This window comes from Pseudooceanicola aestuariicola, assembly GCF_045763785.1.
Classification (GTDB): Bacteria; Pseudomonadota; Alphaproteobacteria; order Rhodobacterales; family Rhodobacteraceae; genus Pseudooceanicola.
In genome coordinates, this window is sequence record NZ_JBJGSF010000004.1 from 114040 (window position 1) to 170905 (window position 56866).

Annotated in this window: 56 protein-coding genes and 1 pseudogene (2 of these 57 running past the window's edge); 10 read left to right on the forward strand and 47 right to left on the reverse strand. The window is 59.5% G+C overall.

What is annotated here, in order from left to right; translation table 11 throughout:
• The 12 genes from ACI3GR_RS15435 to ACI3GR_RS15490 form a co-directional block, all read right to left on the reverse strand.
• Positions 1–1374, reverse strand: the 5' portion of a protein-coding gene (locus tag ACI3GR_RS15435) for a hydantoinase/oxoprolinase family protein (RefSeq protein ID WP_407495770.1). It extends 705 nt beyond the left edge of the window; only the first 1374 of its 2079 coding nucleotides appear in the window; its start codon is at positions 1372–1374; the stop codon falls past the left edge of the window.
• A complete protein-coding gene (locus tag ACI3GR_RS15440; protein ID WP_407495772.1) occupies positions 1374–2207 on the reverse strand; it encodes an IclR family transcriptional regulator in 834 nt (277 codons plus the stop codon). The genes ACI3GR_RS15435 and ACI3GR_RS15440 overlap by 1 nt, the downstream gene beginning before the upstream one ends.
• Before the next feature lie 378 nt (positions 2208–2585).
• Entirely contained in the window at positions 2586–3362 is a 777-nt protein-coding gene (locus ACI3GR_RS15445) for a GntR family transcriptional regulator (protein WP_407495773.1), read from the reverse strand.
• An 82-nt stretch (positions 3363–3444) separates the two neighbouring features.
• Positions 3445–3762 carry a 2Fe-2S iron-sulfur cluster-binding protein gene (locus ACI3GR_RS15450; RefSeq protein ID WP_407495774.1) on the reverse strand — a complete coding sequence of 106 codons (318 nt, stop codon included), beginning with the start codon at positions 3760–3762 and terminating at the stop codon, positions 3445–3447.
• A 133-nt stretch (positions 3763–3895) separates the two neighbouring features.
• On the reverse strand, positions 3896–4960 hold the full coding sequence (locus tag ACI3GR_RS15455) for a Rieske 2Fe-2S domain-containing protein (protein WP_407495776.1): 1065 nt from the start codon (positions 4958–4960) through the stop codon (positions 3896–3898).
• A 148-nt stretch (positions 4961–5108) separates the two neighbouring features.
• Positions 5109–6134: a TRAP transporter substrate-binding protein gene (locus tag ACI3GR_RS15460; protein WP_407495778.1), complete on the reverse strand. Its 1026-nt coding sequence runs from the start codon at positions 6132–6134 to the stop codon at positions 5109–5111.
• A gap of 114 nt (positions 6135–6248) precedes the next feature.
• Positions 6249–8048: an FAD-dependent monooxygenase gene (locus tag ACI3GR_RS15465; RefSeq protein WP_407495780.1), complete on the reverse strand. Its 1800-nt coding sequence runs from the start codon at positions 8046–8048 to the stop codon at positions 6249–6251.
• 745 nt (positions 8049–8793) lie between these two features.
• Positions 8794–10677 carry an alkyl/aryl-sulfatase gene (locus ACI3GR_RS15470; protein ID WP_407495781.1) on the reverse strand — a complete coding sequence of 628 codons (1884 nt, stop codon included), beginning with the start codon at positions 10675–10677 and terminating at the stop codon, positions 8794–8796.
• A gap of 19 nt (positions 10678–10696) precedes the next feature.
• On the reverse strand, positions 10697–12202 hold the full coding sequence (locus tag ACI3GR_RS15475) for a tripartite tricarboxylate transporter permease (protein WP_407495782.1): 1506 nt from the start codon (positions 12200–12202) through the stop codon (positions 10697–10699).
• A 26-nt stretch (positions 12203–12228) separates the two neighbouring features.
• On the reverse strand, positions 12229–12678 hold the full coding sequence (locus ACI3GR_RS15480; RefSeq protein ID WP_407495783.1) for a tripartite tricarboxylate transporter TctB family protein: 450 nt from the start codon (positions 12676–12678) through the stop codon (positions 12229–12231).
• An 8-nt stretch (positions 12679–12686) separates the two neighbouring features.
• Complete coding sequence (locus tag ACI3GR_RS15485; RefSeq protein ID WP_407495785.1) at positions 12687–13640, reverse strand: Bug family tripartite tricarboxylate transporter substrate binding protein; 954 nt, start codon at positions 13638–13640, stop codon at positions 12687–12689.
• Positions 13641–13732: 92 nt separating this feature from the next.
• A complete protein-coding gene (locus ACI3GR_RS15490) occupies positions 13733–14680 on the reverse strand; it encodes a LysR family transcriptional regulator (protein WP_407495788.1) in 948 nt (315 codons plus the stop codon).
• 114 nt (positions 14681–14794) lie between these two features.
• Here ACI3GR_RS15490 and ACI3GR_RS15495 point away from each other — a divergent pair, with 114 nt between their 5' ends.
• Genes ACI3GR_RS15495 through ACI3GR_RS15505 form a run of 3 tightly spaced genes read left to right on the forward strand, consistent with a single transcriptional unit; the run spans position 14795 to position 18647 of the window.
• Positions 14795–16345 carry an AMP-binding protein gene (locus ACI3GR_RS15495; protein WP_407495791.1) on the forward strand — a complete coding sequence of 517 codons (1551 nt, stop codon included), beginning with the start codon at positions 14795–14797 and terminating at the stop codon, positions 16343–16345.
• On the forward strand, positions 16345–17565 hold the full coding sequence (locus ACI3GR_RS15500; protein ID WP_407495794.1) for an acyl-CoA dehydrogenase family protein: 1221 nt from the start codon (positions 16345–16347) through the stop codon (positions 17563–17565). Before ACI3GR_RS15495 ends, ACI3GR_RS15500 begins: the two co-directional genes overlap by 1 nt.
• The gene (locus ACI3GR_RS15505) at positions 17565–18647 is read left to right on the forward strand and encodes a CaiB/BaiF CoA transferase family protein (RefSeq protein ID WP_407495797.1); all 1083 of its coding nucleotides are present in this window, start codon (positions 17565–17567) and stop codon (positions 18645–18647) included. The genes ACI3GR_RS15500 and ACI3GR_RS15505 overlap by 1 nt, the downstream gene beginning before the upstream one ends.
• A gap of 30 nt (positions 18648–18677) precedes the next feature.
• On the opposite strand, the gene ACI3GR_RS15510 is transcribed toward ACI3GR_RS15505, so the two are convergent.
• The 5 genes from ACI3GR_RS15510 to dctP form a co-directional block, all read right to left on the reverse strand.
• Positions 18678–19010, reverse strand: a complete 333-nt coding sequence (locus ACI3GR_RS15510) for a TRAP transporter large permease subunit (RefSeq protein WP_407495800.1) — start codon at positions 19008–19010, stop codon at positions 18678–18680.
• Entirely contained in the window at positions 18970–19431 is a 462-nt protein-coding gene (locus ACI3GR_RS15515) for a TRAP transporter large permease subunit (RefSeq protein WP_407495802.1), read from the reverse strand. The genes ACI3GR_RS15510 and ACI3GR_RS15515 overlap by 41 nt, the downstream gene beginning before the upstream one ends.
• A gap of 412 nt (positions 19432–19843) precedes the next feature.
• The gene (locus ACI3GR_RS15520; protein ID WP_407495804.1) at positions 19844–21229 is read right to left on the reverse strand and encodes a TRAP transporter large permease; all 1386 of its coding nucleotides are present in this window, start codon (positions 21227–21229) and stop codon (positions 19844–19846) included.
• Positions 21219–22022 carry a TRAP transporter small permease gene (locus ACI3GR_RS15525; RefSeq protein ID WP_407495807.1) on the reverse strand — a complete coding sequence of 268 codons (804 nt, stop codon included), beginning with the start codon at positions 22020–22022 and terminating at the stop codon, positions 21219–21221. The genes ACI3GR_RS15520 and ACI3GR_RS15525 overlap by 11 nt, the downstream gene beginning before the upstream one ends.
• Before the next feature lie 119 nt (positions 22023–22141).
• On the reverse strand, positions 22142–23194 hold the full coding sequence (gene dctP, locus ACI3GR_RS15530) for a TRAP transporter substrate-binding protein DctP (RefSeq protein WP_407495808.1): 1053 nt from the start codon (positions 23192–23194) through the stop codon (positions 22142–22144).
• Between the two features lie 175 nt (positions 23195–23369).
• On the opposite strand from dctP, the gene ACI3GR_RS15535 reads away from it, so the two are divergent.
• Positions 23370–24146: an IclR family transcriptional regulator gene (locus ACI3GR_RS15535; RefSeq protein WP_407495810.1), complete on the forward strand. Its 777-nt coding sequence runs from the start codon at positions 23370–23372 to the stop codon at positions 24144–24146.
• Between the two features lie 8 nt (positions 24147–24154).
• Here ACI3GR_RS15535 and ACI3GR_RS15540 read toward each other — a convergent pair whose 3' ends face one another.
• From ACI3GR_RS15540 to ACI3GR_RS15625, 18 genes are all read right to left on the reverse strand, one after another.
• Positions 24155–24961 (reverse strand): SDR family NAD(P)-dependent oxidoreductase, encoded by an 807-nt coding sequence (locus ACI3GR_RS15540; protein ID WP_407495812.1) that lies wholly within the window; start codon positions 24959–24961, stop codon positions 24155–24157.
• A gap of 27 nt (positions 24962–24988) precedes the next feature.
• Positions 24989–25900 (reverse strand): HpcH/HpaI aldolase/citrate lyase family protein, encoded by a 912-nt coding sequence (locus ACI3GR_RS15545; RefSeq protein ID WP_407495814.1) that lies wholly within the window; start codon positions 25898–25900, stop codon positions 24989–24991.
• Positions 25897–27198 carry a CaiB/BaiF CoA transferase family protein gene (locus ACI3GR_RS15550; protein WP_407495817.1) on the reverse strand — a complete coding sequence of 434 codons (1302 nt, stop codon included), beginning with the start codon at positions 27196–27198 and terminating at the stop codon, positions 25897–25899. The genes ACI3GR_RS15545 and ACI3GR_RS15550 overlap by 4 nt, the downstream gene beginning before the upstream one ends.
• Before the next feature lie 2 nt (positions 27199–27200).
• Positions 27201–27707, reverse strand: a complete 507-nt coding sequence (locus ACI3GR_RS15555) for a MaoC family dehydratase (RefSeq protein WP_407495819.1) — start codon at positions 27705–27707, stop codon at positions 27201–27203.
• Positions 27704–28972, reverse strand: a complete 1269-nt coding sequence (locus tag ACI3GR_RS15560) for an acyl-CoA dehydrogenase family protein (RefSeq protein ID WP_407495821.1) — start codon at positions 28970–28972, stop codon at positions 27704–27706. The genes ACI3GR_RS15555 and ACI3GR_RS15560 overlap by 4 nt, the downstream gene beginning before the upstream one ends.
• Positions 28972–29484, reverse strand: coding sequence for a MaoC family dehydratase (locus ACI3GR_RS15565; RefSeq protein ID WP_407495824.1), 513 nt, complete (start codon positions 29482–29484; stop codon positions 28972–28974). Before ACI3GR_RS15565 ends, ACI3GR_RS15560 begins: the two co-directional genes overlap by 1 nt.
• Positions 29485–29508: 24 nt before the next feature.
• Positions 29509–30891, reverse strand: a complete 1383-nt coding sequence (locus ACI3GR_RS15570) for an MmgE/PrpD family protein (protein WP_407495827.1) — start codon at positions 30889–30891, stop codon at positions 29509–29511.
• An 817-nt stretch (positions 30892–31708) separates the two neighbouring features.
• The gene (kce, locus tag ACI3GR_RS15575; protein WP_407495829.1) at positions 31709–32641 is read right to left on the reverse strand and encodes a 3,5-dioxohexanoate:acetyl-CoA acetone transferase; all 933 of its coding nucleotides are present in this window, start codon (positions 32639–32641) and stop codon (positions 31709–31711) included.
• Between the two features lie 2 nt (positions 32642–32643).
• Positions 32644–33660, reverse strand: coding sequence for a branched-chain amino acid ABC transporter permease (locus ACI3GR_RS15580; RefSeq protein WP_407495830.1), 1017 nt, complete (start codon positions 33658–33660; stop codon positions 32644–32646).
• Positions 33657–34520: a branched-chain amino acid ABC transporter permease gene (locus tag ACI3GR_RS15585; protein ID WP_407495833.1), complete on the reverse strand. Its 864-nt coding sequence runs from the start codon at positions 34518–34520 to the stop codon at positions 33657–33659. The genes ACI3GR_RS15580 and ACI3GR_RS15585 overlap by 4 nt, the downstream gene beginning before the upstream one ends.
• Before the next feature lie 3 nt (positions 34521–34523).
• Positions 34524–35228 (reverse strand): ABC transporter ATP-binding protein, encoded by a 705-nt coding sequence (locus ACI3GR_RS15590; protein ID WP_407495835.1) that lies wholly within the window; start codon positions 35226–35228, stop codon positions 34524–34526.
• Positions 35221–35949 carry an ABC transporter ATP-binding protein gene (locus tag ACI3GR_RS15595; protein ID WP_407495837.1) on the reverse strand — a complete coding sequence of 243 codons (729 nt, stop codon included), beginning with the start codon at positions 35947–35949 and terminating at the stop codon, positions 35221–35223. Before ACI3GR_RS15595 ends, ACI3GR_RS15590 begins: the two co-directional genes overlap by 8 nt.
• A 51-nt stretch (positions 35950–36000) precedes the next feature.
• Positions 36001–37275 carry an ABC transporter substrate-binding protein gene (locus ACI3GR_RS15600; RefSeq protein WP_407495840.1) on the reverse strand — a complete coding sequence of 425 codons (1275 nt, stop codon included), beginning with the start codon at positions 37273–37275 and terminating at the stop codon, positions 36001–36003.
• Between the two features lie 24 nt (positions 37276–37299).
• Positions 37300–38229: a 3-hydroxyacyl-CoA dehydrogenase family protein gene (locus ACI3GR_RS15605; RefSeq protein ID WP_407495842.1), complete on the reverse strand. Its 930-nt coding sequence runs from the start codon at positions 38227–38229 to the stop codon at positions 37300–37302.
• 4 nt (positions 38230–38233) lie between these two features.
• Positions 38234–39031 (reverse strand): SDR family NAD(P)-dependent oxidoreductase, encoded by a 798-nt coding sequence (locus ACI3GR_RS15610; protein ID WP_407495845.1) that lies wholly within the window; start codon positions 39029–39031, stop codon positions 38234–38236.
• Positions 39031–39378: a cupin domain-containing protein gene (locus ACI3GR_RS15615; protein ID WP_407495847.1), complete on the reverse strand. Its 348-nt coding sequence runs from the start codon at positions 39376–39378 to the stop codon at positions 39031–39033. Before ACI3GR_RS15615 ends, ACI3GR_RS15610 begins: the two co-directional genes overlap by 1 nt.
• Positions 39379–39388: 10 nt before the next feature.
• Positions 39389–40330 carry an alpha/beta hydrolase gene (locus ACI3GR_RS15620; RefSeq protein ID WP_407495849.1) on the reverse strand — a complete coding sequence of 314 codons (942 nt, stop codon included), beginning with the start codon at positions 40328–40330 and terminating at the stop codon, positions 39389–39391.
• Positions 40331–40438: 108 nt separating this feature from the next.
• Complete coding sequence (locus ACI3GR_RS15625) at positions 40439–41275, reverse strand: cyclase family protein (RefSeq protein ID WP_407495852.1); 837 nt, start codon at positions 41273–41275, stop codon at positions 40439–40441.
• A 230-nt stretch (positions 41276–41505) separates the two neighbouring features.
• Here ACI3GR_RS15625 and ACI3GR_RS15630 point away from each other — a divergent pair, with 230 nt between their 5' ends.
• Positions 41506–42279 carry an IclR family transcriptional regulator gene (locus ACI3GR_RS15630; protein ID WP_407495854.1) on the forward strand — a complete coding sequence of 258 codons (774 nt, stop codon included), beginning with the start codon at positions 41506–41508 and terminating at the stop codon, positions 42277–42279.
• Positions 42280–42329: 50 nt separating this feature from the next.
• On the opposite strand, the gene ACI3GR_RS15635 is transcribed toward ACI3GR_RS15630, so the two are convergent.
• The 12 genes and pseudogenes from ACI3GR_RS15635 to ACI3GR_RS15685 form a co-directional block, all read right to left on the reverse strand.
• Positions 42330–43295: an amidohydrolase family protein gene (locus ACI3GR_RS15635; protein WP_407495856.1), complete on the reverse strand. Its 966-nt coding sequence runs from the start codon at positions 43293–43295 to the stop codon at positions 42330–42332.
• Positions 43296–43304: 9 nt separating this feature from the next.
• Entirely contained in the window at positions 43305–44462 is a 1158-nt protein-coding gene (locus tag ACI3GR_RS15640) for a M24 family metallopeptidase (RefSeq protein ID WP_407495859.1), read from the reverse strand.
• Entirely contained in the window at positions 44459–45382 is a 924-nt protein-coding gene (locus ACI3GR_RS15645; RefSeq protein ID WP_407495862.1) for a D-2-hydroxyacid dehydrogenase, read from the reverse strand. The genes ACI3GR_RS15640 and ACI3GR_RS15645 overlap by 4 nt, the downstream gene beginning before the upstream one ends.
• Positions 45382–46680 (reverse strand): TRAP transporter large permease, encoded by a 1299-nt coding sequence (locus ACI3GR_RS15650; protein ID WP_407495865.1) that lies wholly within the window; start codon positions 46678–46680, stop codon positions 45382–45384. Before ACI3GR_RS15650 ends, ACI3GR_RS15645 begins: the two co-directional genes overlap by 1 nt.
• Entirely contained in the window at positions 46677–47186 is a 510-nt protein-coding gene (locus ACI3GR_RS15655) for a TRAP transporter small permease (protein WP_407495867.1), read from the reverse strand. The genes ACI3GR_RS15650 and ACI3GR_RS15655 overlap by 4 nt, the downstream gene beginning before the upstream one ends.
• Positions 47187–47238: 52 nt before the next feature.
• Entirely contained in the window at positions 47239–48225 is a 987-nt protein-coding gene (locus tag ACI3GR_RS15660) for a TRAP transporter substrate-binding protein (protein ID WP_407495869.1), read from the reverse strand.
• 551 nt (positions 48226–48776) lie between these two features.
• Positions 48777–48878: pseudogene (locus ACI3GR_RS20150) on the reverse strand (IS6 family transposase); the annotation flags it as partial.
• A 119-nt stretch (positions 48879–48997) separates the two neighbouring features.
• Positions 48998–50005, reverse strand: coding sequence for a branched-chain amino acid ABC transporter permease (locus ACI3GR_RS15665; RefSeq protein ID WP_407495871.1), 1008 nt, complete (start codon positions 50003–50005; stop codon positions 48998–49000).
• A gap of 1 nt (position 50006) precedes the next feature.
• Positions 50007–50852, reverse strand: a complete 846-nt coding sequence (locus tag ACI3GR_RS15670) for a branched-chain amino acid ABC transporter permease (protein WP_407495872.1) — start codon at positions 50850–50852, stop codon at positions 50007–50009.
• Between the two features lie 20 nt (positions 50853–50872).
• Positions 50873–51583, reverse strand: a complete 711-nt coding sequence (locus tag ACI3GR_RS15675; protein WP_407495875.1) for an ABC transporter ATP-binding protein — start codon at positions 51581–51583, stop codon at positions 50873–50875.
• Positions 51570–52301: an ABC transporter ATP-binding protein gene (locus ACI3GR_RS15680; RefSeq protein ID WP_407495877.1), complete on the reverse strand. Its 732-nt coding sequence runs from the start codon at positions 52299–52301 to the stop codon at positions 51570–51572. Before ACI3GR_RS15680 ends, ACI3GR_RS15675 begins: the two co-directional genes overlap by 14 nt.
• A 56-nt stretch (positions 52302–52357) precedes the next feature.
• On the reverse strand, positions 52358–53623 hold the full coding sequence (locus ACI3GR_RS15685; RefSeq protein ID WP_407495879.1) for an ABC transporter substrate-binding protein: 1266 nt from the start codon (positions 53621–53623) through the stop codon (positions 52358–52360).
• A gap of 283 nt (positions 53624–53906) precedes the next feature.
• On the opposite strand from ACI3GR_RS15685, the gene ACI3GR_RS15690 reads away from it, so the two are divergent.
• From ACI3GR_RS15690 to ACI3GR_RS15710, 5 genes are all read left to right on the forward strand, one after another.
• On the forward strand, positions 53907–54698 hold the full coding sequence (locus tag ACI3GR_RS15690) for an IclR family transcriptional regulator (RefSeq protein ID WP_407495881.1): 792 nt from the start codon (positions 53907–53909) through the stop codon (positions 54696–54698).
• Between the two features lie 152 nt (positions 54699–54850).
• Positions 54851–55303: a hypothetical protein gene (locus tag ACI3GR_RS15695; protein ID WP_407495883.1), complete on the forward strand. Its 453-nt coding sequence runs from the start codon at positions 54851–54853 to the stop codon at positions 55301–55303.
• Positions 55304–55305: 2 nt separating this feature from the next.
• Positions 55306–56088 (forward strand): fumarylacetoacetate hydrolase family protein, encoded by a 783-nt coding sequence (locus ACI3GR_RS15700; protein WP_407495885.1) that lies wholly within the window; start codon positions 55306–55308, stop codon positions 56086–56088.
• A 38-nt stretch (positions 56089–56126) separates the two neighbouring features.
• Positions 56127–56324, forward strand: a complete 198-nt coding sequence (locus ACI3GR_RS15705; protein ID WP_407495887.1) for a hypothetical protein — start codon at positions 56127–56129, stop codon at positions 56322–56324.
• A gap of 100 nt (positions 56325–56424) precedes the next feature.
• A protein-coding gene (locus ACI3GR_RS15710) for an HpcH/HpaI aldolase family protein (RefSeq protein ID WP_407495889.1) crosses the window boundary here: on the forward strand, positions 56425–56866 show its 5' portion. The gene runs 311 nt beyond the window's last position; 442 of the gene's 753 nt are visible here — the first part of the coding sequence; the start codon lies at positions 56425–56427; its stop codon lies beyond the right edge, outside the window.

Here is a 56866-nt window from a genome sequence, read left to right on the forward strand (position 1 = left end):
CAACGGACCGCTGCCGCCGTAGACGAAAAGCGAGAAATCGCGCGGATCAAGCCCGCGTTCCACGGTGACCTGCTTGATCACGCTGGTCATTTCCGCGACCGCGAAGCCGATGATCCCCTTGGCCGCGTCCGTGACGGCATTCGCCCCGGCAAAGCCGAGCGGGTCGGAGATGTCGTTCACGATGGCCCGGCGCGCGGCCTCTTTATCAAGCTGCAGCTTGCCGTTGAGGAAAGTGTCGTGGCCGACCCGGCCCAGAACGAGGTTCGCATCTAGCACGGTCGGCTTGGTCCCGCCCTTGCCAAAGGCGGCGGGTCCGGGGGTGGATCCCGCACTCAGCGGGCCGACCTTGAGCCGGTTTTGCGGGTCGAGCCAAGCGATGGAGCCACCACCGGCACCGACCTCCACAATGTCGATGACGCCGCTGCGGATCGGGAAGCCGTCCTCGTAGCCACCGATGTAGTAGGGAGAGCGAGTTTCCAGTTCTCCCTTCTCGATCACGGCGGCCTTGGCGGTGGTTCCGCCCATGTCGAAGGCGATCAGGTTCGGGATATCGAGGGCCGAGGCATAGACGCTGGCCCCGATGCAGCCGCCGACCGGTCCGGATTCAACCAGTGTCACTGGTTCGCGCCGCGCCCGGTCCAACGAAAGGACGCCGCCGTTCGATCCCATCAGGTAGAAAGAGCGCTTGAACCCAAGCGCCGCCAGATCGTCACGGCAGCTGCGGACGTACCGTGCCAGTTTGGGTCCGACGAAGGCATTGGCGACCGCGGTTGAGGTGCGTTCGTATTCATACCATTCGCGCGACAGTTCGGCCCCCATGGTGACAAACACCTCGGGCATTCTGGACCGCAGGATCTCGGTCACCTGCGCTTCGTGGTCCGGGTTCAGGTAGGAATTGACCAGCGACACGGCGATCGCATCGACGTCCAGCGTCAGAAGGTGATCTGCCAGCGCCTCGACCTCTGCCGTGTCAATCGGCGCGATTTCCTGACCGCGTCCGTCGATCCGGCCCGAAACCTCGAACCGCAGATGCCGCGGTACAAGCGGTTCGTGACGCCGATAATCGAGCTTGAAGGGCGAGGGCCGGTTGCCGCGCCCGATCTCGATCACATCGCGGAACCCGGTTGAACTGACCGAGGCGATGCGCGCCCCGTCACGCTGCAGCAGCGCGTTGATGACAAGTGTCGTGCCATGCTTGACCAGATCGGTGCGCGAAAAGGGGATTTCTGCGTCTTCGGCGCAATTGATGATGCCTTGGATCAGGTTGTCATAGGTCGTCAGACTTTTCGCATAGACGACGCGGCCCGTGTCCTGATCATGGCCGACCAGATCGGTGAAGGTGCCGCCAGTATCGGCTGCAAGGATGATCGACATTACGACAATCCTCCGACCGGGCGCTGGCCATGAAGATCGGCCTCTCCGTTTGCCATCAGGTATTCGCGCATTGGCCAGGCGTTCGACATTTCGGTCGCGGCGTCATTTAGAAGGGGCATCATTTCAGCGATATATTCCTCGGTCAGACGGAAGTTCGGACCGGCCATGCCAATGGCGCCCACGACCTTTCCTTCCGGATCAGACGGGGCAGAGAACGGAACCGCGCAGGCATTCAGGCCAAGCGAGCTTTCTTCTAGGCTCAGGCCGTATCCGCGCTCCCGGGTGAGCCGGAGTTTTTCGAGGATCTCGGGATAAGTGCTGGCCGTGTTCGGGGTAAAGGTCGCGTCTGGCGTGCCAAAGCCGGTTTTGCCGAGGATGCGGATCGCCTCGTGTTCATCAAGCGAAGCCAACCAAGCCATCCCGGTCGCGGTACCGTGCAGCGGCACGTTGCGACCACGGGCAGGCGTGTATTGAAGACCTTCCTTCTTGCCCTGCGCCCAAGCTGCGAAGACGATCTTTTCACCTGTCACGACCCCAAGCTGCACCAACTCTCCAACCTCGTCGGCATAGCGCTGCAGGATAGGCTGGCAGACATCGACCAGCCCTGTGGACTGAAGATAGCGAAAGCCAAGCGATGGCAGACGCATTGTGATCCGCAGACGCTCGTCGACTGGCGAACGCTCAAGATAGCCTGCTGCGATCATGGTGTTCACTAGCGGATGCACGGACCCTTTCGGCAAGCCAAGTCGCTTGCACAGGATGCCGAAGGGTAGGCCATTCGGTTCGTCAGCCAGGATCTCGATGACCAGAATTGCGCGTTCAAGGACTGCCATATGCCTCTTCCAAAACTTTGTTCGAAATCGAACACTGTTTGAATATTTGTCGAATCGATTTGAGTCAAGAGGGTTGCCGGGATGGGACCCATAGACCCCGCGCCTCGCGAAACGGGGCTGCTCAAAATCGTAAGCATCTGTTTATAAATGGATAAACGAACAGCGACCGGACCCGGTCGCGTTTTCTGAGCAAAATAGGGCGCGGCTGTCCAATAGGCTGCGCCGGGCCAAGCGACGTTCAGAACGCGCGTGTAGGATGACAAATGCTTCCCGCGCAGAGCGCGCCACGCGCGTGGGACAGCGGCGTTCAGAAAGTGAAGCGCCGCCCTTTCGCAAAGGCCACCGCCATCGGGTTGCGCAATCCCAGTGCCCGGACGATCAGGTCTTAGTTCGCGCGATCGGCAATGTGGATCGCGCCCGGTCTCGGGATTGCAAATCGGACTGCAGCACGACCGAGAGGCGTTGCTGTGTTGCGTAAATATGTTCGCGCATCAGTGACTCGGCCCGTGAGGCCTGACCGCGTTTGATCGCATCAAAAATTGGCAAATGTTCCGCATGGGCAAGACGCATACCGAACAAACCGTCTTCTTCGCGTTTGATCGAAAACAGGTAGTTGGTCGGGGACACCAGCGGCATGCGCGACAGGTATGCGGTTACCTTGTTCAGCGCCGGACGCCCGGCTGCATTGACGATGGTGGTGTGGAAGGTCTCATTGGCTGCGGTGAATTTGGGCAGCATGTCCGTCACCGCGACACCGCTGGCAAATGTGTCTTCGCAGGCCGCCAGACAATCCGCGAGAGCCTTGATGGATGTCCGGGAAAACTGCCCTTCTTCGATCGCGACCCGGACCGCATGACTTTCCAGCGCGCCACGCACGTCATAGGCGGACAGCACGTCGTCGATGGTGAACTCGGCAACGGTGAAGCCACGGTTGGGGTGGCCAATCACCAAGCCGTCTGCTTCCAGAATGCTAAGCGCGACCCGGACCGGGGTACGCGACACGTCCAGCGTTTCCGCCAGTTCGCGTTCCCGGATGCGCGAATTGGGTGGCAATTCACCGGTGACGATCATCTCACGTAAATGCTGAGCGACCAGTTCGACATGCGTTGAAGGGGACTGGCCCTTTGCAACCTGTTCTGCGTCGTCAGCGATCATGTGCTTCCCCTTTTTCGACGTGCGGCGGGCCGCGTTTTGGTTGGCCGGGCGGCACGGCAAATTTTCTCGGCCGCCCAAGCGATCAATTTCCCGGTGCTATCTCTACCCGCAATCCATCCAAAGCAGGAGTCACATTAATCTGGCACGACAGGCGGGAATTCGATTTGCGCGAAGATGCGTCGTCCAGAAGCATGTCTTCTTCTTCAGACATCTCACCGACCCGGGACAGATCGCCATCGTCTATAAAGACGTGGCACGTGGCACAGGACATGCCGCCGCCGCACAATGCCAGCACTTCCCCCGGCGCGATGACCTGAATGTTTTCCATCAGTGACTGATCGTCCTTTGCCTCGAAGGTCTGTGATTTTCCGTCACGTGTGGTCAGTCGAATTTGGGTCATGGGTCAGAGTCCGTTCTTTGTCGTGTCGCAAGAATGTTGGTGCCTCGGCAGGCAATGACCGCCGAAGGAAATGAGTATCGGTGTTTGGAGGAGGTGACCGGACGACTGGCCCGGTCACCTGTCTTGTCGCGGGTTATTCCGCTGGCTGCGCCTCGGGTTGGGCGGGCCGCGGTTTCGCCGCCGCCTGCTCTTCCGCGATTTTACGCTCCATCAGGCGACGGCACCGCGTGCCGGCATAGTCGCTGGAGAGATAAAGCGGCTTGAGCGAGAAGAATTCTTGCCCGTCCATGTATTTCTGGCATTCCGCGATCATCGGTTCGTCTTCGTTGACGAAGGCGTGGTTGATGACCTTCCGCGTGAGTTCATTGATCTCAGCGTCGAAGGGTTTCGCCGTCTCACCACGGGTGTGGATCCAGAAGTAATGGGTCGAAGTCTCGTTCTCGGGCGTGATCAGATGCGCGTTCTGGCTGCGGCACCCAAGTGCAGGATCCGTTCCGGTGACAGAGCTCGACACATAATGCCGCAATACGCCGGGGAAAATCCATTGGATGGCCGACCGGAAATCGCCACGCTCGTGTTCGAAGAACAGGCCCTGTCCCTTAGTCGTCAAGCTGTCCGGCATTTCGGCGCTGACCTTGATCCAATCATCACCTTCTTCATTGGTGACCAGACGTTTGGTCTTGGCCGGTGCCAAGGTGCCTGCGTGGATGTATTGCGCGTGGCTAAGGTCCAACAGGTTGTCCAGCACCAGCCTGTAATCGACGCCCATCTGGATGTGGCCGTGCACCGCCTCGAAATCGTCATAGTAGAACAGCTCAAGATCAGGGATCAGGCTGGGATCCGCCTTCTCGGGGTCGCCAGGCCAGAGCCAGATCACGCGATCGCGTTCTTCTGTCGGATAGACCTTCACCCGCGCCGCGCCGGGGATCCGGCCGTCGCCATGCGGGTTATGTGAACAGATGCCGTCCTTGATGCCGAATTTCAGCCCGTGATAGGGGCAAACCACTGCATCTTCTTCACGATCGCCCTGATGCAGCGGGGCGAACCGGTGCGGGCACCGGTCATTTATTGCACGCACACTTCCCGAGGAATCGCGGGTCATCAGAACGCGTTCGCCGACGATCTGACGACCTAGGAAGGCTTCGGTAATTTCATCGGCATGGGCGGCGACATACCAGGCGTTCATTGCAAAGGGCATTTGAGTTCTCCTTTAAGTTCGGACAGCCACAGCCAGACCAGTGTGGCAAAGTCGGCGATCGTGGTTTGAATGTCAGGCGTGTCGCGCGCAGCGCGCCACGATCACACGGAAAGATGCATTCGGCGCCGGGCGCCGAATACTTCAGGCATTACTTCTGAGCGTCTGCCAGTGCGGCGAGATAGGCGTCATAAATCGCCTGCCCGTTGGGTGTCTCGGCAATCCAGTTGTCGATAACCGGCTGCAGAGCCGCATCCCATTTCGCCTGTTCTTCGGCAGAGGGCTTTGTGAAGGTCCGGTTGGTGTCCTCTTTGGCCTTGCTCAGGAAGATGTCGATGTACTTGTCGAACTCGTCACCCCATAGCTTCGAGAACGCCGCGCCGGAATTGTCGTCGATCGCTTTCTTCAATTCGGGAGACAGGCCTTCATAGGCAGACTTATTCATGATCACCATCAGCGGAGACGTCCCCATGTTGACGTCCAGATGATAAGTCGTCGACTTGGACACGCCGAAGATGGTCGCGGCGACCCATTCGTTGACGGTACCGTCGACCAGGCCACGGGACAGCGATTCCGCCAGATTGGTGACGGTAATCCCGCCGATGGGCGTACCACCGATGGCGTCGATCGATGACAGAAGGGCAGGGCCAGCGCCCCGCAGCTTGAGACCTTTGACGTCGTCGAGCGTTTCGACTTTCTTATCGGTCGTGTGCAGCCAGGTCGGGGCACCCGTGAAGAAGCCAAGAATTTTGACGTTGTCGGCCGTATTGGCTCCGATCAGCCCATCCTCGACCAACTTCGCTCCGGCCAGCCCACCGGCCGTTGCACTGGGGACAAGACCCGGCAGTTCAACAACGGTTGCGGCCGGGAACGTACCCGGCGTGTAGCCCGGAACGATATAGCCGATTTGGGCGACGCCATCGCGTACCATGTCATAATGCGTGGCCGGATCACGGCCCAAGGTGCCCGCTGGGAAAAGCTCGATCTCAAGCTCGCCGCCGGACGATTCTTTGACGCGGTCTGCCCAGACCTGAAGCACGTCCTTATACAGGAACGACGGGGCCGGCAGGCTGGTCGTCATCCGCATCTTGGTTTCTGCCGATGCACCTTGTACGCCTGCGAATAGCGACAGTGCCGTAGCAGCAATCGCAAAACCAGTTTTCAACTTAAAATTCATGATCATTTTTCCTCCCTGATCAAATCTCGGTTCAAATTCGGCTAAGCGGCACGCGTCCTCCCCGCGGTTGCCGGCTCAGCCCTTACAGCTTCAGGTCTTGTGGCCTAAATGAAGTCAGGCCTCTTTCCTGATCATCTGAATTGCACGCGGCTCGAGGCGCAGGCCGAGAGAACGGCCAAGAGCTTTTTCCAGAATTTCTGTCGGATCATCTGCCCCGTCAGACTGCCGCCAGACGACGTGCCCGTCCGGACGAACAAGAACCGCACCGCGCGGCGTCAGCCCGTACAGCGATAACCAGTCCCCGGTGTCTTGCAGCGCCCCGTCAGGTCCGACCAGATAGGCATCGCCGGGGATACCGTTGGCCGCAGTGATGTCTTGGAACGCCTCGACCCAGGGTCCGCCGTCCGATCCTGCAAGAAGCACGAAGCGGTCATAACGGAATAGATCGACGGAGTTCACGCGATCTGAACCTCGCGCAAACCAGACCGCAGGGGCCCGATGACCGGGGCGCGCGACCGGATCATAATCCATCACGGTGGTCTCGGGGGCAGGGGTGCCATCTGGCGTGATCAGATCTGATGCATAGGCGTAGGCGAATGTCTGGCCGAGATTTTCGAAATGTTCGCGCTGTGACGGGATCGCCGCCGCCATACGCGCCCGAATGTCGGCACCTTCGGGCGTTTCCAACAACTGCGCCGCGGCTTCATCGTTCTTCAACATGCCCGCCAGGCCGTTTTTAGCCATCTTTTCGGCATTGTGCCGGCTTTGTTCGACATTGAAGGTGCAGACCGGCAGGCGTTCTTCTTCGTAGCTATCCAGTATCGATGGATCCGCTTGGCCCTTCAGCACATAGCTTAGTTTCCACGCCAGATTCTGCGCATCGCCGATGCCCGTGTTCATCCCAATCCCGCCGGTCGGCGGCAATGGATGCACGGCGTCACCGGCAAGGAAGATGCGGTCTTTGCGCATCGTTGACGCGACACGCGCCTGCATCCGCCACGGCAGGATACTTTGGATCTCCAGTTCGATGTCGTCGTTTCCGATAGCATCGCGGAGGATTTTCAGGCAGCGCTCCGACGTGAAATCCTCGGGCTTTTCGTTTTCCGAATAGGCAAAATTATAGGTCCATTTGTGACGGCCATCGAGCGCGATGATGACGCCGATTGTCCGGGCATTATAGATCCACCACAGAAGAAATGGTTCGTCTTCAATGTATTCCCAAAGGTCCGCTTTGAAGTAGATGCCGATCTGCCGCCCCATGGACTGACCCGACATGGTGATGCCCAAAGACTCGCGCACTGCACTGCGGCCGCCATCGGCGGCGATCACGTATTCGGCCTTTGTGGCGCCGGTGTTCCCGTCGGAATCCGTCCAGTTCAAAGTAACCTGATCCGCATCCTGCGTGACCTCGGTCACCTCAACGCCAAAGCGGAAATCCACGGAAGGATACTGCCGCGCATGGTCCAGCACGATCGGTTCGATCACATCCTGCGCGCAGGACCGCTTGATCGAGGGGCTGACGGTACGTTCCCATTCATCCCTTGCCGGGTCATAGCCGCGGGTGGCCAGAGTCCCGATCCGTTCCCCGGCGAGGGTGACGCAAAAGCCAACACCGGCATGACGGTTCAGCGGGATCGACGCCTCTTCGATCTTGGACGTGACACCGAACTGACGAAACATCTCCATGGAGCGACCGTTCAGAACTGTGGCTCTTGGATGCGGGTTGGTGGTCGGAGCCCGTTCGAACAAGGTACAGGGGATGCCCTGACTTCCTAGGAATAATGCGGCACTCAACCCCGTTGGTCCGGCGCCGATTATGGCAACCCTAGTCTCAGTCAAATTCAACGTCAGCTCCTCCCCAGGGCACGCGTCGGAAATTACGGAAAGCCTGTTTAAATCTCCAAAGACCGTCAATCATTTTACACATGCCGCATCGCAGCAATCTGATTTTGACTGATGGCGCCTGACTGAATTATTTCGAAGATCAAATATTTTATCTCAAGAAAACAAATATTTAGATCAAATTTTCAACGCGCAACACTGTCGATGAGGCAGAAAACTTTTTCACCTTCCGTGCCGCGAAAGAGCCGGAAAAGCTCATATTTGGAATGCCAAAAACGCCAAAATGGCCCGAATCATCGCGGAAGTTTTGGGGTTGATCGCCATTTGGCATGCTAAACGGCGCAGGTCGGCACAGCTGGACCGATAACGGCAACTCTGGCGGTATGGGCAAGACCAAGGTTTGACGGTCATCTGAACCCAGTCGGTCGGCCTAGATCTGGATGACCCCAAGAGCCTATCCAAGAGACAGCCGGCCCCCGCGCCGCTCATCGCGAATGATGTCTTTTCGAAGCGATGGTTACCCGATTGCGCAGATAGAACGTCCTAAGACGACTTTCCAAAATTGAACTTCCAGTTCAGTTTAGAAATAGGGTGGTGATGACGTCGCAGGCCCGAGCTGTGGAAAAGTTAGATACTGCTGCCGTAATCCCCCCAGGCGAAAATGGGGGAATTACCAGTCGACAGGACCTTACTGCTTGGAACGCCAGTTGGACCGATCGTTCCAGCTCGGAGTATGGGACTCGAGAGCGATCTATTGAAAAAGTTACTTCACCCTTAGGATTCTGTTGCTCCCAAGGCAAAACTGTTTGTTCAGTCGCTATGGCGTTACGATCGCGAACCCCGGGTCGCTCTGGTCGTGCAGGCTAAGCCAATGGCGAAAGGCGGCGGCGTCACCTTTGACCGATACGTCCTCGTCTGAAGCTGCATCCAGATCAAGGTCCCCGCCCAATAGACGGTCAAGCACGGATTGCGTCGCCGTGACTGTCGCAACCGCCGCGTCCGACTGCGCGCCGATCCGCGCGAATTCTGCTTGACGACCCACGAAGACCACGGCTTCGACTGATCCCATCTGGATATTGATGCAAAAGTCCTCTCCCTTGGCGCGTTCCGGATTGAGGCGTGCGGCTATGCTGTCGAACCAGTCTTCAGGTTGCAGCATGGAGCTTAGGTCGGTATTCCGATGTCGCTTCGCCAGGCGAGGATTTACGCCATTTTCCAGCTCATGCGCACCCATAAGATAAACGTTGCGCATGATCCCGCTTTCGCAGCGGTAGCCCTGATGACGATAGACTTCCGCCAGCAACGCCGTTCCCGTGCCATCGTCCTGACCAGAGAAGACCAAGTGGTTCAACAGCGTGGCAGCCCATTGCAGCTTGTCATCAGCGATCGCCTTCTCCGCCAGTGTGCATACGGCTGCGGCCCCACCGAGTGCGTCGGTCATGTTTGCACCCAGTTCTTCCGGCGGCAAAGGATCGAGGTTCACTGGCACGCCGTCGAAAAATCCGAAATACCGCTGATAGACCGCTCGGGCGTTAAAGGTCAGAGTGCCGTAATACCCCCGCGCATGGAACGTGTCCGATAACCAGTCAGGCTCTGAAAGCAGGGCCGCGATTTCGTTCGGGGTATGTCCGAGGTTGGCCAGTCGCAGGGCTTGGTCGTGGGTGTATTTGTAGATGTCTCGCTGTTCGATGAGGTAGCGCGTTAGTTCTACGTTGCCGAAGGTCGGCCAGTTATGGACGTTGATCACGATTTCCGCGTCGTCGGCGAACATCTCGATCGCCTTGTCGATGGTCCGCGCCCAAAGCCTTCCGTCCCGCACCTCGGCGCCTCGAGGGGGCAGAAGGTTGTGGAAAGTGCGGTTACAGACTTCGGCCATACAGAGCACGCGATGATCGGGCAAATAGAAGGCGAACTCGGCCGGGGCTTCTGTTCCGCTTGCCATTAGAAACGTGAAGCGCACACCGTCGATCACACGCGCTTCGCCGGTCTGCGCGATGTGCTGCGTCGGCGTGGCAAAGGTCGCACGACCGCGCGCAAGAGTTTTGCCGATGCCGCCGTCGACCATCCCTTCAGGGCCCAACGGGAGAAGGCCGCCAAATTGGTAGATCGACCGACGCAGCATCGGCACACCCCCGAGGACGCCTTCGGATGCGACGGCCTCCTCGAAACCCTCAGGAACGTAAATCGGCGGCGTGTCAGAGGTGTCGGCGATGACGCCTTGCAGACCGCCGTAATGGTCTGCATGGGAATGCGTGACCAAAATGGCGCTTACGGGACGGTCGCCCAAGTGATCGCACACCAGCTTTAGCGCAGCGGCGGAGGTTTCCGCCACCGACAAAGGGTCGATGACGATCCAGCCCGTGTCACCCCGGATAATTGTCATGTTGGCATAATCGGCGGCCCTGACCTGCCAGACGCCATCAGTCACTTCGAAAAGCCCTGAAATTGCGTTCAGCTGCGCATGGCGCCAAAGGGACGGGTTGACCGTGGTGGGACAGTCCTCTTGCAGGAAGGCCCAGTCGGCGATGTCCCATGACTTGGAGCCTGTCCCGGTCTTGATCCCGCCCTCTGGCAGTGCAGCTATGAAACCGCGGCGGGCCGCTTCGAAATCCGCCTGATCGCCAAGCGGGAGACGCTTTGCAACGCCTGCGTTTTCCTCGCGCGTTTTCTCATGCAGCTTTGTGGTAATCGACTCGGTCATTGTGCTGGTCCTTGGTCCGTCAGGTGTTTTCTGGCTTTCGCGCATAGGCTACGTGGCGCCAGATCGTCCGGGCCAACGTGAAGGCGGCCAGTCCGAAGATGACCAAGGCGATCGGACGATCGATCAGATAGCCGATCTCGCCATCCGCCAAGATGACGGTTTGCCGGAACGCCAGCTCGAAGCTTGGGCCAAGGACGAAGCCGATGATGAAGGTGACGAAGGAGAACTCCAGCGCCCGCATCAGGTAGCCGATTACCGCAAAGCCCACGACCAGCGGCAGGCCAAAGGTGCCCGAGGTCAGGAAGGCGCCGGTCAGGCACACAAGGCCGATAGTGGGAAAGACGACCATGGCGGGGGCGCGGGCGGCAAGGGCAAAGACCCTCAGGCCGAAATAGCCCAAAATCAGGTTCGTGCCGTTGGCAATCACCATGGCGGCGAACATGGCATAGACCAGCCGCCCCTGTTCGGTCATCAGATGCGGCCCCGGCTGGATGCCGTGCACGATGAAGGCGCCGAGGATTAGTGCGGCCGCCACGTTGCCGGGAATGCCAAGCGAGAGCAGCGGGATGAAATTCGCGCCGACGACGGACGAATTGGCGGCCTCGGTCGCGGCGACGCCTTCGATATTGCCCTTGCCGAAGGACTTGGGGTCCTTGGAGGCGCGGATGGCTGCGTTGTAGCCGATGAAGGCCGCTGCGCTGGACCCGATGCCGGGCAAAGCGCCGATCCCGGTGCCGATCGCGGCCGAGCGCAGGATGGTGCGAAGGGTGCCGCGATATTCGGCCCAGCTCAGGCGCTTGTCCTCGGGCCGTTCAGAGCTGAGGGGCAGGTGACTGTCGCCCGCCGCGCCACGCAGCATAACCAGCTGGCGCAGCACCTCGGCCATGGCCAGTACACCAATGCCGACGGCCGAAATGGGCAGGCCATCCATCAGGTCGGGCATGCCGAAGATGAACCGACTGGTGCCACCTTCGGGGTCTAGCCCGACGGTGGCCAGAAGCAGGCCGAGGAAGGCCGCGATCAGGCCCTTGAACATCGACCGGCCCACAAGACTGGCGATGATCGTCAGGGCGAAGACAATGACCGACAGCATTTCGGTCGGGCCCATCTTGATGGCGATCAGGGCCAGCGGCGCAGAGACGGCGAAGAGGACGAAATCTGACAGCGTGTCGCCGGTCACCGATGAAAACAGCGCCATTTTCAGGGCCTTCAGACCCTTGCCCTGTTTGGCCAGCGGGTGGCCGTCAAAGGCGGTCGCGGCTGCTTCGGGCGTGCCGGGGGTGTTCATCAAGATGGCCGAGACCGAGCCGCCGACAGTGCCGCCCTTGTTGATCGACACAAGGAAGGCCAGCGCGCCCACGGGTGTGAAATAATAGGTGAGCGGCACAGCAATGGCGATGGCGGTCAGGGCCGACAATCCGGGGATCGCCCCAAAGAACTGGCCGATGAAAACGCCCGAGACGATCAGAATTAGGGTCTGGGCGGTGAACGCGTCCGAGAAGGCAGTTATGACGATGTCTAGCATGGCTGCACCTGTATTGGCGGGCCCGATCAGGGCAGCGGGATGCCCAGCAGGATTTCGAAAAAGCTCCAGAGAAGGAGCGGCGGGCACACGGCGATGAGTAAGATCGCCCACCACGTCCGTTGCCCCATGAAGATGGTCAGCGCGCCGGTGATGAAGACGCCGCCGACAAGGTAACCGACCGTCAGCATCAGGGTGACCGTGACGGCGAACAGGGCCAGCACGACCACGGTCAGCAAAGTTACCTTGGGGTTGATCGGCGCCGGGCTTGTGCGGTCAGGTTCCAGAAAAAGCCGGTGCAGGCACATCATGGCGCCGAGCGCTCCGATCGCCCCGACCGCGACGCGCGGCATCAGATCAGGCGCAACGGTAACAAAGTCATTGGGTTCGACCCAAGCCGGAATGCCCCAGAGCCAGACCGCAAGGGCCAGCAGCGTTACGCCGGCCCCCACAAGTGCTTCGAAGATGCGCAGGGTCATCTGAGGTCTCAGTTACCAGCTGCGGCGATCAGCTTTTCGTAGTTCGCCGTGGAGTTCGCAACGTTTTCACGCAGTTCTTCCGGGGTCAGAACCGTGGATGGGAAGCCCATCTTGCCTTCGACCATAGAGACAACGTCAGCGTTTTTCGCCCCGCCCGAGAAAGCGTCGTAAAGTTTCTGGAAGACGTCTTCGGGGATGCCTTTGGGTGCGAAGAACAGGAAGTAGGTGTCGTCGCCGATATCGTAACCCGATTCCTTGAAGGTCGGCACGTCAGGCGAGCTGGCCAGACGATCATTGCCAGCCGCGACAAGTACTTTCACATCATCGCCGAACCGCTGGTGGATACCGGCGCTCCAGCCCATGTCAATGTGGCCACCCATCACGTCCTTCATGATTTCCGCGCCGCCTTTGGTCGGAACGATCTTCATCTCGTAGCCGTCCTGCGCGGCGACATAGCCCATCATCAAATTCACCGCAGGAGAAGACGACCCGAACGAGACCTTCTGTCCGCCCTTACCTGCAGCAACCACGTCTTCCCACGTGTTGAAGGGTGAATCCTTGCCCGTCACGACGGCGTTCTGAAGCTTTGCAGCCGAGGTCAGGTAATCGAAGGTGTCTGCATCGTATTTGACACTGTCCGAGGCCAGCGGGGCGTAGGAAAACGTCGACGTCACCGCCATACCGATGGTGTAGCCATCGGGTTCCGCGTTCATCAGCTTGGTTGCCGCGACAACGCCGCCACCGCCGGGCACGTTTTCGATGACAACGGGCTGGCCAAGCGCCGCTTCGGCTTCTTTGCCGATCAGACGGGCCAACGTGTCAGTTCCGCCGCCTGCGCCGAAGCCGACCAGAATGGTCACTGGTTTTTCAGGAAACTCGGCCAAAGCCGGCGTAGCCAGCAGACCAAGGGTCAGCGCGGTTGCGACATGGCGCAATGCGCCTGTGAATTTCGATTGGGTCATTTCTTGCCTCCTCCTTGCAAGTCCGGATCAGGGTAGGGCGGAGTTGCTGCAATACCAAAATACAGCTTCGCAATGCCAGCTATACGATCACGCTATAGCCAGCTATCGTCATGCAGCGCAACGTCGCTGGCGGGCCACCGGCCATCGTTGACCACTTCGCGCAGGACTTCGACCAGAATCTGACGGACGGCACGGACCGCGGTCGTCATAGGGCGGTTACTGGGCCATGTCAGCGATATCGTGCGTTTCGCCTCTGGCTCTACGATCTTCCACGCGGCCAGTGCCTCCATGTTCCAACGACTGCCCAGAAGGGCCCAATTCATGATGGCATAGCCAAGACCGGCCTCTAGCAGCGAATACAGCACGTGCAGGCCGGTGATTTCGAAGCGCGTGTTCAGGCGCACCCCTTGCGATGCGGCGAGTTCCTCGACCGCGCGGCGCAGGACGACGCGTTTGTGGGTCTGGATCAGCGGATAGTCGGGCATTTTGCTGAGAGGCACCTCACCGATGCGGGGCGAGACCCCATCCCATTTCCCGACAAGATAGAGGTTTTCCTGAAATAGCGTGACGGATTCGAGATTTGGCAGATCGGCAGCATTCGGCACGAGGCCAAGATCGCCGCGGCCCGAGGACATGATATCACCACTCTCAAAGCTCAGCCCTTCAACGATTCGCAGGTTCACACGCGGCAATTCGCGCGCAACGCGTTCGTACAGAGGCGCGGACAGAAGATAGGCGGCGGTCAGGGGCAGGGCGACCATGACCTCTCCGCTAGGGGTGTCATCGCCGCCGCTGACATCTGCTGTGGCCGCCTCTAGTTGCCTAAGAATTGACTCGGCATGCTGGCCAAGCCGTATACCAGCCGAGGTGGGCGTGACCCCCTTGTTCGTTCGTTCGAACAGTTTCACGCCCAATTCGGCCTCGAGCGATGCGATATGGCCCGACAGCGCGGGCTGGGCGACGTTCAGTCGCCGGGACGCAGCCGAGAAGCCGCCTTCGCGCAGAACCGCATCGAAATACTGAAGCTGCCTTGAGTTCATGGTGGCTCCTCCCTCTTGCGATATCAAAACCGTATAGAGGCCAGACGCAAACTGTTTTTCAGGAATAGCCAAGTCAAAGGGTAGCTTGTCCCCGAAATACTCGGGAGGAGACCGATGAATCTTGGACGTGTCGTGCAGCGGTCTGCACGTTATTGGCCTAATGCCTTCGCTGCCGTGGATAAGACCCGGCGTTTGACTTTCATGCAGCTTGACGCGGAAACCAGCCAACTGGCCAGCGGGCTGATGGCAGCAGGGTTCCCGCGCGGCACCCATGTGGCGATGCAGGCCCCGAACTGCGTGGAAATCCTCGCGACAGAGATCGCCTGTTACAAAGGGGCGTTCGTGAAGGTGCCGGTGAACGCGCGGTTGTCGCCGGAAGAATCGGTGCATGTCATCAACGACAGCCACGCCGAGGTGGTCATCGCGGGACCGAAACATGCCGCCGATCTGGCCGAGCGCCGCGATCAGATGCCACGCCTGAAGAAGATCGTCGCGATTTCGGGCGATGCGGGGGATATCCTTTATTCCGACCTGATCGAACTGGGAAATTCCGGGTTCGACAGTCTTGAGACGCAGGACAGCGACCTGGCCGTTCTTCACTATACGTCGGGGTCATCCGGCGTTCTGAAGGCAGCCATGCAGAGCTATGGCAACCGGGCGGCGCTACTGCGCAAGCAACTGGTCAAGCCCTCGAAAGACGGCGGCATTGGCGTGTCGATGGGCCACGTGGGCCCGATCACCCATGCCTCGGGCATGTCGATCCTGCCGACGCTCTACATGGGCGGTAGCAACGTTTTGTTTGACCGCTTCGACATTCCAGAGTTTCTGGCCACGATCGAGAAAGAGCGGATCAACCGGGTCTTTCTGGTGCCGACGATGGTGTCGCGGATCCTTGCGTCGGGCGAAGTGCCCAAGCACGATCTGTCCAGCCTGACCGGCGTCGTCTATGGCGCGGCGCCCATGGCGCCTTCGGTCGTCGAAGAGGCGATGGATGCCTTTGGGCCGATCCTGTCGCAGGGCTATGGTGCAGGCGAAACGACGTCGACCATCACCGTGCTGACCGCGCAGGATCACGTAGAGGCGCTGGCCGGGGATCGCAGCCGGTTGGCCAGCTGTGGTCGCAGCTATTTCGACAATGACGTCCGTATTCTGCGCGAAGATGGCACCGAATGCGATCTGGGCGAGGCGGGCGAGATCGTCGTGCGTGGTCCGGACGTGATGCAGGGCTATTGGGGCGCACCGGAATTGTCCGAGGAGGTGTTGATTGACGGCGCCTATCATACCGGCGATGTCGCGACGCAGGATGACGAAGGCTATATGTTCATCGTCGACCGCAAGAAGGACATGATCATTTCGGGCGGGTTCAACGTCTATCCCTCCGAGGTCGAGAAAGTGCTCTACAGCCATCCCGCCGTGTTCGAAGTGGCCGTGGTCGGCGTGCCTGACAAGGAATGGGGCGAGGCGGTCAAGGCCGTCGTCGTGACCAAGGACGGTGCCGAATTGTCGCCCGAGGTGCTGGACACCTTCTGTCGGGACAACCTGCCGGGCTTCAAACGTCCGCGCAGTTTCGATTTCACCGCGGACCTGCCGCGCAACCCCAATGGCAAGATCGTGCGCCGCAAGGTGCGGGATGTCTATTGGGCCGATGCGGAAAGGAAAGTGTGATGCCCGGCTCTGACGCAAACGCCCGCGACGCTGCACGCAGCCGCGCTCTAAGTGATTTCCGGGGTGGCGACGCGGCCTTGGCGGCCGCCGAACCTCTGATCGACTTCCTGACCGGAGAGATCGCCGATTTCGAACGTGAACACGGTCTGAACTGGGACACGCCGGTCGACCATGCGATCCTGCGCAAGGTGTGGAAAATGTCCGCTGAACGCGGGTTCTATTCCTACCTGCTGCCTAAGGATCTGGGCGGTCAGGGCCTGTCGGTCGCGGATATCTGCGCCGTGCGCGAAGCGGCGTTGATGACTGGATCGGTGCTGGCGACGCATGTGCTGGGCGATCTGTCAGGTCCGCCGCGCGTGGGGCATCTGTTCAAACAGGCAAGCCCCTATCAGGTCGAGACCTTCCTGCAGCCGATCCAGACCGCTGACATTGCGATCTGTTTTGCCCTGACAGAGGCCGGGGCCGGGTCGGATGCCGCGTCGATCAAGACACGGGCCGAGAAAACGGCGGACGGGTATCGCCTGAACGGCGTCAAGCGCTTCATCTCGGGCGGCAGCTTTGCCGATGCCGCGATAGTTCTGGCCGTCACCGACCCCGAGGCGGGGCCGCGCGGTATCTCGGCCTTCTTTGTCGATCTGCATTCGGAGGGCGCGTCGAAGCGCACGGATTACGAAGTGCTGTCCGGCAAGGGAACGCATGCCGATCTGGTCTTCGAGGACGTTCTGGTCCCCGAGGCGAACCTGATCGGAGAGGAAGGCACCGGGTTCCGTCTGGGCATGGCGCGTATTTCCGTGAACCGTTTGCTGCATTGTTCGACCATGATGGGATTTGCGCGGCTGGCGCTGGATTTGTCGGTCGAACGTGCGGGGGGGCGTCAGCAATTCGGGCGGCCGATCGGCACTTTTCAGGCGATTCAGCATATGCTGGCCGATATGGCGACCGACCTTTACGCGGGCCGATCAATGATGTTCGACGCGGCACGGCGGTTGGATGAAGGGCACGACATCCGGGCCGAGGCGTCGATGTGCAAGCTTTACTGCGCCGAAAACGGGTTCCGGATCGCGGATCGGGCCATGCAGGTGCACGGCGGCGTCGGATTGCTGAAGGGCGGGCCGATCGAGTTCATCTTCCGCAATCTGCGTACCTTCCGGATCGTCACCGGCACGTCCGAGATCCAGAAGAACACGATTGCCAAGGCATTGTTGGACCGCGCTGGCTGATGTCCGGATTTCCTAAACCACTGGCCGGGAAGCGGGTGATTGACCTGTCGCTTCTTTATCCCGGCCCCGCGACGGCGGCGACCCTGCGGACCTTCGGCGCCGAGGTGATCAAGGTCGAGCCCCCCAAGGGCGATCCGACAGCGCGCCTGTTTCCCGAAACCTACCGGCAGCTGAACCGGGGCAAGCAGATCGTCACGCTTGACCTGAAGTCAGATGAGGGCAAAGCAGAGCTTGCGCAGCTGGTGGCCGAGGCCGATGTTCTGGTCGAAAGCTTTCGGCCCGGCGTTCTGACCCGGCTTGGGATCGGGCCTGACTGGTTGCACGCCCATCAGCCGCGGCTGGTGATCGTGTCGATCAGCGGCTTTGGCGCGACAGGGCCCTATCGGCATCAGCCTGCCCATGATCTGTCGGTCCTTGGTGTTGCGGGATATTTCGGGCTTCCCTCCGAACTGGATCCGAAAATCGTTCGGCCAAATATCCGGCTGGCCGATGCGCTGACCGTGAATGCCGCCAGCCTTGCGGCCTTTGCGGCGATTGTCGAAGCCGACCGGACGGGCAAAGGACAGATTGTCGATACCTCGATCTTTGATGCCACGGCAGCCGCTTGTCTGACGATGTCGCTGTCGCGCGGTGATCCCGATGCCGCGCCTGTGGCGCAGCGACAGGTCATGGCGGACAGTGCGATCTATGCCTGCCGCGACGGCAAACATATGGCCATCGCCACGCTAGAAGATCACTTCTGGGCCGAATTCCTGCGTCTTGCCACAGAGGAAGATCATCCGCTGCGATCCGAACGGTTTGCAACGCGGCGCGGGCGCGACGGCAACAAGGTCGACGTCGCGGCCCTGCTGACCGAGCTGTTCGCCGGCCGCGACCGAGAGGACTGGATCCTGATCTTCGGCTCAGGCCGCGTGCCCGTGGTTCCGGTCTGGGAAGGGGGCGAGGCGCTGCAAGACGATCATCTGAAACGTCGTGGCGCCGTTGCCCAATGGGGGCAGGGCGAGGAAGCGTTTTCCTATCCAAGCTTTCCGGCCGTGTTCAACGGCGTACGGGATCACGACGTTGCGGGGACGGACACCTAGCCGGGGTCCGTCCGCCCGACCGGTCGCGGATCAGTACATGGTGGTCGGCAGGATCAGTGAAATCGCGGGGAAGGCAATCAGCAGGATCAGAACGATCAGGTCGATGCCGATGAACCGCCACAGGCCACCGAAGATTTCCGAGATGCTGACCTTGCCTTCAAGGACGCTGGCCAGAACGAAGACGTTCAATCCGACAGGCGGGGTGATCAGCCCGATCTCGAGCAGTTTCACGATGACGACGCCGAACCAGATGATGTTGAGCCCATAGCTGTCCACAAGCGGGATCATCAGCGGGAGCGTCAGGACCATGATGCCAACCGGATCAAGGAACATCCCAAGCACCAGGTACAGCACACAGACCATCGCGATGAAGGCCCAGACGCTGACATCTCCGGTCTCCAGCAGGTGAACCAAGGCTGGACGACAGCCCGGTCAGGGCAATCAGCGACACGAAGATTTTCGCGCAGGCCGCGATCAGGAAGATCGCGCTGGTCGAGATCATCGTCTCGCGGATCATCGGCACGATTTCTTTCCACGCGATGCGCCCGCGCAGGACACCAAGAAGGGTTGCGAACAAGAGCGACAGTGCCGCCGCTTCGGTCGCCGTGAAGAACCCGCCATAGATCCCCCCCAGGACGAGCGTGAACAGCAGACCAGCGGGCCAAGCGGACCCAAGGGCGCGCATCTTCTGTTTCAGCGTAAAAGTTTCGTCCGGGATGGGGGCGATGTCGGGGGACCGTCGCACCCAGAGCACGATCACAAGTGCATAGGCGGCCAGCGACAACAGCCCCGGCAGCAGGCCCGCGATCTTTCTGCGCAGGAGGTCGGATTGAACCGATCAGCGCGTCGATTGAACGGTGGCGGACTTGGCCAGACAAAGTCCACAAAGTCGCGCTTGGACTAGCGGGCCAAACAGGGTGCGACCGGTCAGGGCCGCAACCCTTCTGGTCAGATCAAAGCTTCTCGGTCAGTTCCGGCACGGCATCGAACAGATCAGCCTACTGAGCGTTGATGCGGTAACACGAGATTTACTTGGGCCACTTCGTCTTTTCAGAACCGACAAGTTCTCGTAATAAACATTATGTAATTATCTGCAGAGTAGACTTCCGCCCCGGTCATCCGGCCCGAAACCTACAAAAATCAACGGCAGATATGCGCGTGGCGACGGACATCCGTCGCCACGCTTGTTTGCGGCTTTATGGCAGATCTCCTGTGATCCACAATCTGATCGCCTCGATCGAGCTGAGATCAGCATTGCGCAGATACGACATCCAGGTGTCATAGAGGTCCGGCAGGAACAGCGTAATCGACGGGACGGCGATCAGAATGCCAAGCGTCACCACATCCATCGCCAGGAACCACATCACGCCCTTGAAAATCGTGGTGATCGGGACGGCTCGCCCCACGACCGAACTGAGCATGAAGACGTTAAAGCCAAGTGGCGGCGTGATCAGACCGATTTCGAGGTATTTGATCATGATGACACCGAACCAGATCAACGAGATGTCATAGCTCTGCACAATCGGGATCACGACTGGCAAGGTGATCAACATGATCTCGATCGGGCCGATGAAGGTGCCGAGGATGATGTAGATGACCGAAAGCGCGATGATGACCGGCGTAGCCTGATCGCTGACCGACGTGGCGATTTCTGCCAGATACTGACCCAAACCCGATAGAGCCATGAACCGCGTGAAAACCGTGGCGCCGAAGATGATCGCAAAGATCGCTGCGCTTTGGCGCAGGGTATCGCTGAAGGCCATCTTGACTTTTTCCACCGAAAGCCGCCCGGCCAACAACGCGATAAGGAACGCGCCCGATGCACCGATGGCCCCTGCTTCCATTGGTGTGAAGACACCCAGCATGATCCCGCCCATCACTAGGATGAACAGCAGGCCGATGGCCCAGGACCCTTTCAGGGCATAGAGTTTCCGGCGCAGCGAAATACGTTCGGTCATGCCCGGAGCAAGCGACGGATTGATGCGTGCCCGGATCAGGATCATCGTGATGTAGACAAAGGCTGAAAACGCCCCGGGAAGGATCCCCGCGATGAACAAAAGCGCGATGGATTGCTGCGTGAAAACGGCGAAGAGGATCATCAGAACACTTGGCGGGATAAGCGATCCCAGTGTCCCGGATGCTGCCACCACGCCGGTGGCGAGACCCTTGTCGTATCCGCGGCGCAACATTTCGGGTACCGCGATTTTGCCCATGGCCGCGGATGTTGCAAGGCTGGACCCAGACACAGCGGCAAACGCCGCACAGCCTAGCGTAGACGCAGCCGCAAGCCCGCCGGGCAGCCGCCCGAACCACAGCCGCGCGGAATCGTAGACCTCTTTCGTGAAACCCGCGACATACGCGATATAGCCCATCAACATGAAGCTTGGGATCGTCGTCAGATCGAAGGTCAGCAATGTCCCGAATGTATCTGCAGATAGAACCGCATCAGCCGCACCCGTCGATCGCAGGATCGTAATGCCGCACCAACCCACAAGGAGCAGCGCAAAGGCAACCGGAATGCGCAGGAAGAGAAATACGATCATGAGCAGAACGCCCAGACCGCCAACAAGTTCACGATCCACGAGAACCTCCAGTCGACGCCTCGGCGTCTTCAAATAGTGAGTCGTCCAGCGTATCCAGATCACCGGTACCGGTGTGCGAGATCATCGGCCACATGTTCAGCCAGTTCAGATCGCCACGTCTGTCGCTGCGGATCGCTGAAGGCAGGATCAGCACCTGCGTCAGAATCCGGGTGATCCACCAAGCCAGACCCATCATGAAGATGACGCGCGGCGGCCAGGCAGGAAGTTCGTAGATCGATCCGTAGGTGATCTCGAGAAAGCTGTCGGGCACCTTTTCCAGCGAGACATAGCCGAGGCGGGTCACCGCGATGAGGCCGATGAGCACACCAACCAGCCGAAGCCAGAGGTTGATACGATAGGACAGCACATCCGACAAGGCGGTGATTTCGATATGGTCTTCGCGGCCCTGCAAGGTTCCAAGCATCATGGCCACCATCGCGACCAGCGACCATTCCGCGAAGGTGATGTCGTCGGGGATGGGCTTGTAGACAGTCCGGGACGTGACCGAGATAAAGGTGACCAGAACGAGACAGGCCAGAACAATCCCCGCGATCACCATGATCACACGGTCGACCCGTCCAAGAGCTGAAGCAATCCGCGCCAGCTGAGCCCGCGCCGCCATAGCCTTGTCCGAGGCACCTCCTGCGAGGACGGCGTTATAGACAACCCAGAAGATGAAGATCAGCAGCAGATCGAAGAACAACCCGATGCACCAAAGCGACGCGATATGGTGGATCGCCCAGAAACTGTCCGGTTCCTGAAGAAGGTTCCGGTAAATCAGATATGTAAACACGGAAGGTGCCTTTCTACCGGCGCTAAGGCCAAACCCACGATGGGGTCAGGTGCCGGAAGTTTTTCTGATGGTTTGAAGGTACGATGCGCCACGGGCTGCTAAACCCGTGGCGCGAGGGTTCACTTCCAGGGGTAGCCGTCAGATGTCACCGTTTCCGCAGTTTCTTTCAACTCGCTGCGAAACGCTTCGGCGACCTCGGTGGCGCGCGGGTTCACTGCAACAGCCTTGCCGATGTTGTTGTCGTAAGACGGGGCCAGAGCGGTGCTCCAGACTTCCTGCTCTTCTTCGCTGAGTTCGTAGACCTGCATCGGATATTTTGCATCCGCCTGCACTTCATCGAAGACCCTGTTTGACTCGTCGATTTCGGCCTTGGCGAAGGCTTCGTTCAACGCGGGCAGCGAATCTTCGATCGCCTTTTTATGTTCGTCGCTCAGACCATTCCAGACGTCGAGGTTGATGTAATACATGTTGGAATGCTGGCCCAGACCGATCCGGGTGATGTAGTCTGTGACCTCGTTCAGCTTGTAGGTGAACAGCTGGTTGGCATAGGTCGTCGCGCCCGTGATCGTGCCCTTTTCAAGCGACGTGTAGGTTTCCGGCGATTGCACCCGCGCAGGGTTTACGTTCCACCCGGATTCCTGCGCCGCAAAGGCATAGTGACTGGACAGGCGCATGGTGGCGTTGTCGAAGTCTTCCGGCGTCTTGTAGAATTTGTTGCCGACAAAGATGACCGGGCCGATCGATTCAATCGCCAGGAACTTCACGTTCTGGGCTTCTTCCTCTTCGGCGATGATCGGAAAGGCGTCGCGTGTGTCGCGCCAAGCCTTCGAAATGACCCAAGGATCGCCCGAGCCAGTGGCCGTCGAAGACAGATATGCCAACGGAAGTTTCTGACGCGAATAGGCCGGGACGACGACGCCCATGTCAGCCAGCCCGTCTGCCACCGCTTCGAGGTTGTCACCCAGTTTGGACAGGGACTGCTGCCAGTAGAATTCGATCTCCAGATCGCCGTTTGTGGCCTCGCTCAGCTTGTCCGCCCATTCCTTAATTACCTTCGATGGCGTCGCGTCCGGCGGAGACGAGCTCGTGAAACTGAGCGTCTCTGCATTGATCGTCTGCGCCGTGACCAGTGTCAGCGCGGCGGCATATGCGAGTTTGGAAAAATAAGTCATGAAAGTCCTCCCTTTGGTTCTTTCTTGGCGGTTATTGCGGCTTATCGGCCGCGCCTTGGCGGGCCAGAAAATCACCGCGAAACATGTCCCTCCCGGACCTGGTTACATTGATACTTTCAAAGCGTTTTCCGTTCGTCTATCTCTTACTTGATGTAAACCATCTAGGATGTGATAAATGACCCTCGAACCTGATATTGAATATGACGGCGTCGTCAAATCGGCGGCCCGGGTCGTTCAGATCCTTGAACTGTTTGAGGCAAAGCAGACGGCGCTAAGCATCAATCAGATCGTTGAAGGTCTGCGCTTACCTCAATCCAGCGTCTCCTCTTTGGTGAAATCACTCGTCACCCTGGGGTATCTGAACCGGGTCGATGACACCCGAACCTTCGCGCCGTCCGAACGTCTGGCGTTCCTCGGGCACTGGACGCTTGGCAGATCGCGCGGCATGGAAGCCGTGCAGAACCTGATGGGCAGCCTGTCGGAAACCACTGGTGAAGCGATCCTTCTGGGATGCCGCACCGGCGGGATGCTGCAATACGTAGAGACGATCGAATCTCCGCATGTATTGCGCTTTACACTGCAGCCCAACCAGACCCGGCCCATGCAAAGCTGCGGACTGGGGATCATGTTGCTGACCCGGATGTCCGACACGGCGGTCGCCAAGCTGGTGCGACGGTTCAACGATGAATTCCCGATGCACCCGCTGCGCCGACCAGAAGCGGATGTTCTGAACGACGTCCGCAAAGCACGTGACGAAGGATATTTTGAAACCTTCGGAATGGTCACGGCAGAGGTCGGCACAATATCGATGCTTCTGCCCATCTCTGGCGACAATCGCGCTCTGGCCATCGGATATGGCGGCCCGCTGAGCCGACTGCAGAGCAAGAGCGAGTGGTTACGCTCTGTGCTCAAAGAGAAGATCGAGGAGTTCACGGCGGCAAATCCAGCTTGATCGCAGCGTCAGAACATGAATTCGCCACCGTTCAGGTGAATGGCCTGACCGTTGACGAAACTGCCCGTCGTGCAGAGGTAGAGGGCCGCGTAGGCCAGGTCATCGACATGACCCCAGCGACGCACGGGGATCGTCTTGCGCTTCTTGTCGACGTCTGTGTTCGGGTACTGGCTCCAGTCCCGATCCGTGTCGATCGCGCCCGGCACCAGCGTGTTGGCGGTGATCCCGTGCGGTCCAAGCTCGCCCGCGATGGCCTTGGAAAATCCGTGCAGGCCCGACTTCGCGGCGATGTTGTAGGCGCGGTTCAGCAGGTGGCCGGTGAACCCGTCGTAGCCCGAAACATGGATGATGCGACCCCAGCCGTTCGCCTTCATCTGCGGCACCACGTGATGCGCGATATAATAGGCCGCGGAGAGGTTGATCCGGATGGACTCGTCCCAGTCTTGGATGGTGATCTCTTCGAACGGCTTGTGCAGGCGGCGGCCAACGTTCGAGACAGAGATGTCGATATCGCCGAAGGTGTCGTTGGCTTCCTTGATCATCTCGCCGACGGCATCCGCGTCCGACACGTCGGTCGAGATCGCATGCGCCTTACCGCCGATCTCTTCGATCTTGGCGACCGTATCCTTCAGCTTGTCCATGCTGCGACCGTTGACCACGACCTTCGCTCCGGCCTCGGCCAGACGGAAGGCAATGGCCTGACCGATGTTCTGGCCCGCACCGGTGACCAACGCGACCTTGCCTTCAAGGTTCTTCAGATGGATCCCTAACGGATCGGGGATCGCGCCTTTCCGGATTTCCGCTGACGTTTTCATTCGTTTCTCCTCCCTGCCCGCAGGCAATTACATTCCGATCATGTCCGCGCGGTCGACGATCCGGTCGACGATGCGCATCGACGCGATATCGATCATGCTGCCTTCGAACTGGGCTGCGCCCAGACCCTGAGACACTGCCTCGTCAAAGGCCGCACGCATGCGGCGCGCCCGGTCGACTTCGTCCTGCGTGGGCGAAAAGACCTCTTGCGCAATTTCGACCTGGCTGGGGTGGATCGCCCATTTGCCGACCATCCCCAAGATCATCGAGCGACGGCATTCCTCGCGGAAGGCGTCAGGGTTTGAGAACTTGGCAAAAGGACCGTCGATGGCGTCGATCTTGTTGACGCGCGCGGCGATGGTCATCTTCTGGCGCTGGTAGTGCCAGATGTCACCGGGATAGCCAGACTCGCCGCCGATATCCTTGGTGCTGACACCCTGCGAGGCCGAGTAATCGCCCATCCCGAAGATCAACGCCTCAAGCCGGGGGGAGGCAGCCGCGATTTCGTCCACGCGCTGCATCGCCTCGACCTCTTCGATCAGCGTCTCAAGGCCGATCTTCTTGGTCATCTTCAACTTCTTCTCCATCTGGGACATCAGCTTGTCACAGAAGGTGATATCGTCCGGACCCATGCATTTGGTCAGCATGATAACGTCCAGGTTCTCGCCCGCACCCTCCATGATCTCCATGATGTCCTCAGCCGCGTACTCCGTCGTCAGGTCATTGATCCGGACGCAGCGGGTGGTCTTGCCGAAGTCGAGGTTGTTGAGCGCGTCGATGATCTTTTTGCGCGCGGGCCGCTTTTCCTGCGGGGCAACGGCGTCTTCGAGATCAAGAAAGACATAGTCGACGTCTAGACCGGCGGCCTTGGTCATCATCTTCTCGCTTGATCCGGGTACGGACAGCTGGCAGCGGCGCAGGCGTTTGGGACGGTCAGTCATGACATGGTTCCTTCTTTTTCATATTTCTGGTCGGCGCCTGGCTGGACCGCTTTTGTGCGCGGGCCAAGGGCGGCAATGTCGTCTGCGGTAAACCCGAACTCGCCCAGAATCTCTTCGGCGTGTTCGTCGATCAGCGGTGCCTGTGTCCGGACACCGGCTGTAGCATGTTCCATCCGCACGGGCGTATTGGCGATCTGAAGCCTGTCCCCCGTACCGGGCACGGCCACGTCGGACAGCATCGTGCGGGCCTGGAAATGCGGGTCCGAGAAGATGTCTTCTGCGGTCATCACGGGCGCGAAAGGAACGTGCCCGCCCAGCACCTCGGAAATCTGTGCCCGGGTCCGGGCCCGCGTCCAGTCAGAGACGGCGGCCATGGTCCGGGTCGCGTTGGCAATGCGGGACGGGTTAGTGGCGAAATCGGGATCCGTGGCAAGTTCGGGCCGACCGATGAGGTCGGTGAAGATTGCCCAGAACTTATCGTTCGGAATTCCGAGTGTCAGATACCCGTCCGCCGCCTCGAATATCCCGAACGGACACAACAGGGGGTGGCCGTTGCCTTCGGGTCCCGGGGAAACGCCGGTGGCGGAATATTGGTAAATCATCCGCTCGCACAGCGCGAGGACGCTGTCGACCATGCTGATGTCGACCCTGTCGCCCTGCCCCGTGCGCTGCGCGCGGTAGAGCGCTGCGACCGCGCCGAAGGCTGCGAACATGGCTGGGGCGATATCGCCGATGCCGGGGCCGATCTTGGTCGGCGCGCCACCGGGGACCGGGCCGGTGATGCCCATGATCCCGCCCATAGCCTGGCTGACAGGATCATAGGCTGGCCAGTCGCGATAGGGGCTCACCCCGCCTGCCGCGTCCCCGAACCCTCGGACCGAGGCATGCACAAGCCGGGGGTTAAGGTCAGTCAGAGTCGCGTCATCCAGACCCAGACGCTCCATGACGCCGTACCGAAAATTCTCGATCAGGATGTCCGAGGTGGCGATCATCCGTTTCAACGCGGCCAGTCCGGCCGTTGATTTCAAATCCAGCACGATGGAGCGTTTGTTACGGTTGATCGAGGCAAAGTAACTGCCGTATCCGCCCTGTTCCTGAACCAAAGCGCCGGGAAGATGCGGACCGATCCGGCGGGTGTTGTCGCCACCCGGCGGTTCGACCTTGATGACATCTGCACCCTGATCGGCCAGCATCATCGAGGCATAGGGCCCCGCCAGCATCATGGTCAGGTCGATCACACGGACGCCTTCAAGCGCGCCGCCGACCGGGGCCCCGGAATATGACGGTCGATTTACCACGTTCACGCCGCCCCGGCCCAATGGCTGCGCCGTTTCATCAGGACCTTGCGATCCGCCTGAACACACAGTTTGTCGTCCTGATTGATGCCGTAGTGCCGGAAATGCACGACGCCTGCGTCGTCGCGGTCTGCGTTCGTCGTCTCCAGCACTTCGGTGAAGGCATAAAGCGTGTCGCCGTGATAGACTGGGTTGGTGAGGCGCACGCGGTCCATCTCGAGTTCCGCGATCGCCTGTTCGGCCGTATCCTGCGCCGCAAGGCCAAGCACGAAGGACAGGTTGATCCCGCCGAATACCACCCGCTGCGCAAAGATGCCGTGACCGGCGTTCTTCATGCGATGTTCGTTGAAATGCCCTTCGGCCGTGTTCATCACCAGATTGGTGATCAGCACGTTGTCCATCTCGGTCATGGTCTTGCCGCGGGCGTGTTTCCACAGATCGCCCGTATTGAAATCCTCGAAATAGCAGTTGGACGAGGTCAGCTGTGCCGCGTTCGGAGTGTTGCCCATCATTCCGCCGCCTTCATGCCGGGGGTCGCGCCCCATTTCTTTTCAAACGCCCGGTCAGAGATCATCTGATCGACAATGGATTTGCCCAGTAGCTTGTCGGAAATGATCCGTTGCTGGATCTCTGAAGTGCCCTCGAAGATCTTGGTCAGACGGGCGTCGCGCCAGTAGCGTTCCACCGCGTGCAGCTTGGTGTAGCCGGCGCCACCAAGGATCTGCAGCGCTTCAGACGTGACGCGTTCGGCCATTTCGGACGCGAAGTATTTCACCATCGACGCTTCCTTGTCACAGCGCGCGCCGGTGTCGATGCTGTTGCAGACCGAATAAAGCAGCTGACGCGCCGCCTCGACCTCTGTCGCCATGGTGGCCAGCTTGAAACGGATCGCCTGAAATTCGCCAATCGGCATGCCGAATTGTTCGCGTTCCTGCGCATAGGCCAGCGCATCTTCCAGCGCCCCTTGGGCCAGACCGATAGACCGGGCAGCCGTGTGGGCGCGCGCTGTTTCCAGACCCTTAGCCATCAGTTTGAAGGCTTTTCCCTCTTCGCCGATCATATGGTCATCGGGCACGCGGAAGCCGTCGAAAGACAGTTCATAGGTATGCCAGCCGAAATAACCGATCTTTGGGATCGCGCTGCCGTTAATACCCTTGGGCAGGCTGCCGCGTTCCTTGTGGATCATGAAGCACGAGATGCCCATCCAGCGTTTGTCCGACGACGGCGGCGGTGCGGTGCGGGCGAAGACGGTCAGATAATCGGCGCCATCCGCGAAGGTGCACCAGTACTTCGACCCGGTCAGGACCCAGTCATCCCCGTCCTTTTCGGCCCGGCAAGAGATCGAGGCAAGGTCCGACCCAGTGCCGGGTTCAGACAGCGATGAAGCGTTCAGGAATTCGCCACGTACCACCCGGGGCAGGTATTCCTTTTGCTGTTCCGGCGACATCGCTTTGCGGATCCATCCGCCCTGGCCGCGCGCCATGATCGACGCGACCGACATCCAGCCGCGCGCCAGTTGTTCAGCAACAAGACAATATTCGAACGCGCCAAGGCCCAGACCACCGAATTCTTCGGGGATCATGATGCCGAAGTATCCCATGTCGGCCATCTTCTGGCGCAGCTCCATTGGAATTTCCGCATCTGGGCCGTCCAGCTTGTTCGCGACGGGCAGCACCTCGCGCATGGTGAAGTCGCGGGCGGAGTCGCGGATCATCTTGCGTTCTTCGGTGAAATATCCGCGTCCGTCTTCTGAAATGGAAATGTCGTCGGAGTTCATCAGACTTGCTCCTCTGATTGGCGTTTTCTGACAAGGTTCGACCGTTCGAACCGAATGACTTCTTCGCCGCGCTGGTTCAGCCCGACGGTGGCCCATGTGACGATGCCAAAGTCCGGGCGCTTGCCGCTTTCGCGGGCCGACAGAACCTTGCTGGATGCGCTTAACGTGTCGCCGGGATAGACCGGGACGCCATAGACGCATTTGTCGACACCCAGAAACGGACCGCCGCCTTCGGACAGGTCTTCGACGCTGAGGCCGAAGACCGTGTTGAACACCAGCAGCGGGTTGACCGGGCAGCCGCGGTCATGACCATTTTCCTTCGCGATCTCGGCGTTAAAATACTGCGGGTTGTAATTCATCGTCAGCGTGGTGAAGAGCGTGTTGTCCGCCTCTGTCACGGTGCGGCCCCAGTGATGGGTAAAGCTGCGGCCTTCGCTGAAATCCTCGTACCGGTTGCCGCGCGGCCATAGCTTGGCCCGCGCTTTCAGGTCTGCAACGATCTCTTTCGTCATGGTCTTCTTTCTTTTGTCTGGGTGTCAGGACGTCGTCGCGGCGAAATATGCCGACAGGTCAGGCGCGGTTGGCAGCGCATCGACGGCCTGGAACAGGGTATCCGCCGCGCCGTCGCCCAGCACCGGATCCATCAGTGACGACGCCTTCAGGCGCAGGGCCTTTTCTTGCATGTCCAGATCGGTTGCTGGCGTTCCGACGTCGTAAGCCGACTTAAGCTTTCGTCCGTCGGTGGTTTCGACAACTACATCGACCTGATAACGGGGCCGGACGACGTTATCGTGCACCAATTCGACCTTCTTGCGCAGCGTGCCCAGATCCGCATTCTGCGCCGTCACGTCGGAATACAGATCAAGCGAGGCCGTGTTCGCCCCGTTCAACGCCAGCGCCGCGAGATGGCGGATCGAGAATTTCACATCAAGGCCGGTTTTCGGATCGCGCACGTCACAGACCTTGCTGTGCCCTTCCGGCACATGCAGCCGGACGGCCGATACCGTTTCAGGATCAACAGGCGTTTTCGCCTGAAGCTGGCGCAGCGCCTCTATACTGCTGTGTGTCAGATAGCAGGCGGCATGGTATTTGAAGAGGTTGTCCTCAATCTCCCATTCGGGGCCATTGGCGAGTTCGGGCGAGAAGTCGTCGCTCATCGTCGGGCCGAAGCCCTGATCGCGTTCGAAGATCCCGTCGCGCGATGTGAAGCCCTTTTGGGCCAGACGCGCTGCCAGAACGCCGTTCTGCGCCGCCTTTCCCGCATGCAGAGGCTTGGCCATCGTTCCGAAATTGGCTTTCAGCCCGGCGGATTGAGAGGCCGCGAGCCCAAGCGCATTGCGCGTCTGTTCCGGCGTCAGGCCCATCAGGATCGCACAGCCCGCGGCCGCCGCAACCGCGCCGATTGTCCCCGTGGCGTGAAAGCCGCGGCGGTAATGCAGCTCGCCCATGGCGGCCCCCAGCTGGCCCGCGACCTGATACCCTCCGACAAAGGCACGGATCAGATCGGCACCCGAATGCCCCCCGGCTTCGGCCACGGCCAGCACGGCCGACGCCACGGCCACCGTCGGATGACCATGCATCCGAGAGTTTACGTCGTCATAATCCAGTGCGTGACTGATCGTTCCGTTGACCAGCGCCGCCTGCAATTGCGTCACCCGGCCGGTTTGACCCACAAGCGTGCAGGGTCCGCCGATACTGTCTTCGCAAGCCGTTTCGGTGATGATCGCAGCAAGTGGATCGCGCAGCCCACCGACCGTAACAGCCGCCCAGTCCAGAAGGCAGTGCTGGGCTATGCGAACGATGTGATCCGGCAATTGCACGGTGCGGAACCTATCGCAGGTAGCGCCGATGACCTCGGTCAGCGAGGTCGGGCTTTCCTGCGTCGAAACATCTCTGCGAGCGCGGAGCATATGGTCCATTGTGTTCCTCCCAAAACGATGCATGACCACCGGCCGCCTTCCGCGATCACGCATTGGAGTAATAACGGGGGGTGCGGCGGGTGCCAACATTCGATCAGGTAAGCGATTGCTGATATCACATATGTGCTTTTCGGTGAGATTTTCCCTTTAACGACGTCGTCGTGATCCTGCCCCCAACCTTCCAACTGACTTGGCTCGCGACGCTCCAGTCAGAATTCAAAGGACCTTCGATTTGGACAGCAGTTTTGGAGGGTTACATCGCGGTTCTTGCACGCACACGCTTGGTCATCAGGATCCTGGCACGAGCCGAATGGCCTGCGCTTCGGTATCCTCGGCAAGTGGCGGGGTCTGTACACCCTCATCGTCATCGCCATGATTTCTGTAGGATGTCTTGACCGTTCACCGGCCACAGAGCGTTCGGGAATCACGATGCGACTTACATGACCTTCAGTCGACGGGACTTCTGGACATCCGCGGCCAATCTTCCATCGCTGTGCCGACGAGGCCGGTGGGATTGTGCGGTTCGCAATCCTGCCAAACGCAAAAATCGTCTTCGCGGCGTCGGCACTCAGCATTGGCTTGGAAAGTCCGGTCACCTTCGAACGGAAAGTGGCCTAAACGGGCACTTGGCGCGGCCCTAAAGCGTGACAGGTCCAATCAGCTTTGCGGTACCGCACCCGCGAAACTGCTCTTGGAATCTTTCGATCGAAGGATCCGGATGACAAGGGACAGCGACAGCCATCCCTATGCCGTTTTCATTTCATGTTCTTTTGCGGTCATCCGCGACGGCAATGTCTTCCCGTCGCGAACAGGCCGGTCAGAAATTCACCCTATCGCCGCCCTTGAGCCCAAGGATTTCCCGGGCTTCGGCGGGGTCTGCGACCTCGTTGCCTAGTTCTTCAATCACCCGCCGGACCTTGGCGACCTGTTCCGCGTTGCTCTCGGCAAGCTTGCCACGTGTGATGAAAAGCGAGTCCTCTAGTCCGACGCGCACGTTCCCACCCATCTGGGCCGCTGCCGCCGCCAGTGGGATCTGCGCCGACCCGGCCGCCAGAACCGACCACCGGTAGCTGTCGCCAAAAAGCTTGTCTGCGGTCTTCTTCATAAAGACGAGGTTGTCGATGTCCGCGCCGATCCCACCAAGGATACCCATCACGAACTGAATGAAGATCGGCGCCTTAAACAGCCCCTGATCCATGCAGAACTTGAGGTTGTAAAGATGGCCAACGTCATAGCATTCATGTTCGAATTTCATGTCGTGCGGGGCCAGAGTTTCCGCGGCTTCGCGGATGTCCCGAAAGGTGTTGCGGAAAATGTTGCCGTCGGAATTGGCGACATATTCCTGTTCCCAGTCGAACTTCCAATCGGTGTATCGGGTCGCCAACGGATGGAACGAGAAGTTCATCGAACCCATGTTCATCGAACACATCTCGGCGCTGAAAGTCGCGGCGGGTTTGATCCGGTCCTGAATCGACAGGGTCAGTGAGCCGCCGGTAGAGATGTTCACCACCGCGTCCGTCGACTGTTTGATCCGGTCTAGGAACGGTTTGAAATCCGCCGGGTCAACCGAAGGCGCGCCGTTTTCGTTGTTGCGGGCGTGCAGGTGAAGGATAGAAGCCCCCGCCTCGGCTGCGTCGATCGCCTGCGTGGCGATATCATCGTACGTGTAGGGCAGCGCGTCCGACATGGTCGGCGTATGGATCGCGCCCGTCACGGCGCAGGTGATGACGGTTTTGTTTTTCTTAGCCATAGTCAGACTCCTTTATTTTGCTCTTGGACGCGACGGGACAGCGGGAACAGTTCCCGCCCCGATGCACCACGGATCAGGCCCCAGAGGCCTTTGGGCGATTTCAACATGATCAGAATGGCGACAAGGCCGAGCGCAATAAGGTAGACGGTGCCAAGGTCGGCCAGCGTTTCGCGCAGAAGGAAGTAGACCAGCGTGCCGATGATCGGGCCTTCGACCGTGCCGATGCCGCCGATGACAACGATAAAGATGACAAAGGCCGTCCAGTCGTTGACGCTGAATGCCGCGTCTGGAGAAATGCGGATCTTTTGCAGGAAGATCAGCGCGCCGACCAAAGCGGTCAGGCCGCCCGTGACGACATAGACCACGAACTTGGTGCGCCAGATGTCGATACCAAGCGATTTGGCCGCCAGTTCATTGTCGCGGATCGCGGTGAGTGCCACGCCTTGGCGGGATCTCAGAACCCAGACGACCGCCCCGATCACGATAACCGCCACGCCAAGCGCCAGCCAATAGGCAAGCGCCTCTCGTGCTGACCGTCCATCGGCCAGCGATTTCACGATATTCACAGGAAGCGAAGTGCCCGACCCGCCGCCAAGGGCCGACACCTGAGACGCGGTCAGGCGGAACACCTCGGCAACCACCCATGTGCCGATGGCGAAATAAGCGCCTCGAAGTCTGAAGATCAGCACCGCGACAGGCGCTGCAACCACCGCACCAACGGCGGCCGCGATCGGCAGGGCGACGTAGGGATGGACCCCCCAGAGCATCGTGAGCGCAAAGAACAAATAGCCGCCCAAGCCGACATAGGCCTGCTGCCCGACCGAAACCAAACCGGCATAGCCCGCCATCAGGTTCCAGAGCGACGCGAGCGACATATAGAGGAAGATTTCCCCGAAAAGCCGCAGGTCGGCGCGCGATGCCCAATAGGGCGCGGCGGCCATAACCAGAACGATCAGCGCGGCAAGGACCATCGCAATGGTCGACAGGCGGGTCATGCGGGATACGTGCAACTGGCTCATCCGTCGATCCTCGGGAACAGGCCGCGGGGGCGCACGGCAAGGATAATCAGAAAGACGATGTGCCCCGCCAACACCTGATAACCGGGATTGATCTTGGCCCCGATGGTCTGCGCAACGCCAAGGATGACCCCACCGGCAAGCGTGCCCCAAAGGTTGCCCAGCCCGCCGATGATGACCGCCTCAAACCCGAAGATCAGGCGCGACCCGCCGATGGCCGGATCAAAGGATGTCCGGATGCCAAGGCAGACGCCCGCGACCGCCGTCACCGCCAGCGACAGGGCCATTGCCATGCCAAAGACATGCGATCGGTTCAGTCCCATCAGTTGCGCGATGTCCTGCAGGTCAGAGGTCGCGCGAAACGCCCGGCCAAGCGCCGTGTGATAGAACATCCACTGCAACCCCGCGATCACCGCCACTGCAATCCCGAAGGTCAGCAGCGGCATAACCCCAAGCGTCACCGGACCGACGTCCACGCTGGCCACTTCCAACGCACCGGCCTGAAGTTTCTGCGGATCGGCCGTGTAGGCGAGCAACAGGGCGTTCTGGATAATCACCGACAGGCCAAATGTCACAAGTAGTGGTGGCAGGATGTCCCCGCCCATGGTCTGGTTCAGAACCAGCCGTTGCAGCCCATATCCGAAGGACGCCATGACCGGGACGACCACCACCAGCGCCAGCAAGGGGTGCAATCCCAGCATAACTGCGGCGGTAAGGGCGATATAGGCGCTCAGCACGATCAGATCGCCATGAGCGATATTCACAAGCCGCATGACCCCAAAGATCAATGACAGCCCAGCAGCAAAGAGGGCATAGAGCCCGCCCAGCAGAATTCCTTGTACGACAGCGTTCAGCCAGTCCATTCGTTATACTCCGAAATATGCGCGGCTGATGTCTTCGCGGGCCACTGTGTCGCTGGCGCCTTCCAACGTGACACGGCCTTCCTGAAGGCAGTAAACCCGCGACGAGACGGACAAAGCCTTGGCGATGTCCTGTTCGACGACCACGGCGGTCAGACCTTCGCCGACGATCCCCGGCAACGCCTCGTAAATCGATTTGATGATCACCGGGGCTAGGCCAAGGCTGATTTCGTCCATCAACAGCAGGTCAGGGTTCGACATCAGCGCACGACCAATCGCGACCATCTGCTGTTGCCCCCCAGACAGGGCCGTCGCGGGCACGGCCCGGCGGTCTTCCAGGATCGGGAACAGGTCAAAAACACGCCGCAAGTTCCACGGACCGCTGCGGCCCGATTGCCCGCCGATAATCAGGTTTTCTTCGACCGACAGCGAAGGGAACAACATCCGCCCTTCGGGTACCAGCGCGATCCCCTGCTGCGCCACCTGATCCGCACGCAGCGCGCCGACTGGGTTCCCCTTCCAGCGTACCGCCTCGGGTGCGTTTTTCAGCAGGCCCGAGATCGACCGCATCAACGTCGTCTTACCAGCGCCATTGGCGCCGATTACCGCGATGACCTCACCGGACAGGACCTCCATGTCGACGCCATAAAGCGCCTGAAAATCCCCGTAGTGGGCGTCGAGACCGGAAATCGACAGGATAGGATCAGGCATCAGCTTCGATCCCTAGATAGATTTCCTTGACCTCTTTGCTTTCCATGATGGCGCGTGGCTCTCCTTCGGCGATCTTGCGGCCAAAATCGATGACGATAAGACGGTCCACGACGGCCAGAAGCGCATGGACCACGTGTTCAATCCAGACGATCGAGATGCCGGTTTCCCGCAGCGCCTTGATCGTTCCGATCAGCGATTGGCATTCGTCTTCGGTCAGACCACCGGCGATTTCATCCAGCAGCAGAACCTTCGGTTTCGCGCACATTGCACGGCTTAATTCCAGTCGTTTGCGTTCCAGCAACGTCAGGCTTCCGGCCATAGTATTAGCCTTGGCCAACAGTCCCGTACGCTCAAGCACGTCAAGGCACAGGGCTTCGGCCTCGTGACCGGAAAGCCCTGCCCCCTGCGTCGCGGCGACATAGGTGTTTTCATAGATCGTCATGCCGGAAAACGGCTGTGGCACCTGAAAGCTTCGGGCCAGCCCGGCGCGACACCGTTTGGCCGCAGGCCATTTGGTGATGTCCTGCCCGTCGAACCGGATGCGTCCACCGTCCGGCGGCAAGGTACCCGTCACAAGGTTGAACATGGATGTCTTACCCGCACCGTTGGGGCCAAGCACGCCAAGCGCTTCGCCCTCTTCCAGCGCCCAGGACTGGTCGTCGGCGACAACGACGGCGCCGAACGCTTTCCGTACATTCTGAAGTTCAAGGATAACTGTCATGTCCGTCCGCAATCCGGGGGCGGTTCGTTTTTACGAACCGCCCTGTCGGCCTTATCCCAGCAACTGAAGGTCGCCGGTCGTCGGGATGATCGGTGCAGGGCCATTTGCCACGATTTTCAGATCGATCCCGTCCCCGTCCTTCTGCCACTGGCCTGCGACAAGCGGTGTCTTGGTAACATTCTTGACCGGGCCATTCGACCAGTTCACGTCGCCGACGATAGTCGACATGTTGGTGGCCGCGATGGCTGCAAGGTTGGCTTCATAGTCCTCCGGGTCTTCGGACCGGGACACGACGTCGGCCACCACTTCGAACAGCGCGTGTTTGAATCCGATCGGCTGTGTCCATGGACGGCCCGTTGCTGCGGTATAGCCATCCGCCAGTTCTTTCGCGGAGGCCCCGGTCAGAGACGAATTGAACGGGTGCGACGGCGACCACCAGACCTCGGAACTGAGGCCAATGCCCCGGTCGCCCAGCCCTTCGATCACCGACGGGAAAAGCAGCGCCTTGCCGATCGTGACAATCTTGGGGTTGAACCCCTGTTGCGCGGCCTGAGACCAGAAGGTCGCAAAATCCGGCGGGATCATGTTGCCGGTGACAATCTCGCAGCCCGCATCCTTGAAAGCGTTGATATAGTTCGAAAAGTCATCCGACAGCGGCTGATACCGACCCGGATCGACCAGATCATAGCCCGCGGCGGCCAGCGGCTTGGGCAGGCCCAGTTCCGGATCGCCCCAGGCGTTGCCATCCGCATCGTTCGGGAAAAGCCCGCCGACCGTCTTGGCCACGCCGGAATTGCCCCACATATCCAAGAAGGCGGCGATGACATCTTCGAGGCCCCAGAAGAAGTGGTACGTGTAGTTGAAGCCTTCTGCCGGATTCCCACCGCGACCAAAGAAATAGGGCTGCCACGGGCAGTCGGTCGTGATGCAGGGAACCTCGTTGATCTCGGCCTGATCGGCCACCGGGTTTACCGTGTCAGGGGTCGAGGCGGCGACGATGATGTCGACCTCGTCCGAAAGAATCAGCTCGCTTGCCACTTCGGCGGCACGGTTGGGGTTCGACTGGCTGTCTTTCGAGATGATCTCGATGTTCCACATCTTGCCGTTGTTCTCGATCCCACCAGCAAATTTCTGGGTGATGGCATCGATGATGTACTCGTCAGCTTCGGCAAAACCAGCAAGCGGTCCAGTGCGGGGGCTGACGTGGCCGACCTTAAGCGTCGGATTGGCCGCATAGGCGCGGGTTGCGCGCAGGATTGCCGGGGCGGCAAGGACAGATGCTGTCCCTGATAAAAAGCCCCTTCGGCTGATGGTAAGTTTGGTCATGACACGTTCCTCCCGAGTTGGTGTCTATTTTTCCAATATCGTCTCAAGCCGGCTAAGGTGGGTCGTCACACGATCCCTGACCGCCTGAGCTTCCTCCGGCGTCCAGCGGCGAAAGCCTTCTGAAGACTTCATGCCCAGTTTGCCGTCCGCCACCATCTGTTCCAGCAGCGGCGAAGGGCCGGGCCGATGTTCCAGATCGGCCAGCACCTGATTGTGGATGTCCAGCGTCAGGTCTGTGCCCACCAAGTCCGCGTTTTCCAACGGGCCCAGCACCGACAAACGCCGTCCGAAACAGGATTTCACCACGGTATCCACCGCTTCGGCATCACAGATGCCGCGCTCAACCAGCGAAATCGCTTCGCGCCACAGGGCGTGTTGCATCCGGTTCCCGATGAACCCCGGCACATCCTTTTCGACGCGAACCGGGGTTTTGCCCGCATCCGCCAAAAGCGCCATCGTGGCGTCCATCGCAGCATCGTCGGTCCATTCAGTGCGAATGACCTCGACCAGCGGGATCATGTGGGGGGGGTTCCACCAATGGGTGCCAAGGGCGCGACCTTTGGAGGTTAAACCACCCATGATCTTGGTGATCGGCATCACACTGGTATTTGACGCCAATATGCAATCAGCCGGGGCGTGGGCCTCGATCTCGGCAAAAATTGACTGCTTCAGCTCCAGCTTTTCCGGGGCAGCTTCGAAAACGAACGCCGCCTTTTCAACCGCGCTGGCGGTGTCGGGCATCACTTCGATGCGCTTGAGGATCTTGGCGATCTGGGCATCGTCCTCGCCCATCAGACGCAATGACGCGCTGACCCGGCTTGGCAGCGCGTCGCGCGCTTCGGGGACCGGATCAGTGATGGCGACGTATTGTCCGGCCCGCGCCATAACCAGCGCGATGCCATGACCCATAAGCCCTGCCCCAATGACGGCAATCTGTTGGTTCTTTGCGGTCATCAGATCAGCCTGCCGTGTAGCCGCCGTCGGCATAAAGAATGTGACCGGTGTAGAAATCACAGGCCTTGGACGACAGGAACAGCAGCGGTCCCGCCAGGTCTTCTGGCTCTCCTAGCCGCCCTTTGGGAACGCGGGTCAGAAATCCGTCGCGGACCGCCTTGGCTTCGTCCGTGTCTTCGAACATCCACCCCGTCAGCGGGCTGCGGAACACGGTCGGCGCAATGGCGTTCACAGTGATGCCGGTGGGGCCAAGTTCGCAGCCAAGCGCCTTGGTGATCCCGTCCACAGCCGCCTTGGACGCGCAATAGGCAGTGTAACCTGCCGGATGTCCCAAAAGCCCACGCGCCGACGATACCAGAACGATCTTGCCGCCAGTTCCCTGCGCCTTCATCTGCACCGTCGCAGCCTTGGCCAGCAACCAGCTTTGAGTGACGTTTGCATCCATAACGGTCGTGAAGGTGTCCAAAGACATTTCGTCTATCTTGGCCACCTTGTTCATGCCCGACGCGACAACGAGAATATCAAGCGAGCCGTAAGCATCGACCGCTTTTGCCACCATATCGGTGCAGGCGGCTTCGTCACTGGGGCGGGCGTTGACCTCGGTCACATCCGCACCCATGTCGCGGCATTCATTAGCAATATCGGACAGGGCATCGGCGGACCCGGCCGCCAGCACCAGCTTGCACCCGGCACCCGCTAGCACGCGCGCGGCCACCATACCAAAGGCACCAGATGCCCCGGTGATCAGCGCAACCTTATCTTTGACATCGAACATCGACAGGGGATTGGACATCGCGTTCATTATTTGGCCTCCGGCGGATAAGGGATCACGACCAGCATCTTGCAGACGTGGTTTGACTTGTTTTCGATGCGACGTTCCTGACCGGGCAGCACGGTGCAGCTGTCCATGGCGCGCAGCACTTCGGTCTTGCCGTCCCACTCCAGCGTCATCTCGCCTTCCAGAACGACGTAGACTTTCTCGAACGGGGTGGAGTCGGGCCCTGCCCCTCCGCCCGGTAGGAATTGACTGTAGCCGATCCATTGGTTGGTCGGGCCGCCCTCTTCAAACCCCTGAAGGCGCAGACCTGCGACCCCCCAGTGGTTCGGGGCATCATAGCCCTGGGCGTCTTCGAAGCGTTTAATCAACATGTGAGCCTCTTCACTCCGCCGTAAATTCGACGGTCTTAATGAAATCCAGCATGTCGGTCGTCAGCGACTGATCCGCCGTTCCGATATGCTCGACAATCGAGATGTGGTTGTGTCCTGGAACGCCGGTGACCAGCGGCAGACGTCCATCCCGGGCGGTAAGGCCGTCGATCAGGATCCGGGTCTGGTTCATGATCAGTTCGGGCTCATTCTCTGCGTAGGCAATCAGAACGGGCAATTTGCGACCGTCCAGTGCATTGATAATCGACTGCGCCGCACGGTCCCCGTCCGGCCCGAAGTAAAGCGCATCCCGCTGCGGATCGAGCTCACGCCCCGTCAGATCAATCGCGGGTGGGGAGATCAAAATGACCCCGATAACGCCGTCATCTTCGCGCTGGAATTCCTCATGGAAGGCATAGTCCGCGACATGGACGGATCCAGCCGAATTGCCGGAGAGGAAGACCTTGTCCGGGTCCCCGCCATAGCTTTGGGCATTTTCGGCGATCCACGACAGGACGCCGCTGACGTCTTCGGCCCCGGACGGCCAGGTGGCCTCGGGTGCGAAACGGTAATTCATTGTGATCGTGACCACGCCCTCTCGGGCAAAAGCACGTCCGATATTCTGCGCGCCACCCTTGTCGCCACGCACAAAGCCGCCACCATGGGCAAAGACCATAACCGGCTTCAACACGCTGGTATCCTCAGGTGCGAAGATGTCCAGCTTTTGCCGCTCGTGACCGCCGTAGCTGATGTCACGTTCGACGGTCAGGCCTTCGTCGGTTTCTGTCGCGTGTAGTGGCCCGTACAGCTTCATCGTGCCGCCGACCATCTCGCGGCTAAGTTCTTTGCCAAGTGCGGCCAGTTGCCCTGCGACTTCTGGCGTGGCCGACACCTGAGCGGCGGCTGGCGTGACAAGACCGGCCACGCAGAACGCTGCAATCCCGAACGTCTTCATAGAAAATCCTCCCTTGAAGGGCGGTCTCCCCGCCGCCCGGTTCGCCTGCAGCCCTCTTTCGGGGCACGGGCGAAATGCCGGGGGCAGGCAGCTGCCCCCGGTTCGGTCTTAGAAGCTTTCGCCCGCCTCGATCCGGTAGTTCTGGCCCTTGTCGATCATTGCGACCAAGCGGATGATACAGCCGTCGCCCCGATCCCAATTCCAAGGGAAGAAAGCGAAGGTGCAGCGCTTGCCAGTCACCGCGTCCAAATCGCCACCGACGTTTTCGATCCCAAGGATCCCGTTCTTGAACAGAACGTTGTGGACCGGCTCCCACTCCGGGAAATCTTCTTCCCAGCCACGGCCGCCCGACCATTCCTTATATTCCTGCTCCAGATGCGGCAGCAGCGGACCGTTGCGCTGCGGGCCGATGGCGGTGGCCAGCGGGTGGTCGTTGGCCTGCGTGTCGTGACCGACGACCTTGATCTTCTTCTCGACCATCCATTCACCAGCGGATTTCACAAAGCCGGGGCAATAGGCGAAATAGTCACCGTCTTCGTATCGCTTGTGCCAGCCCGTATTGACGATCAGCACATCACCGGGACGGATCGCATCGCCGCAGGCCTTTTCCAGATCGTCGCCGGTGATCGGCTCCCAGTACTTCTTGGGCATGTCGACAACGATGCCAGTACCGAAGAAATGCGGCAGCGGAACTTCGTCGATGAAGGGCGTGCCCTGAACCACGTGGGCCGGCGCGTCGATATGCGTGGTCGCATGCATCGTCGTGGTGATCCGCTGGCTCAGCACCCCGGATTTCGCCATGTAGTGAATACGCTCGATCTTGGTGTCTTCGAAATAGGGCCAGTTCGGGTTCTGGAAACCGAAGCGATGGCTCAGGTTATAGAACTCGAGTCCCATCGAGTTGTTGGTGTTTTCTTCAAAATCGATGCCGCGGATCGTGACCATCGGGCGCTCCTTTCCTGTTCGCGGACGGACCCTTTGGCCGCCGCGTTCCTTCAATTGAAATGTCTGGATGTTCCTCCCACCCGTCTCGCATAGAGATGCATATGCACCGTATTGTAGTCAATACATTTCCTGCGACTGCGTGCGGGTGTATCACATGGCGGTTCGTTTTTCGCTAGATTTTCTGTGGTATTGATGGCAACAGGGGACAAAGTTGACGATGGAAGGCCCAGATGAACGATATCGAAAATGCGCCTAAGGCCATGCAACGAAACGGAATTCAGGTCATTGGAAGGGCTGCTACAATTCTGCGGACGTTGCGCGATGATCCGACTGGTATGTCGCTTGGCCAGATCGCAGAGAAAGTTGGACTGGCCCGCTCAACGGTGCAGCGAATCGTGGCGGCGCTTCAGGATGAACGTTTGGTCATCATGCTGGGCAACGGCGGTTTCCGTCTTGGACCCGAGGTCACCAGCCTAGCCAAAGCGGCCAGTTTCGACACGGTAGAACTGTGCCGCCCCTGCCTGATCGAACTGGCCCAATCTACTGGCGAGACTGCAGACCTGTCGGTCCTTCGCGGTGAACAGATCATCTTTCTGGATCAGGTTCCGGGCAGCCATCGCCTGCGCACGATTTCCGCGGTGGGTGATGTTTTCCCGCTGGCCACCACGGCGAACGGTAAGGCAGCGCTGTCCCTGCTGACCACCGAAGAGGCGCGCGCGCGGGCCAGCCGTGAATGGGAAAAAGCCGGACTGCCCGATCGCTGGAGCGAGCTGGGCCCAGAATTGGAAACCATCCGCCAAGACCGGCTGGCCTTTGACATCGGCGAACACACGGATGGGATCTGTGCGGTCGGAACAGCGTTCAGGGCGCCGGGTGGTGGCATCCACGCCATTTCCGTCCCGGTCCCCGCGACCCGGTTCGACCGCGAAAAGGAGCGTGTCGTAACCGAATTGCAGAACGCGGCACGGCGCATCAAGCAGCTACTGGGCGATCAGGAAGGTTGATCCTGCAAGCCGTGCCGGACCCATAAATCAGGTCCGGCACCAGCAGGGGGTCAAAGTCCCAGAAGACTCCGCGCATTCTGGTGGCAAACCTTCTGACGCTCGTCATCGCTTAGCGGGGCAGCTTCGATCCATTTGCCTGCCTCTTCGGGGTGCTCAAACGGGTAATCGACGCTGAACATGATGCGATCCTGGCCCATAGCGTCGATGGAACACCGCAGCGGGACGTCGTCACACATGCCAGACGTCGTCAGCCAGATATTGCGTTTGAAATAATCCGATGGCTTCAGATCCAGCGTCATGTCGCCCCGGTTCGAAATCTCCCACCGGCTGTCCAGACGCCACAGCATGAAGGGAAGATTTTCACCCAGATGGCCAAGGATCAGTTTGGCCCCGGGGAAACGATCAAAGGTCCCCGAAAACACCAATCGCAGGGCATGGGTCGCGGTTTCGACCGTCCATGACCAGACAGGACCATATAGTTCCGGGTGGTCGTGGTACATATGCACACGTTCTGGCGGGTTGTTGGGATGGATATATATCGGCGCCTCCAAATCGGCCGCGCGTTCCCAGAATACCGCATAGCGGTCGTCGTCCAGATAGGTGCCGCCCGTTTGACCGTTGATCATGGCACCCTGCATTCCAAGGTCTTTGACGCAGCGCTCTAGTTCGTCTGCAGCCCCGGCCGGATCCTGCATGGCAAGATGTGCAAAGCCGCCATAGCGGTCGGGTTTCTTCGCCATTTCCTCGGCCAGAAAGTCGTTGACCTTTCTGGCAAGCTGCACCGCCGTATCGACCCGCTTTTCTGCCTGAACCCCCGGCCCGGACAGCGACAACACGGCTTTTTCAACCCCGATGCTGTCCATCGCCTCGATCCGGCGATCACCGAAATCCAACAGCGCGTCCTTCGCCTTGCCGAACAGCGCGGGCGAGATATTCGTCGAAGTAGTGGCAAAGTATTGGACGAAATCCGGGTGCATGAAGTGCTCTTCAAGCGCAATTTTTGGCGTCTGGCTCATCGTCTTTCCTTACAGTTCGAAGATTTTCTTTTCGGTTTTGTGCAGGCAATCGCCGGGGCCATCCGGCCCGATCATGTAATTGTCGCAAATCACGGCAAACACCGTCCCATCGTCGTAGCCCGGGTGCACTGCGAACAGCATGCCCTCGGCCAGCGGTAGGGTTTCGTCGTGGCGGATCAGTGGCCTTTCGACCATTTCACACCCCTGCCCGTGCGCATAAAGCCGGGTTTCCGGCGGCAGACCGCGGGCGACCATCCAATCATCATGCGCCTTGGCAATCGCCGCGGGATCCGCGCCGGGTTTCATCAGTGACAGCGTGTTGTCCTGCGCTGCCAGCACATTGGCGAAAGCTTCGTGCAAATGATCCTGTGCCTTGCCCAGAACCATGGTACGCGCGATTTCCAAGTAGGCGCCGCCGGGGCCGTTGACCTCGATCAGCACCGACATGTGGTCGCCTTTGGCCAATTCGCGTTCCTGAAAATGACGCCCCATGAACCGCGATGGTTCGCCCTGCCGGGCCGACATGCCCAAAACGATCCCCTGATCGCTGCCAAGACGGCGGGCGTGCGCCTCGGCATGGGCGGCCACATCGCGGTCGGTCATGCCGGGCCGGATGAAATCGCACAGTTCCGCAAAAACCTTGTCCTGCATCAGAGCGATCTGTTCGATCAGTGCGATTTCTTCCGCGCTTTTCACCGCCTTGACCGCGTCCAGCGGATCGCTGGCATCCGCGACCTGAAATCCCGCTTTCAGCGCGGCCATCATGCCATAAGGAAAGCTGGCCGGAGACAGGGCGCCGATGCGCTGAACCCCGGCGTCCGTCAAAGCTTCGATCATTAGACTGGTGTCATAATCGACCGTGTAGTGGATTGAATGGAATGACGGTGTGCCCAGAACACGCTCGACTCCGCGGTCATGCGGCAAAGGGCCTCGGTCTGTCCCGAACGCCCCCATTTCGATCACCACCATCGGACGGTCGGCAAAGAAAATGACGGTACGGGGATAGCCGTTCAACGCGGGCACATCCGTGAACCAGCGGACGTATCCCCCGATCCAGTCTTCACGCCCGTGCATGATCAGCGCCTCTAGTCCCTCGGCCTCCATCACCCGGCGGGCCAATGACCAGCGGCGTTCCATTTCCGTGTCGGAAATCGGTGAAATTGTCACGGGTCCATCCTCCCCTTCAGCGCATCGACCCCACCTTCAAGGTAGACAGCCATATTTGAGGCAACGATCGGCAGCGCCTGTTCGTGGTACACATCTGCGAAACCGCCCAGATGCGGCGTGATGATCAGCCCTTCCTGAGACCAAAGCGGGCTTTCTGCAGGCAGCGGTTCCTGCGAAAAGACATCCAGCGCGGCCCCGGCGATCGTGCCGTTGGCAAGCGCCGCCGCCACTGCGTTTTCGTCCAGACACCCCCCGCGGCTAAGGTTGATCAGATGCGCCGTCGGTTTCATGGCCTTCAAAGCCTCTGCATCGATCAGATTGTGCGTCTCGGGCGTGTAGGGCGTTAGCAGAACGACAAAGTCCGCCTCTGCTAGCGCATCGTGCAGCCGATCCCGAGGAAAGGTCCGTGCAAAACCGGGCACCGAGGCGCGTCCGGTCACACCTGTCACAGTCATCCCGAACGCGTTCAGAAGGCCTGCGAGGTGTTCAGAGATTGCGCCGACCCCAACCAGGCAAGCGGTTTTTCCGGCCAGCAAAGGTTGCGGCCAGCGCTCCCACGTTTTGGTTTTCTGGTTGTCCTGCACAGCGGGAAAATTCCGCGCCGAGGCCATCATCAGCAGAATAGCCATCTCCGACATCTGCGGCCCGTGGATACCCTTGCAGTTGGTGACTGCGATCCCATCGAGCGACATCAAATTGTCGACCCCAGTGGTCAGCGCCTGAATCCACCGCAGATCAGAGGCCGCCGCAATCAGCTCGGGCGTGACATAAGGTGCCAGCGCTACGATCACCTCGGTCCCGGGGGCCTTTTCAAGCGCGTCATCAATGCTGGTCGCGGTTATATAGTCAGGCCCCGGGACCTGATTTTGCAGTCTTGAGGCATAGTAATCGGCCTGGCTGTCAAAGATAAGGACCCGCATCAATAAAGAACTCCCGGCAACCAAAGCGCCAGCGCCGGCGCGATGAATAGCATCGCGATCAGCAGCAAGGGTGCGATCAGGAACGGTGTGATCCCCTTGTAGATGTCTTTCATCGCAAGGTCGGGCACCTGCGCGCGGATAATGAACAGGTTCATACCGACAGGCGGCGTGATCAGACCCAGTTCGACCAGCAGCACCACCAACACACCGAACCAGATCGGGTCAAAGCCGTAGCCGACCACCACCGGCAGGAAGACCGGAACCGTGATCAGGACCATGCCGATGCCTTCAAGGAAACATCCAAGAACAATGTAAATCACGACGATCAGGGCCATGACGACCCAGACGCTTAGCTGTGCATCCTGCGCAAGGCGCAGCAGGGTGTCCGGCAGCCGTGTCTGCACGACAAAGACCGAAAACATGGTGGCCCCGATGATGATCATGAAAAGCGCACAAGAGATCAGGACGCTGCTGCGAACCGAGGCGACCAGCCCCGCCAGATCAAGGCTCCGGTTGAGGAACCCCAGAACAATGGCACCGAAGGCCCCGATTGATGCGGCTTCGGTCGGGCTGAAAAGGCCAGCGTAGATGCCGCCGATGGTCAGGGTGAACAGCAGGATGAACTGCCACGGATCTTTCAGCGCTTTGAGCCGTTCCTTCAGGCTGGCCGCAGGATCCTTCGGCGCAGCCCCGGATCGCTGCGCAACCCAGATCGCCACGGCAACGTAAAACAGCAACAGCAGAATGCCGGGCAGCATAGAGGCCGCAAACAGTCGGGCCACCGAAGTTTCAGTGATCGACCCGTAAATCACGAGGATAATGGACGGCGGAATCAGGATGCCAAGCGATCCGCCCGCGGCAACAGAGGCAGCCGAGAAACTTTGCCGGTATCCGGCCTTTTTCATTTCGGGCATGGCAATGCGTGTCATGCTGGCCGCCGTGGCAACCGAAGACCCGCAAATTGCACCAAACGCGCCCGACGCGGCGATGGCCGCGACCGCAAGCCCACCGCGCAGCCCCGACAACAGCACACGGGCGGCATTGAACAACTCGGACGAGATGCGCGATCCGGTTGCGATTTCTCCCATCAGGATGAACAGCGGAATGACCGAGAGGTTATAGTTCGACGCCACGTCGAATACCGTGGTGCCAGCAGTGAACTTGGCGAACATCACGCTATTCAACAGCGCGTTGCCCCCCACCCCGATCAGCGCAAGGGCAAGCCAAACCGGCTGACGCAGGAACAGCAGGATCAAAAGTAGGCCGACGCCGCTGAGGCCAAGCGCGAAACTGCTCACAACCCGCCCTCCTCATCCGGCGCAGACGATGGACGACGCGCGGCAGCCGTAAGCTGCACCAAGAACGCCCAACCGATCCCGATCAGACCGACGAACGCAACGACCCAGAGCGGCCATTTCGGAATGCCCAGTTCCAATGACTGCTCACCCCAGTTCCACGCGTCCATGGCGGGCGCGATCATGGACCAGCCGAAAAAGGCAAAGATCAAAAGGCCCAGCAAGGCTGCAACCACCCCGATCACGCGCAATGCGAATGGGGGTAGAAAACCATCGATAAGGTCAATCAGGATTTCACGCCGGGTCGCGACGACCGGCGCGATGCCAAAGAAGGTCATGATCAGCAACGAAATGCTGACGACGTCATAAGCCCCCTGAACGGGAAAATTAAACACTGCCCTCAGTACGACATCGGCGACAACCACCAACATCATTACAATCAGTCCCAGACCAGCAATACCGTGCATAAAACGGATCACGACGCCAGATTTTTCGATTTGCTCTGCCATGCAACGCCTCCGGTCGGACCCGGCCCGATCATATTGCGGGCCGGGTCACCTGTTATTTGGTGTAGGCGTCTACGAAAGACTGAGCGTCACCGCCGACGCCGCTGATCGCCCCGTCAACAATGCCGCTGAAGGTCTTCTTCAACTCTGCCTGTTGGTCGTCGCTAAGCTGAACGATGTTCACACCCGCATCGACCATGTACTGGCGACCTTCGGTCTCGCCTTCGTCCCACATTTCACCGAACCAAGCAGCGCGATCCGGTCCGGTCGTTTCGTCCACGATCTTCTGCATCTCTGGCGTCAGACGATTGTAGGCGGCATCGGACATCACCACCGCGAAGGTTGCTGAAGCAAGGCCCGGCTCCATCGAATAATTCGACACTGGCGCCAGATCGAAAGCCTTTGCTGCTTCGAACGGGAAGGATGCACCGTCAATTACGCCCTTACCCATTGCATCCGCAGACTCGGCAGGCGGCACGGGAACAGGCGATGCGCCAAGCGCCTCAAAGATGGCTTGCCATGTGGATCCGGCATAGCGCAGTCGCTTGCCCTCAAGATTGCTTAGATCACTCGGGTCGGTATCTGCGAAATGCACTTTCAACGGCGGCGTCACCGCAAGCCACAGGATGCGCGTCCCGTCGTGTTCACTGGCCAGATACTCAGGCGCCAGTTCCGTCAGGCGGCGCGACATTGTTGAGCTGTCATCACCCGCAGAAGGATGGGTCAGCGGCAGGCCCGCAAGTTCGGTCATCGGGAAGCGGCCCGGGGTCAGCCCGTGCAGAAAGATGCCGATATCTGCCCCACCGGACCGGACAAGGTCGAACTGGCGCGGCGGCGGCCCAAGTTGCGCGGCTGGGAAAACTTCTACCGTCAGCTCCCCGCCTGATTTCTCGCTGATTTCTTCACCCCACGCCGTAATGGCCCGCACGAAGGTGTGCATCGGCGGCAAAAAGGTCGTGACCTTCAGTGTCTCGGCGGCAACCGGGGATGTCATCCCCGCCGTGATCAGCGCCAAGGCTGCTGCAGAATTCCAGAATTTCATTTTCTTCTCTCCCTGAAAGCGAACGTTCCCGCCGATCAACGCGACATGTCCGGTGCAACGCTGACGGGACGGCGCATTCAGGTCGGTCGAAATGTTCGCATGTGAGGCCCGGCAAAATGCCCTGCCCACCTGTTCGTGATGACGGGCATCTCCTCATACCCGTCCCACAAAGAGATGCACATGCACCGCACTGCAGTCAACAAATATCCGTAAAAGAATGCAGTCGTATCACAATGCGGATCAGTCGGAGAGTCGAGAGTCACGCATTTCGCAAAGCTTCGCTGGCCCCTTGCCCCCTATCGAATAGCACACCGAGACGTCACTGGGGCTTGTTTCTCATGAGATTTCACTACCGCAGAAGCCGCCACAGATAACCGTGCCGTGTCAGCCCCTAGTCTGTGATAGCCCAGTTGACCGAGCGGACTATCAAACCCCGGGGCTTTGTCAGGGTGTTGCCGCCCAGACTCAGCTTGGCGCAAAACTTGTCACTCAGGCGGCCAACACTGTGACATAGCCAACCCACGAGTCGAACGCATCGTATCTCACGTGGTGGCGGCCTTGTTTCGCCGAGATTGGACAAGAATGTCGAGGATGTCACCGTTCGCATCAACCGTATGCCGCAGCCAAAGTGTCTTGCCATTGATCCGGACGACACTCTACGGAAGCCTGTGATCCGCGACAAATTTTCGATGGCTAACATGGTGCTGAACTACAACGGCCCTGCGACGTCAGCACCCTGACAAAGCAACGCTCGCACCACTCCACGGCCGTGTTAATCCAGCGTTCGATCCGTCGGTAAGATGGTCAATCCGTACCGGTGCTTGGCCCAACCCCACAAACCGCGTTTGTCTACAAGCATGACGGCAATTGCGATGGCCCCCATCAGCATCAGGTACCACGATCCCCAGTCCGCTGCGATTTCGCGAAGTGCGAAGAATACAATCACACCGATGATCGGCCCTTCGATCGTGCCAATCCCGCCGATGACGACGATGAATATCACGAAAGCCGTCCAGTCGTTCAGGCTGAAGGCGGCTTCGGGCGTGATCCGCAACTTTTGCAAGAAGATAAAGCTACCTGCGAGCGCGGTAATCCCAGAGGTTACGACGTAGATCAGGAACTTCACCCGACGGGTGTTTACGCCAATCGTCTCTGCCGCAAGTTCGCTGTCGCGGATCGCTGTCAGGGCAAGGCCCCATTTTGACCGCAGCAGCAGCCAGACGAATAGGACCGAGGATATGCCGATCCCGAACGCCATATAATACATCGTCATTTCTATGGCTTGCCGATCGCCAAGGCCGCGTACGATTTGGACTGGCAACGAAATTCCAGACCCTCCGCCCAAGGCACCGACCTGTGCGGCGATCAGGCGGAAAACTTCGGCGATCACCCAGGTGCCGATGGCGAAGTAAGCGCCGTTCAACCGGAAGGCAATCCAACCGGTCGGCAGCGCGATTAGGGCCGTAAGCACCGCGGCGGCCCCCATCGCCGCGATCACGGGCAAGCCGCCAAAGATCGCGAAGGCAAAGAACAGATAGCCCCCAAGCCCGACGAAAGCCTGCTGTCCAACCGAAACGAGACCGGTATATCCCGCCAGCAAGTTCCACATCTGCGCCAGCGCAAGATAGGCCAGCGCCTCCATCAGCAGCCGAAGGTCTGCGCGGCCCGCCCACCATGGCGCGACTGCAAGAGCCATAACGGCGATCAAAAGGATCGCTGCCGGAATCAGTCGCGCCAGCGACGCGCGGTTTTCCAAGTTTCCAAGATCGGTCGTCGCCATGTCAGTGCACCACCTTCGGCATCAATCCGGTCGGCCGGACAATTAGAATGACAAGAAAGGCGAGATGACCGGCAAGAATTTGATATCCCGCATCGATCTGCGCCCCCACAGCCTGTGCAACCCCAAGGATGATCCCACCAAGGAGCGTACCCCAGAGGTTCCCCAAGCCGCCAATAATGACTGCCTCGAAAGCAAACAGCAGACGCGCTGGCCCCGCGGCAGGGTCGAAGTTGGTTTTCATCGCCAGCCAGATACCCGCGATACCCACAACCAAAGATGCCAGTGCCGTTGCCACTGCGAACGTATGGGCCCGGTTGCCGCCCATAAGCGGCAGAATCTCGGGATCGTCCGAAGTTGCTCTTAACATCCGGCCCAGGGCGGTCTTGTAGAACACCACCTGAAGCGCTCCGATCACGCCGACGGCGGTCAGGAACATCAAAAGCGGCAGTAACCCAATCGCCAGTTCATCGGTCAGCGGAATTGAGGACGTTTCAAGCCAGCCGGTTGGCAGCTTCTGGCTGTCCGCCGAAAACGCTTCAAGCAGGGCGTTCTGGATAATTATGGACATGCCGAAGGTCACAAGGATCGGAGGTAAGATGTCCTTGCCTAGCACGCGGTTCAAAAGGAATTTCTGGTTCAGATAGCCAGCGGCAGCCATGAGCACGACAACCAGCGCAACACCGATCGCCGGTGGCAGCCCCCATGATATGATGAAGAAAAGGATCGCATAGGCCCCAACCACAATGAAATCCCCATGTGCGATGTTCACAAATCGCATCACGCCGAACATCAGGCTAAGCCCGGCGGCGAACAGGGCGTATAACCCCCCCAGCAGAACGCCCTGCATGATTGCATTGATCCAGACCATCAGGCGGCCTCCCCCATTCCGAAATATGCTTTGGCGATCTGTTCACGAGACAGCTCAGACGGCGCGCCGGACAAGGTCACGCGCCCTTCCATGAAGCAGAACACCTTATCTGCCACGGCCATCGCCTGTGACACGTCCTGTTCCACCACCAGAATTGATGTTCCCCGTTCGCGGATTTGGGGAACGGCGTCATAAATGTCTTTGATGATCCTTGGCGCCAGACCCAGACTGATTTCATCACAAAGCAACAGCTTGGGGTTCGACATAAGCGCCCTGCCGATGGCGACCATTTGTTGTTGCCCTCCCGACAAGGCAGTGCCGGGGTTGTGCTTTTTCGCCACGAGATCAGGGAAAAGCCGATAAACCTCTTCCAGCGACCACGGTCCTTTGCGTTTGCCCGCGGCACCGATCAACAGGTTTTCCTCGACACTCAGTGACCGGAACAACCGCCGCCCTTCAGGCACCATGGCAAGGCCTGCCTTGTGAATGGCGTCCCCGCCCTTGCCCGCGATGGGTGTTTCGTCAAAAACGATGTGCTGTCCGCGCGTGGAATGCAGCCCCGTTACGGCCCGCAGAAAGGTGGACTTTCCCGCGCCGTTGGCCCCGATGATGGCGACGGTCTCGCCCTCCTGCACGGCCATATTAATCCCGAACAACGCCTGAAAGTCGCCGTAGTGGGCCGTCAGGTCCTTGATCTCAAGCAGCGTCATCGACCGAGATTCCCATGTAAATTTCCTGAACCATCGGATCGTCCATGACCCGGCGCGGGTCGCCGCTCGCGACGATCTTGCCAAAGTCGATGACCATCAGGTGATCGACCACGGCCAGAAGCGCGTGCACGATGTGTTCGATCCAGATGATCGTCACGCCGCTCGCGTGGATATCTTTGATGGTCGCGATCAGTTCGTGACACTCTGCCTCGGTTAGCCCGCCTGCGATTTCGTCCAGCAGCAACAGCTTCGGCCCGGTCGCCAATGCGCGGGCCAGTTCCAAACGCTTCCGTTCCAGCAACGTCAGCGAGGACGCCGGTCGATTGGCCTTGGGCAACAACCCAGTACGATCCAGAATATCCCGGCAGGCCTGCGTCGGATCTGCGAACCCCGCGTTGCCAAACTGCGCCGCAGCCAGCAAGTTTTCGTAAACACTCATCCCGATAAAAGGATGCGGGATCTGAAAACTCCGGGCGATCCCGGCATGACACCGATCTGCGGCTTTGGCCCTGGTGATGTCGCGGCCTTGGAACGTCACGGTTCCAGAGGACACGCTCAACGCGCCGCCGATGAGGTTAAACAGCGTGGATTTCCCCGCCCCGTTTGGACCGATGATGCCAAGCGCTTGGCCCTGTGGCAGATCAAAGGTGACATCGTCCGCGACGGTGAGTGCCCCGAACGACTTGTTTACGCCCGAAAGCGAAAGAAGTGTGGTCATTGAATGGCCTCGATGGGGGCCGGGACGGTCATGCCGCCCGGCCTCTTTTCGCGTGATCAGGCGATCGGCTTCATCTCGCCGGTCAACGGGATGTTCGGGTGATCCCCGTTTTCGACGATATCCAACACCGGCTTGCCGTCTTGCATCCGCCACTGACCGCCGACCAATGGGGTTTTGGCGATATTCGGCACTGGACCCGCACCGAAGTTCACGTTGCCCACAATGGTGTCGAGGTTCGTTTGACCGATTGCCTTTGCAATCGCCTCTGGGCTGGTCGGATCCTCGGACCGGCTCAGCGCATCGATAGCCACTTCGAAAAGCGAATGCTTGAAACCCAGAGGCATCGTCCAGGGTGCCCCCGTTTCGGCCGTGTAGGCGTCGGCCAGCGCCTGACTGGATTGCCCCGTGAAGGACGAAGAGAAGGGGTGGTGCGGCGACCACCAGACTTCGACCGAGAGCCCTTCGGCCCGGTCACCAAGACCCGCAATGGCTTGGGGGAATTCGGTTGCCTTTGCGGCCTGCATGACCTTGGGATGAAAGCCCTGCTGTGCAGCCTGCGTCCAGAAGGTCGTGAAATCTGGCGGGATCTGCACGCCGGTCACAATCTCAACGCCTGCATCCTTGAAGGCAGAAATCTGCGCGCTGAAATCGTCGGTCATGTTCTGATATCGGCCGGGATCGACCAGCGTGTAGCCACGTTCGGCCATAACCGGAGGGAAGCCCAATTCAGGATGCGACCAGCCGTTACCATCAGGATCGTTGGGCCACAGTGCGCCTACAACCTTGTTGGTCCCAACCTGATCCCACATCCCCATGAACACGGAAATGATATCCTCAAGTCCCCAGAAAAAATGATAGGTGTATTCAAAGCCCACGGCCGGATCGCCTTGACGGCCAAAAAAGTGCGGCTGCCACGGGGTGTCGTTCGTGACACAGGGCACGCCATTCAGTTCGGCCTGGTCGGCAACTGGGTTGGTTGTGTCGGGCGTGGCGGTCGCGGTGATCAAATCAACCTCGTCCTCAAAGATCAGCTCCTGCGCCACAGACGATGCACGGTTCGAAGATGACTGGCTGTCTTTGACGATAAACTCGACCGGGTGCTTTGCCCCGTTGATCATGATGCCATCGCCGATCTGTTTCTTGAACTGCTCCAGCACGAAGGCGTCAGGTTCGGCAAAAATAGCCAAAGGACCAGTTTGCGGCGTCACGAAGCCGATCTTGATCGGGCGGTTCTGCGCATAGGCGGGTAGCGCAAGCCCCGATGCGCCGACAGCCAGCCCGGTTGCTGCCGTGGATTTCATGAACTTACGACGTGTGATCACGTTGGTTTCCTCCCTATTCGTCACACGGGTGTGCGACAACCTCCCGTCACACCCCCTTGGTCGCAACCTGCTCCACGCACCGCCCCACGCAAAGGTATCAGCCGATACCGGAGCACGATGGCCACAGGTCGCTTATCTACTATTGTACCATTATTTGGTACAATATATCGAATTGAGGTACATATAGCGGTGGTGTCAATACGTATTTTCCAAACGCCCGACCCTAGTCAGGATCGAGGGGACGCCAAACCTTGCTAAGGCGTGGTACAGGGGGTAGCACCAGATGGTTCATGTGGTGACGAAGGGCGCAAAGGTGGCCGAAGGTAAACAGCGGGCTGGAGACAGCCAGTCGATCTCACGCGCCATTGCGGTTTTGCGCGCGGTGGCCGATCGGCCGGGCGCCAGCTTGGGCGAAATCGCGAAGGACACCGGTCTGGCACGGTCGACTGTCCAGCGGCTTGTCGGATCTCTGACATCTGAGGGCTTGCTGACCAAGACCTTTGGGCAGCAGGGCGTACACCTTGGCATGGAACTGGCCCGACTAGGCGCCAAGGTGAACTTGAACGCCCGATCCTTACTGATGCCCCTGATGGAGGAATTGCACCGCGAAATCGGTGACAACATTGACTTAACTGTCTTAGATCACGGGGAAGTTTTGGTAATCGAACAGATCGCTTCGAATGAGGATATTCGCGTAATTTCCTTTGTCGGGCGGCGGCATCCGATCTATTGCACGGCGAATGGCAAGGCGCATCTTGGGCAAATACCGCGGAATGAGGCGCTCGCGCTTTTGGGTGACTCGCTGGAACGAATGACACCGAACACGCTGACTGACCCCAAGGCCGTAATGGCGCAGGTCGATGCATTTCGCGAGGTCGGGCTTTATATCGACCGCGAGGAATTCGGCATCGACGCTTGTGCCGTCGCAACGACCCTTCCCGAGATCGGCGGGCAGAAACTGGCCATTTCGATCGCCATGCCCGCAGCGCGATTCAAGCGCCGCGAAGAGGATGCAAAGGCCGCCCTTCTGGCCTTTCGTCGCAAAATGCAGGCGACTTTCGGCAAGTCGATCTAACCCCAACACAGCCCGCAGCTGACTTGGAATACCGCTCAGGTATCGCAAGATACCTTGACAGCACTTCGCGCGCATTCCATTTTTCAGTACACTATACTGCATAGTGATACACTTGTCGCCTAGGGGAAGGCGTCTGAAAATGGGAGGGACCATTGCTACTTACCGCTAAAATTTTGCTGACTATTGCCACGCTTGGCTACAGCGCAATTCCGTTCTTGTTCGATAGCAACAAGACGCATTGGTACAACAAATCATGGACCGCTCATGGCCGGTTTCATTGCGTGTGGCAGGTGATGTCGTACGTCTATATCGGCATCGTCGCACTGGCCCTGATCTGGACAGCCAATGGCGTGACCTGGCACATCTGGCTTGCTGCAATCCTCGCCGCCTGCGCCTATGGCGGTTTCTGGACGGCCGTTTTCCTGCGTGGGAAATTTGGTCTTGATCTCGATCTGGTCGATCAAGTCGACGGCGTCCCGCCTTTCATGCTGCCTATCATCGGTGAAAGCGATGCGAACGTAACGCTCTTTACGACTGCCGTGATCATTTTGGGCACCGGGGCCGCCGCATTGGCAATTGCCGCTGCTGCTGTACAGGCCGTCTGACCATGTTGAACGACGATCAAAGACAAGCGGCCGCAGAGGCAATCCTGTCGGCCGAAACTTCACGCGTGCCTTGCGTCCAGCCCTCCAAACAATGGCCGGAGATGCAGCTTGAGGATGCCTATGACATCCAGCGCAGATGGGCCGATGCCCGGATCGCCAGAGGCGCCAAGATTGTCGGACGCAAGATCGGACTGACGTCGCGGGCAATGCAAATGGCCTCGAAGATGACAGAGCCGGACTACGGTGTGATCTTGGATGATGCGCTGTTTCACGACGGCGCCCGGATCCCGGCGGGCACCTTCATAAAGCCGCGGATTGAAACCGAACTGGCATTCGTCATGGCGGATGACCTCAAGGGCGTGGGTTGCCAGATGCATGATGTGCTGCGGGCTACCGAATACGTCACCCCCGCACTCGAAATCATTGACTACCGTACCGAAGTGCCCCGCGCGATCACGGACACAATTGCCGATAACGCGGCCTATGGGGCGATCGTCATGGGGGGCCGGATCTTCCGGCCTTTCGACGTGGACCTGCGCTGGATTCCCGCCACTTTATCCAAAAATGGCGTGATCGAAGAAACCGGCGTGTCAGCCGCGATCATGGGCCATCCCGCCGCAGGGATCGCTTGGTTGGTGAACAAGCTCGCTGCCTTGGATGACGGTCTACAGGCAGGAGATATCGTGCTGGGCGGATCCTTCACCCGACCCGTCGATATTGCCAGCGGAGACGTGATCTTTGCCGACTACGGAAATCTCGGCGCCATCGGTGTGAGCTTTGAATGATCGCTACGCGCCGAAGTCATAATGCCCAAGATCGAAAAATGACCCTGACATTTCTGAACCTTAGACAAGAGTGGAGCCTAAGCCTGATCCGGATCATGTTCGGCCATTTGTTGCTGGAACCCGGCCAGATCAAGCACCTGAACTATCCCGAATGTCCGATCAATGGTGCGACGCTGGCCGGCATCGCCGCGATTCTTGAACTGGTCTTGGAAAACACCCGGGCGAAGTCACAATGAACCGACGGGCCTTTGTATCGTTCAAATCAACGACCGCGAACCTCTTCGCATCGATGGGGCCCGCGACATTCACCACAGTCTTCCCCTTCAGGACATAGCCGTGACCGATCTCAAACCCAACCTATTCAAACGCGGACTTTCCGGGGACCGTGTGCTGCACGGCCTTTGGGCAACGATAAACGATACGCTGGTGGCCGAGATGAGCGCCTCCTTGGGATATGACTGGATGTTGTTCGACACCGAACATTCGGCGCTTGATGCGCTGGCCGTTTTGCCTTTGCTTCAAGCAGTGGCCCCCTACCCCGTCTCACCGATCGTACGGCCCGGGTCCAACAATGCATCCGAGATCAAAAAGTTGCTGGATTTGGGGGCGCAGTCCATTTTGGTCCCCATGGTCAATTCAGCTGAAGACGCCCGCGCCGCGGTTGCTGCCGTGACCTATCCACCCATGGGCATCCGTGGCGTATCAGGCATGACGCGGGCGACAGGGTTCGCGTCGATCAAAGGGTATCATAAGGCAGCGCGTGACGAGATCGCGCTGA

Bases quoted from the DNA above. Each gene is read 5' to 3' on its own strand.
- ACI3GR_RS15690 (WP_407495881.1), top strand. From the start codon at position 53,907: ATGGTTCATGTGGTGACGAAGGGCGCAAAGGTGGCCGAAGGTAAACAG.
- ACI3GR_RS15485 (WP_407495785.1), bottom strand. From the start codon at position 13,640: ATGACCCAATCGAAATTCACAGGCGCATTGCGCCATGTCGCAACCGCG.
- ACI3GR_RS15620 (WP_407495849.1), bottom strand. From the start codon at position 40,330: ATGAAGACGTTCGGGATTGCAGCGTTCTGCGTGGCCGGTCTTGTCACG.
- ACI3GR_RS15495 (WP_407495791.1), top strand. From the start codon at position 14,795: ATGAATCTTGGACGTGTCGTGCAGCGGTCTGCACGTTATTGGCCTAAT.
- ACI3GR_RS15545 (WP_407495814.1), bottom strand. From the start codon at position 25,900: ATGACTGACCGTCCCAAACGCCTGCGCCGCTGCCAGCTGTCCGTACCC.
- ACI3GR_RS15490 (WP_407495788.1), bottom strand. From the start codon at position 14,680: ATGAACTCAAGGCAGCTTCAGTATTTCGATGCGGTTCTGCGCGAAGGC.
- ACI3GR_RS15600 (WP_407495840.1), bottom strand. From the start codon at position 37,275: ATGACCAAACTTACCATCAGCCGAAGGGGCTTTTTATCAGGGACAGCA.
- ACI3GR_RS15555 (WP_407495819.1), bottom strand. From the start codon at position 27,707: ATGATGGGCAACACTCCGAACGCGGCACAGCTGACCTCGTCCAACTGC.
- ACI3GR_RS15605 (WP_407495842.1), bottom strand. From the start codon at position 38,229: ATGACCGCAAAGAACCAACAGATTGCCGTCATTGGGGCAGGGCTTATG.
- ACI3GR_RS15590 (WP_407495835.1), bottom strand. From the start codon at position 35,228: ATGCCTGATCCTATCCTGTCGATTTCCGGTCTCGACGCCCACTACGGG.
- ACI3GR_RS15645 (WP_407495862.1), bottom strand. From the start codon at position 45,382: ATGCGGGTCCTTATCTTTGACAGCCAGGCCGATTACTATGCCTCAAGA.
- ACI3GR_RS15655 (WP_407495867.1), bottom strand. From the start codon at position 47,186: ATGGCAGAGCAAATCGAAAAATCTGGCGTCGTGATCCGTTTTATGCAC.
- ACI3GR_RS15560 (WP_407495821.1), bottom strand. From the start codon at position 28,972: ATGAACTCCGACGACATTTCCATTTCAGAAGACGGACGCGGATATTTC.
- ACI3GR_RS15440 (WP_407495772.1), bottom strand. From the start codon at position 2,207: ATGGCAGTCCTTGAACGCGCAATTCTGGTCATCGAGATCCTGGCTGAC.
- ACI3GR_RS15475 (WP_407495782.1), bottom strand. From the start codon at position 12,202: ATGCTAGACATCGTCATAACTGCCTTCTCGGACGCGTTCACCGCCCAG.
- ACI3GR_RS15610 (WP_407495845.1), bottom strand. From the start codon at position 39,031: ATGAACGCGATGTCCAATCCCCTGTCGATGTTCGATGTCAAAGATAAG.
- ACI3GR_RS15670 (WP_407495872.1), bottom strand. From the start codon at position 50,852: ATGCAGGGCGTTCTGCTGGGGGGGTTATACGCCCTGTTCGCCGCCGGG.
- ACI3GR_RS15570 (WP_407495827.1), bottom strand. From the start codon at position 30,891: ATGGACCATATGCTCCGCGCTCGCAGAGATGTTTCGACGCAGGAAAGC.
- ACI3GR_RS15615 (WP_407495847.1), bottom strand. From the start codon at position 39,378: ATGTTGATTAAACGCTTCGAAGACGCCCAGGGCTATGATGCCCCGAAC.
- kce (WP_407495829.1), bottom strand. From the start codon at position 32,641: ATGGCTAAGAAAAACAAAACCGTCATCACCTGCGCCGTGACGGGCGCG.
- ACI3GR_RS15665 (WP_407495871.1), bottom strand. From the start codon at position 50,005: ATGGCGACGACCGATCTTGGAAACTTGGAAAACCGCGCGTCGCTGGCG.
- ACI3GR_RS15585 (WP_407495833.1), bottom strand. From the start codon at position 34,520: ATGGACTGGCTGAACGCTGTCGTACAAGGAATTCTGCTGGGCGGGCTC.
- ACI3GR_RS15540 (WP_407495812.1), bottom strand. From the start codon at position 24,961: ATGAAAACGTCAGCGGAAATCCGGAAAGGCGCGATCCCCGATCCGTTA.
- ACI3GR_RS15500 (WP_407495794.1), top strand. From the start codon at position 16,345: ATGCCCGGCTCTGACGCAAACGCCCGCGACGCTGCACGCAGCCGCGCT.
- ACI3GR_RS15660 (WP_407495869.1), bottom strand. From the start codon at position 48,225: ATGAAATTCTGGAATTCTGCAGCAGCCTTGGCGCTGATCACGGCGGGG.
- ACI3GR_RS15470 (WP_407495781.1), bottom strand. From the start codon at position 10,677: ATGACCGAGTCGATTACCACAAAGCTGCATGAGAAAACGCGCGAGGAA.
- dctP (WP_407495808.1), bottom strand. From the start codon at position 23,194: ATGACTTATTTTTCCAAACTCGCATATGCCGCCGCGCTGACACTGGTC.
- ACI3GR_RS15510 (WP_407495800.1), bottom strand. From the start codon at position 19,010: ATGGTCTGTGTGCTGTACCTGGTGCTTGGGATGTTCCTTGATCCGGTT.
- ACI3GR_RS15460 (WP_407495778.1), bottom strand. From the start codon at position 6,134: ATGAATTTTAAGTTGAAAACTGGTTTTGCGATTGCTGCTACGGCACTG.
- ACI3GR_RS15480 (WP_407495783.1), bottom strand. From the start codon at position 12,678: ATGACCCTGCGCATCTTCGAAGCACTTGTGGGGGCCGGCGTAACGCTG.
- ACI3GR_RS15630 (WP_407495854.1), top strand. From the start codon at position 41,506: ATGAACGATATCGAAAATGCGCCTAAGGCCATGCAACGAAACGGAATT.
- ACI3GR_RS15675 (WP_407495875.1), bottom strand. From the start codon at position 51,583: ATGACGCTGCTTGAGATCAAGGACCTGACGGCCCACTACGGCGACTTT.
- ACI3GR_RS15635 (WP_407495856.1), bottom strand. From the start codon at position 43,295: ATGAGCCAGACGCCAAAAATTGCGCTTGAAGAGCACTTCATGCACCCG.
- ACI3GR_RS15595 (WP_407495837.1), bottom strand. From the start codon at position 35,949: ATGACAGTTATCCTTGAACTTCAGAATGTACGGAAAGCGTTCGGCGCC.
- ACI3GR_RS15450 (WP_407495774.1), bottom strand. From the start codon at position 3,762: ATGACCCAAATTCGACTGACCACACGTGACGGAAAATCACAGACCTTC.
- ACI3GR_RS15625 (WP_407495852.1), bottom strand. From the start codon at position 41,275: ATGGTCACGATCCGCGGCATCGATTTTGAAGAAAACACCAACAACTCG.
- ACI3GR_RS15580 (WP_407495830.1), bottom strand. From the start codon at position 33,660: ATGAGCCAGTTGCACGTATCCCGCATGACCCGCCTGTCGACCATTGCG.
- ACI3GR_RS15535 (WP_407495810.1), top strand. From the start codon at position 23,370: ATGACCCTCGAACCTGATATTGAATATGACGGCGTCGTCAAATCGGCG.
- ACI3GR_RS15505 (WP_407495797.1), top strand. From the start codon at position 17,565: ATGTCCGGATTTCCTAAACCACTGGCCGGGAAGCGGGTGATTGACCTG.
- ACI3GR_RS15455 (WP_407495776.1), bottom strand. From the start codon at position 4,960: ATGCCCTTTGCAATGAACGCCTGGTATGTCGCCGCCCATGCCGATGAA.
- ACI3GR_RS15445 (WP_407495773.1), bottom strand. From the start codon at position 3,362: ATGATCGCTGACGACGCAGAACAGGTTGCAAAGGGCCAGTCCCCTTCA.
- ACI3GR_RS15565 (WP_407495824.1), bottom strand. From the start codon at position 29,484: ATGACGAAAGAGATCGTTGCAGACCTGAAAGCGCGGGCCAAGCTATGG.
- ACI3GR_RS15700 (WP_407495885.1), top strand. From the start codon at position 55,306: ATGTTGAACGACGATCAAAGACAAGCGGCCGCAGAGGCAATCCTGTCG.
- ACI3GR_RS15705 (WP_407495887.1), top strand. From the start codon at position 56,127: ATGACCCTGACATTTCTGAACCTTAGACAAGAGTGGAGCCTAAGCCTG.
- ACI3GR_RS15680 (WP_407495877.1), bottom strand. From the start codon at position 52,301: ATGACCACACTTCTTTCGCTTTCGGGCGTAAACAAGTCGTTCGGGGCA.